This window comes from Streptomyces sp. NPDC058674 (assembly GCF_042716505.1).
GTDB lineage: Bacteria > Actinomycetota > Actinomycetes > Streptomycetales > Streptomycetaceae > Streptomyces.
This window is the reverse complement of record NZ_JBHXSC010000035.1, coordinates 1-56,419: the sequence shown is the minus strand read 5'-3', so window position 1 is coordinate 56,419 and position 56,419 is coordinate 1. Positions and strand designations below refer to the sequence as shown.

Genomic DNA, 56,419 nt, shown 5'->3' with positions numbered 1-56,419 from the left:
CGTGCAGATCGAGTCCGAGGGCATGGTGCCCGGACAGCCGTCGGCCCAGCACCTGCACGGCTCGACCAAGGGGCACGACTTCCACTGCCCGGACGCCAGTGACGACACCAACGGCGACGGGATTCTCAACAACACCGAGGCCACGGTCGACTACGGCGACATCAACATCTCGCTCACCACCTCCGGGGACACCAAGGCGACCAGCGGTCTCGCCGTGGAGCGCATGCCCGTCGCGAACAAGCAGGGCAAGGTCTCCTACAAGCGGACGATCGCCGTGGGGCAGGACGTGGTCGACCACATCAAGGACCTGCACGTCGTGCAGCACGGCATCGACCGCAACAACAACGACAAGTACGACTTCCAGGGGGCCGGCAAGAGCGAGCTCGACCCCAAGCTGCCCCAGGAGGCGACCGCTCCCACCAACTGCGGAGAGGTCAAGGGGGCGGCCGTGGGATCCATCCCGGTCGGCGGCATCGAGACCGGCGGCGGCGCCCCGCAGCCCGCGGCGGTGCCGGTGCCCGTGTCGGCGACGACGATGGCCGGGGCGGGGGTCGCCGTGTCCGCGCTGACGGCTGGCGCGGTGGCCATCAGGCGCTCGCGGTCCCTCGCGGTCCCGGTCCGAACGAAGAACACCGGGGGCGCCGCGTGAAGCCCGCCCGGCGCGCCGCACCCCCCGTGCCCGGCTCGCGGCCCCGCCGCCGGACCGCGGTCCCCGTGGCCGCCGCCGCCCTCGCCGCGCTGCTCCTGGCGGGCTGCGGCGGCCAGGACGCGGCGTCGCCCCCCGCCCCCGGGGGCCAGGCCCAGCAGGGCGGTGTACCGGCCGCCGGCGCCGCCGGAGGCGCTCCCGCCGGCGAGGCCCCCGCCGGCGGCCATCCCCCGGCGCCTGAGGGCGGCGCGCAGAGCGGCGCGGGCGCGGGCCGGGCCGCGCCCGCGCTCGCCCGGTCCGAGCCGCAGAAGATCAGCATCCCGTCCCTCGGCGTCTCCAGCTCGCTGGAGACCCTGCGGCAGAACGCCGACGGAACGATGGAGACCCCGAAGGATCCCGGTCTCGCGGGCTGGTACGAGCCGGGGCCGACCCCCGGTTCCCAGGGGCCCGCCGTGATCGCCGGCCATGTCACGTGGAACGGCGCGGCGGCCGTGTTCGAGAAGCTGAAGACGATGAAGGCGGGCGACACCATCAAGGTCACCCGGCGGGACGCCAAGACGGTCACCTTCACGGTGAACCGGGTCGCCGAATACCCGAAGGCAGAGTTCCCCACCCTCGAGGTCTACAAGAACCTCGACCACGCGGGCCTCCGGCTGGTCACGTGCGGCGGCGACTTCGACCCCAAGAAGCACTACTACGACAGCAACGTGGTCGTCTTCGCCAGCATGACGGGCACCGCGTAACCGGGACGAGGGGCCGGGCGCGCACGGGCCCGCGCCGGCCGCAGGACCGCACTGCGGCCGGGCGGGCCGCCCCGGGTGGGCTGGCACCCCTGAGCGCACGCCAACCCGCTTGCCGCAGACCGGCCTTGGGGCCCGACGCCGGCGCCACCTCGGAGCGCCCGCGCCGGGACCCGGTCGGTATCGTGAGGCCTCCGGGCTCCCGCACGGGGACGGCTGCGGCATCCGCCGCGGCGGTTCCCGCGCTGCCGCGCCCCCGCCGCGCCGGCGCGGACGGGGACCGGTCGGGAAGCCGACGCACGTGACAAGGACGGATGGTGTTCTGTGCAGGGATCCTCGGGCGGGCCGAGCGGCGGCGACGCTCCCGTCACCGCGACCGTGTGCGTGATCGGCGCGGGACTGTCGGGGCTGGCGACCGCACACGCCCTCGCGGCCAGGGGGATCGACTTCGTCGTCCTGGAGGCGGCGCCGGACGTCGGGGGGATCTGGCGTCGGCCGGGGGCCGGCGAGCGGGGCCCGGCCTATCTGTCGCTGCACCTGAACAGCGCGAAGCAGCTGACCGGTTACGCCGACTTCCCGATGCCCTCCGAGCTGCCCCTGTACCCCGGGCACCGCGATGTCGCCGCGTACCTGCGGTCGTTCGCCGAGTGGGCCGGACTGCTGCCCCGCATCGAGCTGCGTACCGAAGTGGTCTCCGTACGGCAGGACGCCGACGGCGCCTGGACGGTCACCAGCCGGGACGGGCGGGCAGACGTGACGGAGCGGCGCTTCGGGAAGGTGGTCGTCGCCTCGGGCCACAACACCGAAGCCGCGCTGCCCGATCCGCTGCCGCCGGGATCCGAGTCCTTCACCGGCAGGATCCTGCACTCGATGGACTACCTCGACGGCCGCGACTTCGCCGGGCAGCGGGTCGTCGTCGTCGGGATGGGGGCGTCGGGGGTGGACATCGCCGCCGACCTCTCCCGGCACGCCGACCGGACCCTGCTGTCCGTCCGCCGGGGGCTGCACATCGTGCCCAAGCAGTTCTTCGGCACGTCCGTGGACCTGATCGCCGAAGCGCCGTGGTGGAACGAGATGTCCTTCCCCGAGCAGCGCCGCTTCGTCGAGCAGGCGCTGCTCGTGGCGCGCGGGAGGCTGGCGGACTACGGCCTGCCCGAGCCCGACCACCCGGTCTTCGCCTCGGCGGTGACCATCTCGGACGAGATCCTCAGCCGCATCCGGCACGGCGCCGTGCTCCCGAGGCCCGCGATCGCCTCCCTGAACGGCAGCCGGGTGACCTTCACCGACGGGACGGCGGAGGACGCGGACGCGATCGTCTTCTGCACCGGCTTCCGCATGGACTTCCCCTTCCTGCCCGCCGGGTGCCCGGTGGGCAGGAAGCAGGGGGCGGTCGAGCTGTACCGGCGGGTCGTCGCGCCCGACCGGACCGGACTGTACTTCGTCGGCCTGATCCGCCCCGTGGGCTCCATCACGCGCCTCGTGGAGGCCCAGGCCCGGTGGGTGGCGCGGATCGTCGACGGCGACGCCGCCCTGCCGTCCGAGGAGGCCATGCGCGAGGAGATCGACGCCCACCTCGGCCGCATCGAGGAGCGCTACGGTCGGACCGAGGGTGCCTCTATCCAGGTGGACGTCGGGCCCTACCTGCGGGAACTGCGGGAGATGCAGGACGCGTAGGGCCGCACCGCCTCAGCGGACGGCCTCGGGCCGCGCGGCCGGTGCGGCGGCCGGCGGCCTGACCGCGTACGCCTCGGAGGAGATGTACGCGGTCACCCGCGGCGGCCGCCCCTGCTGGTGGGCGAGGCCCAGGTAGGCGATGAGGCCGACGCCGTCCTCGAGCGGCCGGGAGGTGACGGCGGCCAGCGACCGCAGGAGCGGGCCGGTGTCCATGCCGTGCCGGCCGAGCACGGCCACCGCCCGGTCGAGGGCCTCGCCGTCGTGCCGGGCGTAGTCGCGGACCGGGACGTAGAGGGTGAAGCCGCTCGGGCGTCCGCTCGCCGTCTCGGTGAAGGAGTGGCAGGACTGCACGGGGCGGCGGTCGAGCCGCAGGTCCGGCCCGTTCCCGTGCCCGTTCCCGTCCAGGCCGTCGGCGTCGAGGCCGCAGGGGTCGGCGCCGTGCCCGGTCCCGAGGCCGCAGGGGTCGGCGCCGTGCCCGGCCGCCGTGCGGAAGAAGCGCCGGACCTGCGGCCGTCCCGAGCCGCCGTCCACCCGGGACAGGCCCGCCGCCTCGGCGGCCGACAGGTCGTGGTGGGCGAGGTAGACCTTCACCCGGGGTTCCTCCCAGTCGCCCAGGTCCAGGGCGAAGAACAGGTGCCGGTCGCCCTCGGGCAGCGAGGCGAAGGCCTTCCGGTGGCCGAGGCGGCGCAGGGCCTCCCGCACCGTTTCGGCGGAACGTTCCTGCCCGGACGCCGCCGGGTTCAGGTACACCTTGACCCGGGGCACTCCGCCGGGCAGCAGCTCCAGTGCGCACCAGAGCGCCAGGGGCCCCTGCGGGTCCGGCGGGAAGAACAGGTCCTCCAGCCCGTCCAGCCGCGTGGTGTCGAATCCCCAGCGCCGCGCCATCTCCCGTACGACCCGCAGCCCGGTGCGCCCGTTCTGCGCCAGGCTGTCGGCGCCGTAGCCCGGTTCCAGCAGCACGCGCAGCGTCGGTTCTCCGTCCGGCACGAAGGAGAGCGAGAACTCCACGGGCGTGTGGTCGTCGGAGAGGAAGGACTCGTCGGGCGGCGGCAGGTGGAGCGGCCGCTCCGCGGCGGGGCCCAGCACCGTGAGCAGCGTGCGCGCGTACCCGGCGGAGTCGGGCCCGCTCAGCCCCGCGGCCTCGCACAGCCGCAGGACCTGTCTCGCCGCGTGGGCGCCGAGCGTGTCCCCGTCCGGCGCCCTGGGGTCGGCGGCCCCGGGGGCGCCGGCGGCCCCACCCGGCGAGGACCGGAGCGCCCAAGAAGATACCCGCCTGGAGAGGCGGGTATCGGGGGCGCCCGGAGCGCCGGAGTGGTGCATGACAGCGGCGTCGTCGGATATGTGGTCCACGACACCTCCTTCGCCTCGTAAGCAGGACGTCACAACGCGTTGCTCACTACCCCTGAGGCGAATCGTTCATGCGGTGGTGGGGGAGTCGACCGGAGTTGCGTGGGTCACCTGGTGATCCAGGTGAGGAACTGGCTCCACATTCCGCTGCGTTCGCGCTTGTGCCCCGTCCCGGCCGCCCCGCCCCCCTCCGGGCCCGGGGACGCGTCGGTGCGCTCCCGGGCGCCGCCCCCGCGGACGGACTCGACCGGGGTGAACCGGGCCGGGAGCGTGGCGAGCCCCCGGTTGAAGGGGCCGGGACGCCAGACGAGGCTGTCCTCCGGCACGGCGAGCTCGACGTCGGGGAGCCGGTTGAGCAGGTTCTCGATGGCGGTCACCGTGATCTGCCGGGCGGGCTCCTTCGACGGACAGGCGTGCGGGCCGGCGCTCCAGGCCAGGTGTGCCCGGTTGCTGCCGGCCTGGCGTGCGGCCGTCAGTGCGGGGCCGGTGTTGGCGGCGGCGAATCCGACCAGCACGAGGTCGCCCGCCCGCAGCTTCTGCCCCGCGAACTCCATGTCCGACGCCGGGTAGTGCGGCGCCAGGTTCTGCATGGGCGGGTTCTCCCACAGCGTGTCGTCGATGGCCTCGTCGATCAGGCCGCCCTTGTGGGCGTACGCGTCATGGGTGAGCAGCCGGTGCAGGGTGTTGCCGATGAGGTTCCGCAGCGGTTCGTTGCCCGCCACCAGCAGCAGGGCGAGCTGGTGCACCATCTCCTCGTCGGTCAGCTTCGCCTGGTGCTGCATCAGCCACGAGGTGACGTCGTCCCCGGGCTTGGCCCGCTTGAGCCGTACGAGCTCCCCGACCGCCCCGTAGAGCACCTCGACCGCCCGCTCGGCGTTGAGCCCGTCGAACATGCCGGCGATGCCGAAGAGCACGCGGTCGCCGATGTCGGGCGGGCAGCCGAAGAGCTCGTTGAAGACGAACAGCGGGAGCTGCTTGGCGTAGTCGCCGAGCAGGTCCGCCGAACCACGCGAACCGAACTGCGATATAAGGTAGTTGGAAACCTGTTCCGTGCTCCGGCTCAGCCTGCGCGAGTCCACGCGGGCCATGCTGTCGGTGACCGCCTGGCGCAGCCGCAGGTGCTCGGCGCCGTCGCTGAACATGCAGTTGGGCCGGTACGCCAGTACCGGGACGACGGGGTTGTCCGGGCTGACGACGCCCTCGTTGAGGTCCCGCCAGCGACGCGCGTCCTTGCGGAAGGAGCCGGAGTCCTGGAGCAGTTGCAGCGCCGTGGAGTAGTCGGTCACGAGGGTGGCCTCCACCCCCGGGGCCAGCTCCACGGGCGCGGTCGGACCGTAGTGGCGCAGGTAGGCGTAGTAGGCCTGCGGATCGGCCGCGAACCCGGGTCCGTGCAGCGGTACCCGGCCGCCGGCGTCGTGCGCGGGGCACCCGGGCGGGGGCACGGGGGTGGTGGGTCGAGCGTCCATTTGTGTGCTTCCTAGTGAGCGCGGTCCAGCAGATAGCGGACGAGGGTGATCAGCGCGTCGCCGGACGATTTCGCGTCGCGCGCGTCGCAGGTGACGACCGGGGTGTCGTCGAGCAGGTCCAGAGCCTCGCGCAGTGCCCGTTCCTCCCGGTCCGGCGTGCCGTCGAAGCGGTTGACGGCGATCGCGTAGTCGAGGCCGTACTGCTCGATCAGGTCGATCACGGCGAAGGAGTCCGCCAGGCGCTCGGGGTCCACGAGCACCAGCGCCCCGAGCGCGCCGCGCGCCATGTCCTCCCACATCTGGACGAAGCGCAGCTGGCCGGGGGTTCCGAAGAGGTAGAGCACCACGCGGTCGCTGATGGTCAGCCGGCCGAAGTCCATGGCCACCGTGGTCGTGGTCTTGCCCCGCACTCCCTTGAGGTCGTCGAACGACTCGCCCGCGCGCGTCATCGTCTCCTCGGTGGACAGCGGGGGGATCTCCGACATCGTGCCGATGAAGGTGGTCTTGCCGACGGCGAAGTGGCCGACGACCAGGATCTTCACCGCAGTCTGCGTCGCTCCGCCGCGGACGTACGCCTGCTCACGCAAACTTGGCGCGGAGACCATTGAGTACCTCCTCGAGGATGTGTCGGTCCGTGAGCGCGGCGCGCTGCACGGGAGGCCGGGTGATGAGGTAGCCGCCCTCGGTGAGGGAGGAGAGCAGGATCTTGACCACACCCATGGGGAGCCGCGTGTGCCCCGCGATCTCGGCGACCGAGAGGTAGCCGGCGGTGCACAGGTCCAGCAGGCCCTGCTCCTCGGGCGACAGCCGCGTCGGACGCTGCTGCCGGTCGTCCGCCGCCGTGACCAGGGTGATCAGAGACAGCTGCTCCTCGGCGGGCAGCCCGCGACCCTTGGTGATGACGTACGGACGCACTAAATCGGCGGCCTCGGGCCCGAGTTCTTCGAAGGAGGTCATGAGCGGATGCCGAGGTTCTCACGCGGCGGCGTGGTCAGGGCCTTCCCCAGCTGGCCGACGAGCTGCTGCATCCGGAAGGTGATGTCCTGCATGTCCACGTCCGGCGAGGCGGAGACACCGAGGTACGCGCCCTCCCCGGCCGAGATCAGGAACACCCAGCCGCCGTCGAACTCGACGAGCGTCTGGCGCCACTTGAGCTGGCCCGACTCGATGAAGAACCCGAGCGACCGGCTGAGCGACTGCACGCCGCTCATCGCGGCGGCGACCGTGTCCGCGTTGTCCTTGTCGAAGTCCTTCGTCCGGGCCATCAGCAGACCGTCGGCGGAGACCAGGACCGCGTGCAGTGCCCCGGGAATCTCCAAGGCGCTGTCAAGCATCCATGACAGATCGTTGTTCACGAGACCTCATGCCCTTCGCTGCTCGCATCACGTGTGCTGCTCGTATGACCCGCCGGGTCCGGGCGCAGGGCCCGCCCGTTCTCCGTACCCCGCTGGAAGGCCCCCATGATCGCTGCGGCTTCCGCGTCGGAGCGGCTCGCCGCGGCCGGAGCGGGTGTGCTACCCGGCACGATGGCCATCGGCCGCTTGCGGCTGCGCTTGGGCAGGCCGTCGACGGTCGAGGACGTGGTCACCGCGGCTTCGGGACCGCTCGGGTCGGCCGTGTAGACCGGCGCCGCCGGAGCCGGGGCCTTGCGCTCGGGCATGGCGGTGAGCAGCTCGTGCGGCAGGAGGAGGACGGCGCGTACGCCTCCGTACGGTGAGCTGGAGTCCACGGAGACCTCGAATCCGAAGCGCTCGCAGAGCACGCCGATCACAGCGAATCCGAACTGCGGGGGGCTGCCCAGTCCGTCGACGCCGGAGACCCGCTCGGTCGACAGGAGCTTCTCGGCCTTGGCGCGCTCCTCGTCGTTCATGCCGACACCGGCATCGTCGACGACGATGCAGATCCCCTTGGGCACGGTGCGGATGTTGATCTCGACGACGGTGTCCGGGCTGGAGTAGCTGGTGGCGTTGTCGAGCAGCTCGGCGAGAGCCAGTGCCACCGGTTCGACGGTCCGGTTGGTGATGCCGAAGTCGACCTGGGAGAGGATCTCCACGCGCCGGTAGTGGCGGATCCTGCCCTGGGCGCTGCGGACCACGTCGTAGACCGAGGCCACCTCGCGCTGGCGCCCCAGCCAGCCGTCGCACAGTACGGCGATGGACTGCGCGCGCCGCCCGAACTGCGAGTTCGTGTGGTCGATCTCCAGGAGGTCCTGGAGGATGACGGACTCGCCGTACTTGCTCTGCAGGCCGGAGATGACCGACTGCTGTTCGGCGGCGAGGCCCTGGAGGGTGCGCATCGCGGACTTGAGGACCGATTTGGTCGCGTCCTGGGCGTGCTCCTTCTCGGCCTCGACGGATTTGGAGAACCCGCTCTCCAGCTCCGCGTAATGTGCTTTGATCATCTCGATCTCGTGCCGCAGAACCCGTGCCGCCCGGCGCTGGCGGACAATGACGGCGACCGCGCCGATGACGGCGACGAGAAGGGCCCAGAGCACTGGGTTCTGTATGTGATGCGTCATAAGACTCTCTTCAGGCGACTGACGGCCAGTTGCTGAATCCGTCCGTGCGGGGGACCGGCGGACCGCCCGTGCCGGGGTACCGCCCGGATGGCCGCAGTGGTCGGAGATGTCGTCGTGCGCCCATCGGCCGTTCCGCAAGTGCGATGATCGTATCACCGGGTGTGAGCAGGTGATCGAACGTCAACAAGGCGTTCAGCGGTGCACATTGACTTGTTTTGGCTGGCTTCACCGCGAACCGGTGAGGTACGGGACAGCCTCGCGCGACAGGGCGTGCGCGCCGGGCGCGGGGAGGTGTCCGACGGGGGAACAGCCGGTGAAGATGCCCGGCCCGGCGGTGGACCCGGTGGTGGACCGGGGGGTGGACCCGGCCGGCCTCAGAGCGGGTGTCGACCTTCCTGCGCGAGGCGGTTCGCGAGCTGGGTGCGGGTGCGCTCGCCGGTCCTGCGGGACCGCCCGGTACGTGCGGCCGAGCATCGTCTGGTCGTGATCCCGGACCGTAGGACGCGGCGCGGGGGTGCACCGCCCCACCGGGCGGTGCACCCCCGCACGATCCGCGTACCGGGCGGTGCATCGGCACGTCGACGGTCAACCCCCGCCGTGCCGCTGCTCCGTGCGGGTCAGTGGCCGAGCGTGAAGTGACCGAACTGCCAGTGCTCCTGCTCGCCCTCGGCGGCGCACGAGGAGGTGTAGACGGGGCCGAAGTGCGCCGGGACGGCGGCGGCGGTCGAGCAGGTGGCCGCGAAGCCCGCGTGGCTACCGGAGAAGAACTCGCCCTCGCCCGCGTCGTCGGCCAGTGCGGCGCCGGCGCCGCCCAGCAGGATGCCCGCGGCAAGGACAGAGGCGGTCAGGGCAGAGCGCATACGCATGACTACTCCCAAAGGGTTTCCGGATGACGCGTCAGGAAGAGTGCACGTCGGCCGGTTCAACATCACGGATCGTCACGAGAAACGGCATGTCACTCCAATGGCCCGACAAAGGCGCCGGGGCGGCCCGGGAGGGCCCCGGGGCCCGGGACCCGGCTCGCGGCCGAGTGGGTGGCGGGCCCCTGCCGCGGCCGAGCCGCCTGCGGGGCGCGGCCCTTCGGGCACGTACGCCGGGGGAGCTGCGGGCCCGGTGGCCGGCGGGGCGCGGCCGGTGCGGCGCCCCGCCCGTCCGGGTGCGTTCCGCCCGCCTCGTCACGCGCGCGGCCGGCGCAGCCCGGAGCAGGAGACCGCTCGACGCACGCTTCCACGGCCGTCAGGACTCCCGGGAACGGCCGCCCGGCCCGGGTGCCGCCGACTCCTTCCGGGCGGGGGTCAGGACGTGTGGGTACGAGGTGGGCTCGCGCGCGGCGGTTCCGACCGCGGCGAACGGCCGCCCGGCCGCGGCGCCGCGGCGGCCGGGCGGCCGGGTCAGGTCTTGCGGTAGGAGTACGCCTCGGCCGCGGCCGTTTCCACCGCCGTCAGCGGGGCTCCGGCCGAGGCGGCCACCACCGCGGCCACCGCGCCCTCCACGAACGGCGCGTCCACCAACCGGGAACCGGTCGGCAGCTCGTCCTCGTCCAGCAGCGCCTTGACCGTCAGTACGGCGCTGCCCAGGTCCACCAGCAGGGCGACCCCGGCGCCGCGGTCCACCTCGCGCACCGCCGCGACGATCCGCTCCGCACTGGTGCCCAGACCGCCGTCGGCCGTACCGCCCGCGGCGGCCACGGGCGCCACCGGGCCGCCCGCCGCCAGGCCCCGCGCCAGATCCGCCACCGACTCGGCAACCGCCGCGCTGTGCGAGACCAGCACCACGCCGACCGGGCCGGGGCCGGAACCGGGCTCTGTGCCCCCCTCCGCGCCGGTCACCGCGGGCCGCCCGGCGCGTCCGCGGCGTCCGCCACGTCCGCCAGCGCCCCCAGCAGCAGCGCCGAAGAGGTCGCGCCCGGATCCTGGTGCCCCACGCTCCGCTCGCCGAGGTAGCTGGCCCGGCCCTTGCGCGCCTGCATCGGGACCGTAGCCAGCGCTCCGGCCTCCGCCGCGTCCCCGGCCGCCCGGTAGGACGTGCCGAGCGCGGCCACCCCCGGCACCAGCGCATCCAGCATCGTCTTGTCGCCCGGGGCGGCCCCGCCGAGCTTCGCCACCGCGCCGACCCCCGTGTGCAGGGCCTCGCGCACGGCCTCGTCGGAGACCTCGGCGGCGTCCCCGAGCTCCTTGCCCGTGCGCCGCAGCAGCGTCCCGTACAGCGGTCCCGAGGCGCCGCCGACGGTGGAGATCAAGGTGCGCCCGGCGAGCTGGAGCACCGCTCCCGGGGTGTCCGGGACCTCCGCGTCCGGGGCCCCCGCGCCCAGGGCCGCCCGTACCGCTGTGAAGCCGCGCAGCAGATTGCTCCCGTGGTCGGCGTCCCCGATGGGGGAGTCGAGCTCGGTCAGCCGGTCCGCCTCGCGCTCCACGGCGGCCGCGGCGGCCGCCATCCAGCGCCTGAAGAAGTCTGCGTCTCGCACCGGATCTCCTCGCTCAGCCTCTGGTTCGGCCCGTCCCACCGCCACCATACGATCAGCGGCCCCACCGGAGCCCGGCCGTCTGCACCGGCGCGTCCCACAGCCGCAGCACCTCCTCGTCGGCCCGGCACAGGGTCACCGAGCAGCCCGCCATGTCCAGCGAGGTGACGTAGTTCCCCACGAGCGTCCGGGCCACCGGAACGCCCCGGTCCGCCAGCACCCGCGCCACCTCGGCGTGGAAGCCGTACAGCTCCAGCAGCGGCGTCGCGCCCATCCCGTTGACCAGGGCCAGGACCGGCCCGTCGGCCGGGGCCACCGCCACCAGGTCCTCCAGTACGGCGCCCACCGCGAACTCCGCGATCTCGCGCGACGACATCATCGCGCGACGCTCACGGCCCGGCTCGCCGTGGATGCCGACGCCGAGCTCCAGCTCGCCGTCCGGCAGGTCGAAGGTCGGGCTGCCCTTCGCGGGGGTGGTGCAGGCGCTCAGCGCGACGCCGAAGCTGCGGGAGGCCTCGTTGACCCGCCGGGCCACCGCCGCGACCTGTTCCAGGTCCGCGCCCTCCTCGGCCGCGGCCCCGGCGATCTTCTCCACGAAGAGCGTGGCCCCGGTGCCGCGCCGGCCGGCCGTGTAGAGGCTGTCGGTCACGGCCACGTCGTCGTCGACCAGCACCCGCTCGACCCGGATGCCGTCCTCCTCGGCGAGCTCGGCGGCCATGTCGAAGTTCAGCACGTCGCCGGTGTAGTTCTTGACGACGAACAGCACGCCCCGCCCGGAGTCGACTGCCTTGGCGGCGCGCACCATCTGGTCGGGCACCGGAGAGGTGAAGACCTCGCCGGGACACGCGGCCGACAGCATCCCGTACCCCACGAAGCCCCCGTGCAGGGGCTCGTGTCCGGAACCGCCGCCGGACACCAGCCCCACCCGACCGCCCTCACGGGCGTCCCGGCGCACGACGACCCGCCGCTCCACGTCCACGTCCAGCTCCGGATGGGCGGCGGCCATCCCCCGGAGGGCGTCGGCGACCACGGTCTCCGCACTGTTGATCAGCATCTTCATCGGGTACCTCCCGGGTGGAACCGAAGGGTGGACCACTGACCGGTGCCCGCACCGAGCGCCCGCCACCCCCACAAGTGTGCCGCGCGGCGGCGGGCATCCGCGATGCGCGGGCGTCGGTGGCCAACCGAAATGGGCGGGATTAAACTGATCTGCGGCGGACTCGGGGCGGTCCACTGCCGGTCCACGGGCCGGCGGGAAGCAGGCACCGATGACTGAACACCTCAAACGATCGGGTCTGGTCGGCGAGCTCTCGGCTGAATTCGCCGGCACCATGATCCTCATCCTCTTCGGTTGCGGCGTGGTGGCCCAGGTGGTCGCCGGAGGGGCACTCACGGATCCGGCCGGCGGCCTCGGCAACCACGACAGCATCGCCTGGGCCTGGGGCCTCGCCGTCACCCTGGGCGTCTACGTCGCCGCGCGGCTGAGCGGCGCCCACCTCAATCCCGCGGTGACCGTCGCACTGGCGGCCTTCAAAGGGTTCCCCTGGAGCAAGGTGGCCCCGTACGCGCTGGCCCAGACGGCCGGCGCCTTCGTCGCGGCGCTGATCGTCCGGTGGAACTACACGGAGGCGCTGGCGAAGGCCGACCCAGGCCACACCATCAAGACGCAGGGCGTCTTCTCCACCCTGCCGGCGAACGGGAACACGAACCTGCCGGTCACCGAGTGGGGTGCGCTGCGCGACCAGATCATCGGAACCGCGATCCTGCTGCTGCTGATCATGGCCGTCACGGACCTGCTCAACACGCCTCCCGGCGCCAACCTGGCCCCCTTCATCGTCGGCCTGATCGTGGTGGCGATCGGCATGGCCTGGGGCACCAACGCCGGCTACGCCATCAATCCCGCACGCGACTTCGGTCCCCGGCTCGCCAGCTTCTTCACCGGGTACGGGGGAGCGTGGCGAGACCAGTACGGGCACTTCTACTTCTGGGTGCCGATCATCGGCCCGCTCATCGGCGGCCTGCTGGGCGCGGGCCTGTACAAGTTCTTCATCGGCCGGTTCCTGCCGACCGCCGAACCGGAACCCCCGGGACGGATTCCGGCCCCGGAAGAGAAGTGACCGACTCCCGCGGGACGGGCCGCGATCCGGCCCGTCCCGCGGGAGCGACCCGAGGAAAGGCGGCACCCCATGGCTGACTTCGTCGGCGCCGTGGACCAGGGGACCACCAGCACCCGTTTCATGATCTTCGACCATGCGGGCAACGAGGTGGCCAAGCACCAGCTGGAGCACTCACAGGTCCTCCCGCGCTCCGGGTGGGTCGAACACGACCCGGTCGAGATCTGGGAGCGCACCAACTCGGTGATGCAGAACGCCCTCCGGCACGGCAACCTCTCCGCCTCGGACCTGGAGGCCATCGGCATCACCAACCAGCGGGAGACGACCGTCGTCTGGGACCCCCGCACGGGCCGCCCGTACTACAACGCCATCGTCTGGCAGGACACCCGCACCGACTCCATCGCCGCGGCCCTGGAGCGCTCGGGGCAGGGCGACGTCATCCGCCGCAAGGCGGGGCTGCCCCCCGCCACGTACTTCTCCGGCGGCAAGATCCAATGGATTCTGGAGAACGTCGACGGAGTCCGCGAGGCGGCCGAACAGGGCCACGCCCTCTTCGGCAACACCGACTGCTGGGTGCTGTGGAACCTCACCGGGGGCCCCGACGGCGGAATCCACGCCACCGACGTGACCAACGCCAGCCGCACCATGCTGATGGACCTGGAGACCCTCGACTGGGACGACGAGCTGCTGGGCTTCTTCGGCGTCCCGCGGTCGATGCTGCCGGCCATCAACCCGTCCTCGGACCCCGCGGCCTATGGCCGCACGCGCACCTCCCGGCCGCTGCGCGAAGCCATCCCCATCACCGGCGTCCTCGGCGACCAGCAGGCGGCCACCGTCGGGCAGGTCTGCTACGCGCCCGGCGAGGCCAAGAACACCTACGGCACCGGCAACTTCCTGGTGCTCAACACCGGTACCGAACTGGTCCGCTCCCAGCACGGCCTGCTCACGACCGTCGCCTACCAGTTCGCCGGCAGCCCGGCGGTCTACGCCCTCGAAGGCTCCATCGCCGTCACGGGCTCCGCGATCCAGTGGCTGCGCGACCAACTGAAGATCATCGGTGACGCCGCCGAGAGCGAACGCCTCGCCCGCACCGTCGAGGACAGCGGCGGCATCTACTTCGTCCCCGCCTTCTCCGGCCTTTTCGCCCCGTACTGGCGCTCCGACGCCCGCGGCGCGATCGTCGGCCTCGCCCGCTACCACGACAACGGCCACCTCGCGCGGGCCGCGCTCGAAGCCATCTGCTACCAGAGCAGGGACGTCGTGGAGGCCATGGAGCAGGACTCCGGCGTCCACCTCGACGTCCTCAAGGTCGACGGCGGCGTGACGGCGAACGACCTGTGCATGCAGATCCAGGCCGACGTGCTCGGCGTACCCGTCAGCCGCCCGGTCGTGGCGGAGACGACCGCGCTCGGCGCCGCCTACGCCGCCGGCCTGGCCACCGGCTTCTGGCGGGACACGGACGAACTGCGCACCCACTGGCAGGAGTCCAAGCGCTGGGAGCCCGGATGGACCGAGGAACAGCGCGCGGAGGGCTACGCGGGCTGGAAGAAGGCAGTGGAACGCACCCTCAACTGGGCCGAGGTCGCATAGGACCGGGCGGATGCGCGCGGCCGGACCGCCCCGAGCGGTACGGCCGCACCCGCAGCCGCCCGCCGTACGAGGAGGAAACCCATGGCGAATCCGGTGGCCCTCTCGCCCGGGGCGCGCGCAGAGGCACTCGCCCGCCTGGGCGAGGGCGAGCTCGACGTCCTCGTCGTCGGCGGCGGGGTGGTCGGCGCCGGAGCGGCCCTGGACGCCGCCACGCGGGGCCTGAAGGTCGGGCTCGTCGAAGCCCGGGACTGGGCCTCGGGCACGTCCAGCCGCTCCAGCAAGCTCATCCACGGCGGTCTGCGCTACCTGGAGATGCTCGACTTCCGGCTCGTCGCCGAGGCACTCAAGGAGCGCGGGCTCCTGCTCCGGCACCTCGCCCCGCACCTGGTGCGGCCGGTACCCTTCCTCTACCCCCTCCAGCACCGGGTCTGGGAGCGCCCCTACGTCGGCGCCGGCGTGTTCCTGTACGACGCCATGGCGACCGCGTCCGGGACCTCCAGGGGCCTGCCCCACCACCGCCACCTGCTCAAGCGCCAGGCCCTGCACGAGGCACCCGCGCTGCGCTCCGACGCCCTGGTCGGCGCCGTCCAGTACTGGGACGCCCAGGTCGACGACGCCCGGCACACCATGTTCCTCACCCGCACGGCCGCCGCCTACGGCGCGCTGGCCGCCAACCGGACCCGCGTCAGCCGCTTCCTGCGCCAGGGGGAACGGGTGGTGGGAGCCGTCGTCACCGACCTGGAGACCGGCGAGGAGACGCAGGTGCGGGCCAAGCAGGTCATCAACGCGACCGGGGTGTGGACCGACGACACCCAGGCCATGGCGGGCACCCGCGGACAGTTCCACGTCCGCGCCTCCAAGGGCGTGCACCTGCTGGTCCCGCGCGACCGGATCAACTCCCGGACCGGACTGATCCTGCGCACCGAGAAGAGCGTGCTGTTCGTGATCCCGTGGGGACGCCACTGGATCATCGGGACCACCGACACCGACTGGACCCTCGACAAGTCCCATCCCGCGCTCAGCTCCAGGGACGTCACCTACCTGTTGGACCACGTCAACGAGGTCCTGGCCACCCCCCTGGTCCCCGAGGACGTGGAGGGCGTGTACGCGGGACTGCGGCCCCTGCTGTCCGGCGAGGCCGCGGAGACCAGCAAACTGTCCCGGGAGCACCTGGTCGCCCACCCGGTGCCCGGCCTCGTCGTGGTCGCCGGCGGCAAGTACACGACGTACCGGGTCATGGCCAAGGACGCGGTCGACGAAGCGGCCCGCGGCCTGGACGAGAAGGTGCCCGACTGCACCACGCACCGCGTCCCGCTGCTCGGGGCCGACGGCTATCCCGCCCTCTGGAACTCCCGGCACGGCCTCGCCGAACGCTCCGGGCTGCACGTCGCCCGCATCGAGCACCTCCTGAACCGCTACGGCTCCCTGGTGTACGAACTGCTCGCGCTGGTCGAGGCCGACCCCTCGCTCGGTGAACCGCTGCCGAGCTCCGACGACTACCTGAGGGTCGAGGCCGTCTACGCGGTGACCCACGAGGGGGCCCGCCACCTGGAGGACGTACTGGCCCGCCGCACCCGGATCTCCATCGAGTCGTGGGACCGCGGCGTGGACGCGGCGCGGACCGTCGCCGAACTGATGGCCCCCCACCTGGGATGGGACCGGGCGCAGCAGGACCGCGAGGTCGACCACTACCTGAAGCGGGTGGCCGCCGAACGCGAGGCCCAGGAGCAGCCGGACGACCGGACCGCCGACGCGGTGCGACTGGGCGCCCCCGACATCATCCCGGGCCGCTGAGCCGCTGAGCCGCCTCCCGGGGCTCCCCGCCGGCGGGGAGCCCCACCAAGTGGCTGGGACGGCTCACGGTGTCCTGCCCGCGGGGCGGTGGTAGCGGACCTCGGGGACCGGGACGCCGTCGACGTCGGAGGAGGAGACGGCGCCGTCGGGGGTGAATCCGGCGCGCTCGTAGAAGCGCCGGGCGCGGGCGTTGCCCTCGACGACCCACAGGCGCAGCGCCGGCCAGGAGCCGGTGCGCCGCAGCACCTCGGCCATCAGGGCGCGGCCGATGCCGGTGCCGATGAGGTCGGGCCGGGCATAGAGCGCGTACAACTCGCCCGCCCCGTCCGTGTGTTCAGTGGCGGGCCCGCAGCCGAAGCAGGCCCATCCCACGACGGCGCCGTCCGCGTCCTCGGCGACCAGGTCGGTGGAGGCCGAGGCGGCGTCGGCGAAGCGGGCGCGCTGCCGCGCGGCGTCCTCGCGGGCGTCCATGGCGTCGAGGTGCGCCTGCGGCATCAGCCCGGCGTACGCGTACCGCCAGCCGGCCAGGCGCAGCGCGGACACCGCGTCGATGTCTTGCTCCGCCATCGCGCGGATGCCGATTCGGGGCCCGTCCGAGTGGGCGTCGGGGTGAGCAGTCATGGTCGGGAGTCTGACACGGGCCGCTTCCGCCCGACCCGCCGGGAAGGGCCGCGGTCCTACGCGGGCCGCCGGGGGCGCGGGGCCGACCCGTCCGCGGGCCGTACGGCGGCTGCGCCGAGGGCGGCGAGTTTCGCGGCGACCTCGTCCGCGGTGGCGGTGTGGCCCAGCTCGGTCAGGATGTCGCGGGCGTTGCGCCAGGCCTCCCCGGCGGTGCCGGGCTCGCCCGCGGCGCGGGCGGTGTCGCCGAGGTGGGTGAGCAGGGACGCCTCGTTGAACCGGTCGCCGCACTCGCGGTACAGGTCCCGGGCCCGTTCGTAGCAGCCGATGGCCTGCCGGTGGCGGCCGACGTTGTGGTGCACGAAGCCGAGAGTGTCCAGGGTGGCGCTCTCACCGCTGCGGTCGCCGATCTCCCGCTGCCGGGCCAGAGCACGCTCACAGTGGGCGACCGCCTCGGCGTACCGGCCCAACCGCGTGTGGCACCAGCCCATGTTGTTGAGCGCCCTGGCCTCGCCGACCCGGTTGCCGGCGGCCCGGTACTTGGCCAGCGCCAGGGTGGCGTGCTCCAGCGCCCGGGGGAGGTCGAGCTGCCGCTCGAAGACCAGGGTCAGGTTGTTGTGGCCGTGCGCCTGGCCGAGCGGATCGCCCAGCTCCTCGAAGAGCGAGACCGCCCGGCCCAGCAGCCGGTCGGCCTCCGCGTACCGGCCCATCCTGGCGTGGGCGCGCCCCAGTTCGAGGTGCGCCGCCGCGATGCCCGGCCGGTCGCCGAGGCGCTGGGCGGCGGCCAGGGCCGCCAGCTGGGTGGTGACCCAGTCGGGCCAGTGGCCGCGCTGTTCGAGGTACGCCGACACGGTCCGGGCCAGGTAGCCGACGTGGGTGTCCGGCGCGGAGTCGACCGCGGCCAGCAGGGTCTGGTGTTCGGAGGCGAACCACCGCAGCGCGCTGTCGCGGTCGGCGAAGGCCGCCGCCGGCACCCCGGGCGCCGCCGGGGGGAGTTCGATCGGGTCGCGGTGGTCCAGCATCGCGCCCGCGGTGTGGGCGGTGTGCAGGTAGTAGTCGACCAGCCGCCGGCGGGCACCGGCCTGGTCCGCGGGGGTGACGTCGGCGTGGGCGAGCTCGGTGGCGTAGGCCCGCAGCAGGTCGTGCATGCCGTACCGGTCCGGGCCGGCCGGATGGACCAGGTGCGCGCGGGTGAGCAGGGTCAGTGCCGCGCGGGCGTCCTCGGGACTGCGGCCGGTGAGCGCAGCCGAGGCGGCTGGCGAGATGTGAGGGCCGAACTGCAGTCCCAGCAGCCGGAACGTGCGCGCCGCGGCCGCCGGCAGGTGTTGGTAGGACCAGGAGAAGACCGCGCTGACCGGGCTGCCCACCGAGTCCAGCATGTCCAGCCGGCGGCGCCGGTCGGCCAGTTCGGACACCAGGTACGGCAGCGGGGTGGTGCGCAGCGTGGCGGCGAGCTCCGCGGCGACCCGCAGGGCCAGCGGCAGGCCGACGCACTGGGCCGCCAGGGCCTCGGCGACCCCCGGTTCGGTGTCGATGCGCTCGCCGATCAGCCTGCGCAGCAGGTCCAACGAGTCGCCCAGGGGCAGCAGGTCGAGGTCCAGACGCCGGGCGCCGTGCCGGGCGACGAGCTCGCCCAGGGTGTCGCGGCTGGTCACCACGACCGCACAGGAACCGGTGCCCGGCAGCAGCGGCCGGACCTGGTCCACCGACGAGGCGTTGTCGAGGACGATGAGGATGCGGCGTCCGCTGACCTCGGTCCGGTAGCGGGTGACCCGGTCGGCCGTCTCCAGCGGTACCTCGTGGGCGGGCAGTCCCAGCGCGGACAGCAGCCGGGCCAGGGCGTCGCCGCCGGACAGCGGCTGCTGCGGGTCGTAGCCGCGCAGGTCGACGTGGAGCTGGCCGTCCGGGAAGCGCGTGCGGGCCAGGTGGGACCAGTGCAGTGCCAGCGCCGTCTTGCCCACCCCCGCCGTCCCGGACACCACCGCGATGGGCACCGCGGTGCCCGGGGCCCCGAGCAGCACCCGGCCGAGCCGGGCCAGTTCCTGCTCCCGGCCCACGAAGTCGGCCACGTCGCCGGGCAGGGTCGCGGGGACCCGCCACCGCCGGGCCCGCGGGGTGCGGGGTCCGGCGCCCTCCTCCGCGAGGAGCGCGTGGTAGGCGGAGACCAGGTCGGGGCCGGGTCCGATGCCGAGTTCGTCGGCCAGCCGGCGTCGGACCTCGTGGTAGGTGCTGACGGCCGCGGCCCGCCGGCCCGCGGCCTCGTAGCCGCGGATGAGCCGGGCCAGGGCCGACTCGTCCAGCGGCCGGGCGTGCGCGACCTGCTCGAAGAGCGCGACCGCTTCGTCGGCCGCTCCGGCTGCCAGCAGGGTCTCGCCCTTGGCCGCCAGCGCCGCGAACCGCTCCTCCACCAGCGCGAGGGCGGACGGATGGGCCGCGAGCGCCGGGACGTCCGACAGGGGGGCGGCCGCCCGCCACAGCCCCAGCGCGGTGTCGAACAGCGTGAGGGCCTGCGTGTGGTCCCCCGCCCGGCGCGCCGCCGCCGCCCGGTTCACCCCCGTACGGAACGAGACGACGTCGATGTCGCAGCCCGCGGTGCGCAGTCCGTAGCCGTCGCCGACCGAGGGAAGCAGCGAACTGGGCGCGCGCTTCGGGCGATCGGGTTCGAGCAGTTTCCGCAAGTGCTTGACGTGGGTCTGGATCACGTTGACCGCGGTGTGGGGCGGGTCCTCGTGCCACAGGGCGTCGATCAGCTCCGCTCTGGACACCGCTCTGCCCGACGCCAGTCCGAGCAGGCCGAGGACGGCCCGCCGGCCCGCCGTCGGTATGTCGATGTGGACGCCGCCCCGCAGCACCCGCACCGGGCCGAGTAACTGGATCTGCACGCGTGGCTCCCCCCGCCGTCTCGCGCACCCTTCGACTCTGGCCGATGGAGCGCCGTCCAGTCGCCGTCCAGTGGCGGTTCCTAGGCTAATCGACATCGAATCGAAGGGGGAACCAGCCTTGGGTGGCGTTGACGAAGGTACGGTGCCGACAGCGGGCGTCCCGCGGGCGGGTGCCGCGTGATGATGCGCCTGCACGCCAATGAACATCCGGAGGGGCCGCCGCCCGGCGTCGCCGACGCCCTGCGCGCACTGATCCCGCAGCTCCACCGCTACCCCGTCCCGGCGAGCGCGCTGGAAACGGCGATAGCGGAGCAGTACGACGTCCCGCTGAACCGGGTTCTGGTCGGCGCGGGCAGTGCCGAGGTCATCAGCCTGGCCTGGCGGGCGTTCACCGGCCCGGACCGTGCCGCCTTCTTCCACGAGCCCGAGTTCGAGCTCTACCCGATGCTGGGCGTCCAGTGCGGCACCCCGACGCACACCCGGCCGTGGCCGTGGGACGGGGACCTGGCCGGCCACCTCGCGGACGAGCCGGTCGGGCTCGTGGCCGTGTCCAACCCGCACAACCCCACCGGCGCCGCACGGCCCCGGCAGGCGATCGCCGACCTGGCGCGCGGCCTGCCCGACACGACCGTCGTGCTCAACGACGAGGCGTACCACGACTACGCGGACGTCGAGGACGGGGAACTCCCGCTCGGCGCCCTGTCCGAGCTGCCCAACGTCCTGACCACCAGGACCTTCTCCAAGATCCACGGACTGGCCGGCCTGCGCATCGGCTACGGCATCGGCAACGCCTGCCTGATCGGCGCGCTCCGGGCGCTGCAGACGCCGTTCAGCGTGAGCTCCGCCGCCTGCGCCGCCGCACTGGCCTCCCTGGCCGACCCGGCCGTGCTCGTGGAGCGCCGGGCGCGCAACCGCCGGCACCGGGAGGAGCTGGCGGGCGCGCTGGCCCGGCGCGGCTTCGAAGTGGCGCCGAGCCAGGCCAACTTCCTTTTCGTCCGGCCACCGCGCGGGCGGTCCACCTGGGCCGCCGACCTGCTCGACCGCGGTGTCCGGGTCCAGCCGTCCGGCGCCGGCCTGCGGGTGACCGTGGGTACCGCCGCCGAGGTCGCCGCGCTCGTCGCGGCGGTCGACGACGTCCTGTCCGCCGTTCAGACGACCACTCTGGGGGAATCATGACCAACCGTGTCATCGACGACGTCTACAACCACACGCTCACGGCGTACGCCATCTCGGCCGCGTGGGAGCTCGGCCTGCTGGAGCGGCTGGACACCTCCGACCGGCCGGTGGACCTGGCGCACTTCGCCCGCGAGCACGACCTCGACGGACCGTCGGTGGAGGCCATCGCCCGGGGGCTGGCGATAGCCGAGATCGTGGTGCTCACCCCGGACCTCGCATCCGCCACGCCGGGTCCGCTCTTCGCCGACACCTGGGCGAAGAAGGGCTTCTTCTACTGGCTCACCCGCGGGTGCGGCGACCTCTTCCGGAGCATGCCGGAGCTGGTCAGGAACGACCGCCGCACCGGTGACCAGGTGGTGCGCGACTACAAGGCGATCGGCCTGGCCGCCCGTGACGCGGGCTTCTCCTACGTGGACCCGATGTTCTACAAGATCATCGCGGACCGCGGCCTCACCCACGGCGCCGACCTCGGCTGCGGCAGCGGCGAGCGCCTGATCAAGCTCGCCGCGCAGAACCCGGCGTTCCGCGGGATCGGCGTGGACGTCGCCGCGGGCGCGCTGGCCCTGGCCGGCGACTCGGTCGAGAAGGCCGGGCTGAGCCACCGCGTGTCCGTGGTCCCCGGCGACGCGACCCGCATGGAGCCGCGCCCGGAGTTCGCCGGGGTCGACTTCGTGTGCTGCTTCATGATGGGACACGACCTGTGGCCGCGGGAGGAGTGCCTGGCGAGCCTGAAGCGGATCGGCGAGGCGTTCCCGGCGGCGACCGACCTGATCATCTGCGACACGTACCGCTCCGACCTCCCGCCCACCGAGCCGCACCCGGTCTTCACCCTCGGCTTCGAGACCGCGCACGCCGTCATGGGCCAGATGATCCCCTCGCTGGACGAGTGGACCGGGGTACTGGCCGAGGCGGGCTGGGACCGCGCCGACGTCATCGACTTCGACCTCCCGCCCTACACCGCCCTGATGCACCTCACCCGCGAGCTGCCGGCCACATGAGCGACGGGAGCGACGCGGGCCGGCACATCCTCATCCTCAACCGGTTCGACGGGGAAGTGGGCTGCCGCTACACCGAGTACGTGGACCACGCGACCGACCGGGTCGCCTACCTGACCGCCGCGGGGGGCCGCGACGCCGTCGACGCGGCCCTCGCCGAGACCGTGGCCGTCGTCGACGACCTCGCGGACTGGGCGGCGGTGTCGGAGCTCGCCCTCGGCATCGTCCGCCGCTACGGCCCGCTCGACCACGTCGTCGCGCTGTTCGAGCGGGACCTGGAGGTCGCGGCGGCCCTGCGGGAGCTGCTGGGGGTCGCGGGCCCCCGCCCGGCCGAGGTCGAGCGGGTCCGCGACAAGGTGACGATGAAGGAGCTCGTCGCCTCCGCGGGACTGCGGGTACCGCGCTTCACCGACGCCGGCTCGCCCGACCGGGTACGCCGGTTCGCCCGGGAGACCGGCTTCCCCGTGGTCCTCAAACCCCGCGACGGCTCGGGGAGCCAGGGCATCCACCTGGTCCACTCCGCCGCCTCGCTGGAGGAGACGCTCGCGTCGCCCCTGGAGAACTACGCGTGCGAGGAGTTCGTCGACGGGACGATGTACCAGGTCGACGGGGTCGTGCAGGGCGGCGCCGTGCGGGTGCTGCGGGCCTTCCGGCTGCTCAACACCTGTCTGGAGTACGCCCTGGGCGACCCCTTCGGCTCCGTGGCCTGCGACGACCCGGAACTGGAGAAGCGCCTGGCCGGGTACGCGGAGGTGGTGCTGGCCGCGCTCGGGGTGCGCGACAGCGTGTTCCACCTGGAGGTGTTCGCGGTCGGTCCGGAGGCGCCGGCCGCTCCCGCGGTCGCACCTGTCCCCGACGCCACCCCCGTCCCTGGCGACTACGACGACCTGGTGTTCCTCGAAGTGGCGGCGCGCGCCGGAGGGGCGGAGCTCCCGCACCTCTGGCGCGAGGTGTACGGACTCGACCTGCTGGAGGTCGCCGCCCGGATGTCGCTCGGCGAGTCCCTGGTCCTGCCCCCCCTCGCTCCCGGGGGCGAGGCCGCCGGCTACCTGCTGATGCCGGAACCGCCGGTACGGCCGTGCCGGGTCCTGTCGACGACCTCGCTCATCGACCGGGTCCCGGAGATGTACGCCGAGGTCCTGCCCGAGCCGGGCGCCGTCCTCAACGGCACCGGCGGGGCGAAGGAGACCGGCGGGCGCTACCGGTTCCGTGCCGGCAGCGGACGGGCGGTCGAGCTCGCCATCCGGCAGGTCATCGACGCGTACGACCTGGACTGGGAGCCCGTGTCCGGCCGGGACGCGCAGGTCTTCCGGGTGGCGGGACGCGCGCAGTCCACGGCGCGTCCGTGAGCGTGGCGACGGCGCCGCCGCGCTTCGGGCAGGTCTTCGCCATCGCCGAGTTCCGCATGCTGTGGCTGGCCCAGCTGACCTCGGTCGGCGGCGACCAGCTCGCACGGGTGGCACTCGCGCTGCTGGTGTACACCCGGAGCGCGTCGGCGGGGCTGGCGGCCCTCACCTACGCCCTGACCCTCCTCCCGGAGCTGCTGGGCGGTCCGCTCCTGTCATGGCTGGCGGACCGCTACCCGCGGCGCGGGCTGATGGTGGTGTGCGACCTGGGCCGGGCCGCCCTGGTCGCCGCCATGGCCGTCCCCGGCACCCCGCTGTGGCTGCTGTGCGGCCTGCTGATCGTCGTACAGCTGCTGCAGTCGCCGTACCTGGCGGCGCGCTCGGCCCTCCTGGCGACGATGGTGCGCGGCGAGCGCTACCTCGCCGCCGCGGCCGTCGTCAACGTGACCGCCCAGCTCGGCCAGCTCGCCGGGTTCGCCGTCGGCGGCGTCGTCGTCGCGGTCCTGGGCCCGTCGCAGGCGCTGCTGATCGACGCCGGCACCTTCCTCTTCTCGGCGGCCCTCACCCGCTTCGGCATCGCCCGACGTCCGAAGCCGTCCGGCGCCGCACCTGGCGCCGGACGGTGGAGCGCGATCACCGGCGGGGCGCGCCTGGTCCGCGCCGACCGCCGGCTCCGACTCCTGGTGGCGTTCGGCTGCCTGTCGGGCTTCTACGCGTGCAAGGAGGGACTGGCGGCGCCCTACGCGCAGGCCATGGGGCACGGCCCGGTGGGAGTCGGACTCCTGCTCGCGGCCGGCCCCGCCGGCGCGGTCGTCGGGGTCTTCCTGCTGACCCGGTGCGTGAGTCCGGAGCGCGGACTGCGGCTGCTCGGCCCGCTGGCGGTCGCGTCCTGCGCGGTGCTGGTGTTCACCGCGGTGTCCCCGGGCATCGCGGTCACCTGTGCGCTGTGGGCGGTGTCCGGGCTGTTCTCGGCGTACCAGGTCCCCGCGAACGCCGCGTACAGCACCTCGGTCCCCGACGCGATGCGCGGCCAGGCCTTCGGACTGGCCTCCACCGCGGTCCGCGTGGCCCAGGGGCTCGGGATCTCGGCGGCCGGCTTCGCCGCCGACGCGGTGCCGGCGCCGCTGGTCATCGCCGTGTTCGCGGTCCTCGGAGCGGCTGCATCCGTCGGGGTCGCGATCAGCTGGTCGAAGATCCCCCACCGTGCCGCCGAAGCACCGCGGGGGACGCTCCCCGCCCCCGACTCCCCGACCCTCATACCCAAGGACACCGAATGACCACGCCGGTTCTGACCACCGAGCCACCGGGACGACTGCACGGCACGCTGCGCCCGCGCCATCTCACCATGCTGGCGATGGGCGGCGTCATCGGGTCCGGGCTGTTCGTCGGCTCCGGTGCGGGCATCGCCCTCGCCGGGCCGGGGATCGTCCTGTCGTTCGCGGCCGCGGGCGTGCTCACCATGCTGGTGATGCGGATGATGGCCGAGATGACCGCCGCGTTCCCGTCCAGCGGCTCCTTCTCCGCGCACGCGGAACGGGCCTTCGGCCCGTGGGCCGGATTCACCATAGGCTGGCTGTACTGGGCGACCCTCGTCGTCGTCCTCGCCGTCGAGGCGACCGCGGCCGCGGTCATCGTCCACGGCTGGCTTCCCGCAGTTCCGCAGTGGCTGCTGATGCTGACCTTCATGGCGGTCTTCACCGCGGTCAACCTCACCGCGGTCGGCAACTTCGGGGAGTTCGAGTTCTGGTTCGCCCTGATCAAGGTCGTGGCGATCGTGGGGTTCCTCGTCCTGGGACTGCTCGCGATCCTCGGGGTGCTGCCCGGCGGCGGCTCCGGGGCCGCCGCCGGCTCCGGCGGACTGCTCCCGCACGGCTGGAACGGGGTCGTCGCGGGCTTCGTCGCCGCCATACCGGCCTTCGGCGGCCTGGAGGTCGTCACCATCGCCGCCGCCGAATCGGCGAACCCGGCCCGCGCCGCGGCCCAGGCGGTCCGCAGCGCGGTCTGGCGGATCTCCGTCTTCTACATCGGCTCGATGATCGTCGTGGTGAGCCTGCTGCCGTGGAGCGACTCGCGCCTCGGCGCCAGCCCCTTCGTCGCGGTCCTCGACGAGATCGGTGTCCCCGCCGCCGGGCAGATCATGAACGTCATCGTCGTGATCGCCCTGCTGTCGGCCCTCAACGCCAACACCTACGCGGCGGCCCGGATGGTCTTCTCCCTGGCCCAGCGCGGCCAGGCCCCGCCGTCCCTGAGCCGGCTCAGCCGGACGGGCGTCCCGTACCCGGCCGTCCTCGCGTCCACGTCCTTCGGCTTCGTCGGCGTCGTCCTGAACCTGCTGTGGCCGCGCACGATCTTCCTGCACCTCCTCAACGCGGTCGGCGCCGTGCTCCTGCTGGTCTGGGTCCTCGTGGCCTGCTCCCAACTGCGCCTGCGCCGGGACCTGCCCGCGGACACCGGGGTCAGGATGTGGGGACACCCCCACCTGAGCCGGATCACCCTGGGCGTCATCGGCCTGCTCCTCGTCAGCATGTTCGTCGACCCCGACACCCGGGTCCAGATGATCAGTTCGGCGGTCCTCGCGTCGCTGGTGCTGTCGGTCGCCCTGGTCCGCTCGCGCAGGGCCCCGGCATGAACGCGCCGGAGCCCGGCCCGCACCGCCCCCACGCACACACCGACCAGCAGGAAGGGACGCAGATGGACCGCGTGTCACTGACCCGGGAGTACCTGACCGACGTCGTCGAATGCGGCGCCAAGGCGGGAGAACTGGTGGGAGGCCAGAAGGACTCCGCACTGCTCGACACCTTCTACGCGGGCAGGCACCTCTCCCGCCCCCTCTTCCTCGGCCGCGCCGAACAGGCGCGGCTCCACGCGGACCTGGAGAACCTGCGCTCCGCGCTGACCACCCTCCCCGACCGGCTCTTCGGCGGTGACTTCGCGGCCTTCGCCCGCGCGGTCGGCCTCACCGAGGTCCAGGTGTCCGCCGTCATGCGGGGCCGGAGCACCTCGGTCTCCCGTCAGACCCGGGCCGACCTGTACGCCGACGCGACCGGTTTCAAGCTGCTGGAGCTCAACATCGGCAGCGCGGTCGGCGGAATGGACAACGCGGACATGTGCCGCGAGCTGCTCCGGCACCCGGTGCTCGCCGACTTCGCCGAGCGCCGCGGGCTGGGCTACGTGGACTCGATGCGCGAGCAGGTGAACAACATCCTCGTGGAGGGCGGATTCCGGCCCGGCGACTCCCCGGTGGTGGCGCTGACGGACACGCCGGACGGCTGCGCCAGGATGCTCCCCTACATGGAGGTCCTCTGTGAGCGCTGGGCGGAGTTCGGCCTGGACGCCCACCCCTGCCACCTGGGGCAGCTGGAGGCCCGCGACGGCCGCGTGTGGCTGGGGGAGAGGCCCGTGGACATCGTCTTCCGGGCCTTCCTGATCGGGGACCTGCTGAAGTCCCCGGAGGTGCCGGCGCTGATGGACCCGGTCCTGGACGCCGCGGAGCGCGGCGAGGTCAAGATCTTCACCCCGCTGGACTCCGCCGCGTACGCCAGCAAGGGCGCCCTCGCGCTCCTCTCGGACGAGCGCAACCGCGGGCTGTTCGGCCCGGAGGTGCTGGCCAGCCTGGACCGCATCCTGCCCTGGACCCGGATGGTCCGCCGGGGCCCGGTCACCCTGGACGGCGGTGAGCGCGTCGACCTGGTCGCGTACGCCCTGGAGCACCGGCAGGACCTGGTGCTCAAGCCGACCTCGCTCGCCGGCGGGGACGGCGTGCTGGCGGGCTGGGCGGACGGCGTCACCGCGGAGCGGTGGCGCGAGCAGGTCCTCACGGCGCTCGACGGGCCGTTCATCGTCCAGCGCAGGGTCCGCCCGGTCCCGGAGCTGTTCCCCGACGAGAACGGCCAACTACAGCCCTGGACCCCTTTGTGGGGGGTGTTCACCGTGGTCAACGGCTACGGCGGCGCCTACATCCGGGCCGTCCCCGCCGGCTGCGGCGACGCCGTGGTGAACGTGGCGACGGGGGCGTACGCGGGCGCCGTGCTACAGGAGGGGGGCGGGCGCTGAGCCGCGGCCCGGCCGGCTCCACGGCGCCGGCCGGGCCGCGTCCGTCTCCGCCCCCGCCGGCCCCCTGCCCACCCCCGTGCACCCGCCGTCGCTGAACGTGTTCAAATGGAGGGGTGCGGTCCCGCGAAGCGGCAGGAAGGATGCAGTCCATGGAGAGCAGCAGTCGTACGGCGCTGATCGAGGACCTGATGGGGCGGTTTCCCCAGGTGCCCCGGGAGGCCGTGATCAAAGAGGACCTGCTGCGCGGCGGCATGGCCTTCGACGAATCCGCGCTCAGCGGCGGCGGGGACGGCACCGGCGGTGACGTCAAGCCGAAGTCCTACTTCATCTTCTCCTTCGACCACCGCACCCTGCCCGAGCTCGGCGCCGCGGCCCTCAACCGGCCGCCCGAGGAGATCGTGCTCACCGGCGGGCCCTACGGGCTGCGGCGCACGGTCGTCTCGGTCCGGGTGAACCCGGACTCCCCCTACGTCGTCCGGGGCGGCGAGGACGGCACGCTGGGCCTGTACCTCGACGGCGCGCGCATCGCGGACGTCGGCCTGCCGCCGATGCCGGAGTACTACCGGCACCGGCTGTCGAACGGCAAGTCCGTCATGGAGGTGGCCCCGACCATCCAGTGGGGCTACCTCATCTACCTGACCGTCTTCCGGGTCTGCCAGTACTTCGGCGCCAAGGAGGAGTGCCAGTTCTGCGACATCAACCACAACTGGCGCCAGCACAAGGCGGCGGGCCGCCCGTACACCGGGGTGAAGCCGGTCGAGGAGGTGCTGGAGGCCCTGGAGATCATCGACCGCTACGACACCGCCGGCGCCTCGCGGGCCTACACCCTCACGGGCGGCTCGATCACCTCCCGGGTCGCGGGGCGCGACGAGGCGGACTTCTACGGCCACTACGCGAAGGCGATCGAGGAGCGCTTCCCGGGCCGCTGGACCGGCAAGGTCGTGGCGCAGGCGCTGCCCCGGGAGGACGTGCAGCGCTTCCACGACCACGGGATCCGGATCTACCACCCCAACTTCGAGGTGTGGGACCGCCGACTCTTCCAGCTCCACTGCCCGGGCAAGGAACGCTACGTCGGGCGCGACGAGTGGCACCGCCGAATCCTGGACTCCACCGAGGTGTTCGGGCCGCGGAACGTGATCCCGAACTTCGTCGCGGGCATCGAGATGGCCGAGCCCTTCGGATTCACCAAGGTGAGCGAGGCCATCGACTCGACGACGGAAGGCCTGCGGTACTTCATGTCCCACGGCGTCGTGCCGCGGTTCACCACCTGGTGCCCGGAGCCGACGACGCCGCTGGGCAAGGCGAACCCGCTCGGCGCCCCGCTCGAATACCACATCCGCCTGCTGGAGACCTACCGGGCCACGCTGGAGGAGTACGGACTAAGCTCCCCGCCCGGATACGGACCCGCCGGGCCCGGCCGGGCCGTGTTCTCCGTCAGCTCGTTCATGGACAGCCTCGAAGGCCTCGAAGGCCCCGCCGGACTCGAAGGCCCCGGCGACCCCGGCGGCGCGCAGGGGCCCGCCGCCTGACCGGCGCGGCGGCAGCCCCGCCCCGTGGATCCGGGTCATCATGGCTGGGGACGTCGTGCGCCCGCACGCCCGAGTCGGGAGGTGGCTCGTACATGGACGAATCGCGCAGGGCCTGGCTCATGATCAGCGCTGTCGTCACCGTCATCCTCCTGAACGTCGTGGCGATCGTCCTGATGAACGTCTGAACGTCGTCAGCTCGGCTCCTCCGGCGCGGGCTTCCGCCCGCCCGCGGTGACCGCCCCCCGCGGCGCAGTTCCTGACATCCAGTCAACTCCCCTCGCGCGCAGGGCTGACCGGCCCGGGCCCGCGAGGGATGAAGCCCGCACGCACTCTTGCCGTGCCGCTCCGGTTCGCGAATGATGCTCCGGACGGGCCGGCCGACGGTGGCCGCACCGCACCCCCAGCGGTCAGGAGTCATCGTGCGGACGAACCGTCACATCCGGAGATCGTGCGTGGTCGTCGGAGCCGCCCTCGCGCTGGTCGTCGGCGTCCCCCAGGTGGCCTTCGCGGCGCCGCCCCCGGCCCTGCCCTCCCAGGCCGAGGCGATCGAGCTGACTTTCCAGCCGGCCTACGACTACGACACCGACGGCTGCTACCCCACACCCGCCATAGGGCCGACCGGCGTTCTGAACAGCGGGCTCAAACCGAGCGGCGCCCTCAACGGCAGTTGCCGGGACGCCTCGGACCTCGACAACACCAACGGCTACTCCCGCTGGACCTGCAACAACGGCTGGTGCGCCGTCCTCTACGGGCTGTACTTCGAGAAGGACCAGGCCGTCCCCGGCATCGGTCTGGGCGGCCACCGCCACGACTGGGAGCACGTGGTGGTGTGGATCCAGGGCGACCAGGCCCAGTACGTCGCGACCTCGGCCCACGGCGACTTCGCCATCCACGCGCGTGACAACATACGCTGGGACGGCACCCACCCGAAGGTCGTCTACCACAAGGACGGGGTAGGCACCCATTGCTTCCGTGCGGCGAACACCAACGACGAACCACCCGAAAACCACCGCCGTGCCTGGCAGTTCCCCGCGCTCGTCGGGTGGTCCGGCTATCCGGCCACACTGCGCGACAAGCTCAGCCAGGCCGACTTCGGCAGTGCGCACTTCGGCTTGAAGGACGGCTCCTTCGCCTCCCACCTGGCCAAGGCCAAACCGCCGGGCATCCCCTTCGACCCGTACCGGTAGCCGCAGGCAGCACCGGGCCGTCGTGGGCACTCCAGGTGCGCCGGCTTCGGCGGGCAGCCGTGACCCGCGGGGCCGGGCGGTGCCCCCGGTGACCGGACGCCCCGCCCACCTGCGCGCGACGGCCGCCGCCTACGACGCCGTCGCCGTCCGCTACGCCGAACTCTTCCGCGACGCCCTCGACCCGCTGCCGCTGGACCGTGCGGTCCTCGCCGCCTTCGCCGAGCTCGCGCGCACCGCCGACGCCGGGCCCGTCGCCGAACTGGGCTGCGGTCCCGGACCGGTGACGGCGCACCTGCGCGGCCTGGGACTGGACGCCTTCGGCGTGGACGTGTCACCCGTGATGATCGGGCTGGCCCGTGCGGCGTTCCCCGGCCTGCGGTTCGAGGTCGGCTCCATGGACGACCTCCACATCGAGGACGGGGGGCTCGGCGGGATCGTGTCCTGGTACTCGGTCATCCACGTCCCGCCGCGGGAACTGCCTTCCTATCTGGCCGAGTTCCGCAGGGTCCTGGCTCCGGGCGGCCACCTGTTGCTCGCCTTCTTCGAGTCCGAGGGCGGACCGGTGGCGCCGTTCGACCACAAGGTGGCGACGGCCTACCGGTGGCCGATCGACGCCCTCGCGGAGCTGGCGTCCGCGGCCGGTTTCGCCGAAGTCGGCCGGATGCTGCGCGAACCCCGCGAGGACGAGCGGTTCCGCCGCGGCCACCTGCTGATGCGGGCCGCGGCCCGGGAGGCGGGGGAGGGCGGGACGAGCGCCTGAGGGCGCCGTGCGTCCGGTCAGCCGCGCAGGGCCGATTCGAGCTGGTGGCGGTAGGCGTCCAGTCGGCTGCGGCCGGGGGTGAAGACCGGCATCTGGCGCAGCAGGCCGCGGACCGCCGGCGGGGCGTGCTCGACCGCCCACCGGATCTCCGCGTCCCCCGCAGCGGTGTCGTCGCCCGCCGCGAGTTCGCGTGCCCGCGCCACGTACATCGCCGGGGCGAGGGCGTGCTTCGCCTGGTGCGGGGTGGCCAGGGGGTGGATGTACGGGCTTGCCGCGGCGTAACCCGCGGAGCGGGCGGCGGCCGTGGCGACGGGATCGCCGACCTCGCGCGCGGCGGCGAGCGCCGCGAAGGCGAGGTCCCGCAGCCTGGCCGTCCGCTTCCCCGCGCGCGCGAAGGCCCGGATGCCCTCGATCGCCTCGCGGGGGCGGCTGTCGGACGGGGCCCGGGCCTCGAACAGCGGCAGCGCCCGCTCCGCGCAGTCGGCGGCCCAGAGCCCGAGGAGCCGGCGGTCTTCTTCGCTTATCGTCACGTGGGTCACCCGTGCATTGTGCCGTTCACGGCTCTTCCCGTCGCCGGGATCGCGCCCGCCGCCGAAATCGCGCCCGCCGCGTGACGCCCCGCCGCGCGACGCCGCGTACGGCACGACGGCGAGCCGGAAGGTCCGGGCCGGCCGCAGCTCGAGGCCGCCGCTCGGACGGGTGGCCGAGCTCACCCGTTCGAGGGAAGCGGCGCCGCCGGACCAAGCCGCCTCCTCCAGGACGGCGAATGCGGGGTGCGGCCCCCTTCGGGGCCGCGGCGGCGCGTCGCAGGGCGCGCTGCCGACACCCGCAGAAGGAGAACCCCTCATGTCCCGTGTGCTGAAGAGCGCAGCCCTTGCCCTGGCCGCCGGCGCAGTCGTCCTCGGCGGTGCCTCCGTGGCCTCGGCCGACGCCGGCGCCCAGGGCATCGCCGCCGGATCCCCCGGCGTGCTGTCCGGCAACCTGATCCAGATCCCGATCCACATCCCCGTCAACGCCTGCGGCAACACGGTCAGCGTCATCGGCCTGCTCAACCCCTCGTTCGGCAACGTCTGCGTCAACGGCTGACCGGAGCCGGCGCGGCCGCGTGGAACGCAGCGGCGGGCCCCGTCCGGCACCGGACGGGGCCCGCCCCCCGTGCCGTCCCGAGGCCGGGGGATGCCGCTGCGGCCGTGTCGACTAGGGTCGGCGGGACGGCGCCATGAGGAGGGGCCGACCCCGAACGAGCCACACGAACGAGCATGAGGAGCAGCCGTGAGCCAGCCTGCGTCCATCGCCCTGCAGCAGCAGATCGCCCGGGAACTCCAGGTGTCGCAGATCTTCGACGCCGAGCAGGAGATCGAGCGCCGGGTGGCCTTCCTCACCGAGCGGCTCGTCTCCACCGGGATGCGCTCCCTGGTGCTCGGCATCAGCGGCGGAGTCGACTCCACCACCGCGGGCCGGCTCTGCCAGCTCGCCGTCGAGCGGGCCCGTGCGGGCGGCCACGACGCGACCTTCTTCGCCATGCGGCTGCCCTACGGCGTCCAGGCCGACGAGCAGGACGCCCAACTCGCCCTCGGCTTCATTGCTGCGGACCGGGTGCTGACCGTGGACGTCAGGCCCGCGAGCGACGCCGCCCTGGAAGCGTCGCTGGCCGGCGGCACCGTCTTCCGGGACGCCCGCCACCAGGACTTCGTCCAGGGCAACATCAAGGCCCGCCAGCGGATGATCGCCCAGTACGCGGTGGCCGGCGCGCACGAGGGCCTGGTCGTCGGCACCGACCACGCCGCAGAGGCGGTCTCGGGCTTCTTCACGAAGTTCGGCGACGGCGCGGCCGACCTGGTCCCGCTGACCGGTCTGACCAAGCGCCGGGTGCGCGCCGTCGCGGACGCGCTGGGCGCCCCCGCCGAGCTGGTCTGGAAGACCCCCACGGCGGACCTGGAGACCCTCGACCCGGGCAAGGCGGACGAGGACGCGCTCGGCGTCACGTACGACGACATCGACGACTTCCTGGAGGGCAAGCCGATCGGCGAGGAGGCCTTCGCCACGATCACCCGCCGCTACCGGCTCACCGAGCACAAGCGCCAACTGCCGCTCGGCCCGTAGGCGACGCGCCCCGGCCGGCGGCTCCGCGCGTTCGCCCTCCGGACACCCGTGCGGAACGCGCGCGTCGGGCCCGTACCGCCGGCGCGGCTAGGCTGACCGTATGACTGTGCTCGTGTACGAAGACTTCGGCACCGGACGCCACCGAGAGGCCTCCCTGATCCGGCACGCCCTGGGCAGCGCCCACGACGAGGAGCTCGTCGCCGGCCTGGCCGGCGGCATCGGCTTCATGTACTTCGTCTTCGAGTACGAGGGCCTGGCACCCATCGCCACGATCGTGGCCCAGGCCCACCCCGAGCCCTGGGTGCAGGTCGCGCTCGGCCGGCTGGGAATCCCGTATGACGCCACGCGCGCGATGAAGCCCCGCTGGGGCCGGGTCCGTGCGGCCCTCGACGAAGGGCAGCCCGCCTTCTGCGTCGTCGACCGCTCCTCCCTGCCCTGGCACGAGGCCGACCCGGCCGCCGAGATGACCGGTGCCGACCCGTACACCGTCGTGATCGCCGGGTACGACGGCGACGACCTGCTGATCGAGGACGGCGCCGACACCCCGCACCGCATCGACCGGGAGGAGTTCGGGGCCGCGTGGACGGCGCACCGCAAGGGCCGCCACCAGCTGATCGTGCCCACCGGGCCGCCCGAGGGGGAGCCGGACGTGGAAGGGGCGATCGCCTCCACCGTCGCCCACCTCACCGGGCCGGTGCTGGGCAACGCGTTCGACGTGAACTTCGGTTTCACCGGGATGGAGAAGTTCGCCGCGCAGTTGCGCGACAGGACCACGAAGACGGGCTGGGAGCGCCGGTTCGGCAGCTCCCCCGAGGCCTTCCGCGCCGGTACGGGGCGGCTGTACGCCTGCCTGGAGGAGGAGTGGACCGCCCCGGGCGCGACCCGGCCCCTGTACGCGGACTTCCTCGACCTCGTCGGGCGTCCGGAGGCGGCCGGACTCTTCCGGGAGTCCGCCCGGTACTGGTCGGAGCTGGCCGCGCTCGCCCGGGACGCCGACCGGGACGCCGACGCCGAGGGTCGGCGCGCGCTGTTCGAGGCATGTGCGGAGCGCGTGGACCGCTGCGTGGACCTGGAGGGACAGGCCGTCCGGGCGCTGCAGAAGTAGCCCGCGGGGGAGCCGGCGTCCCGTGCCGGGCGGCCGTCCGGCCGCCCGGCGGGGCGTCAGACGGCCTCGCCGACGAGCTCTTCGAGCACGTCCTCCATGGTGACGAAGCCGATCACGGCATCGGTGTCGTCGGTGACGGCCGCCAGGTGGGTGCCGGCGTCGCGCATGGCGTCCATGGTGTCGTCCAGCGGGGTGTCCCGGGCGACCTGCGTGACGGTGTGCAGGTCGCCGACCGGGAAGGGAGCGGTGCGCTCGGTGGCCGCGAGGGCGTCCTTGATGTGCAGGAAGCCCATGATCTCGCCGTCGGAGCCGGTGACGACCAGCCGGGAGAACCCGTGGTCGGCCGCCGTGCGCTCCAGCCCGCGCGGGGTGGTGCCCAGCGGGACGGTGACGAACTCCGCGCGGGGGATCATGATGTCGCCGACCGGCCGCTTGCCGAGCGCGAGCGCGTCCCGCAGGCGTTGCCCGTCCTCGGGGGCCAGGAGTCCGGCCGCGCTGGAGTCCTTCACCAGGCGGGCGAGTTCGTCGTCCGTGAAGACCGCACCGACCTCGTCCTTGGGCTCGACCTTCAGCAGCCGCAGCAGCGCGTTGGCAAGGGCGTTGATGCCGAACACGAAGGGCCGCAGCATGCGGGTGAGGGCGACCAGCGGCGGCCCCAGGAGCAGCGCGGTCGGTACGGGCGAGGCGAGCGCGATGTTCTTCGGGACCATCTCGCCGACCAGCATGTGCAGGTACGTCGCCGCGGCGAGGGCGATGACGAACGCGATGGGGTGGACGAGGGCCTCGGGGACGCCCACCGCCTCGAAGGGGAGCTCCAGCAGGTGGGCGATGGCCGGCTCCGCGACCGCGCCCAGGACCAGCGAGGAGACGGTGATGCCGAGCTGGGCGGTGGCCATCATCGCGGAGATGTGCTCCAGCGCCCACAGGGTGGTCCGGGCCCGCCGGTCGCCCCTCAGGGCGGCCGGTTCGATCTGGCTGCGGCGGACCGAGATCAGGGCGAACTCGGCGCCGACGAAGAAGGCGTTGGTGATCAGGGTGAAGGCACCGATCAGCAGTTGGATCGCGGTCATCGGTGCTCGTCCCCGGAATCGGTGTCGTCGGCGGAAGCGGCGGGCGCGGTGATCGCCACCCGGTCGGCGCGGTGGTGGTCCGTGTCGAGCACCGTGACGTCCCAGCCGTCCACGGCGACGGTGTCGCCCTCGACCGGAATGCGTGCCAGACGGGTGGCGACCAGCCCGGCCAGCGTCTCGTACGGGCCGTCGGGGACGGCGAAGCCGATCTCCCGGAGCTCGTCGACGCGGACGCTGCCGCCCGCCTCCCACGCGGCGCGGCCGTCCTGCTCCGGCACTTCGACGAGGTCGGGGACCTCGATCGGATCGTGCTCGTCGCGGACCGCACCGACGACCTCTTCGACGATGTCCTCGACGGTCACCACGCCCGCGGTACCGCCGTACTCGTCGATGACCACGGCCATGGTGCGGGTCCTGCGGAGCCGGCTGAGGAGGCTGTCCACGGGCAGGGAGTGCGGAACCAGCAGCGGCGGGGTCATCAGCTCGGCCACCGTGGTCGCCGGGCGCTCGTCCTCGTCCAGGGCCAGGACGTCGCGGATGTGGACGGTGCCGACGACCTCGTCCAGGGTGTCGCGGTAGACGGGGAACCGGGACAGGCCCGTGGCCAGCGTCAGGTTCGCCGCGTCGGCCGCGGTGGCGCGGAGCTCCAGCGCCTGCACGTCGATCCGCGGGCTCATGACGTTCTCCGCGGTCAGCTCCGCGAGGTGCAGCGTGCGGACGAACAGCTCGGCCGAGTCCGCCTCGATCGCGCCCTCCCGGGCCGAGTGGCGGGCCAGCGCGACCAGCTCCTCCGGGGTGCGGGCGGACGCCAGCTCCTCGGCGGGCTCCAGGCCGAAGCGCCGGACGAGGCGGTTCGCGGTGTTGTTCAGGTGCCGGATCAGCGGGCCGAAGGCGGCGGTGAAGGCGCCCTGCGGTCCGGCGACGACCTTGGCGACGGCCAGGGGTCGGGAGATCGCCCAGTTCTTCGGAACCAGCTCGCCCACGACCATGAGGACGACGGTGGAGAGGGCGACGCCGAGCAGGGTCGCGACGGTGGACACCGCGCCGGCGGGCAGCCCGGTCGCTTCCAGGGGGCCGCGCAGCAGGGCGGAGACGGACGGCTCGGCCAGCATGCCGATCACCAGCGAGGTGACCGTGATGCCGAGCTGGGCACCGGACAGCTGGAAGGTGAGCCGCTTGGCTGCCTTCAGGGCGCTTTCGGCGCCGCGCTCACCGGCCGCCGCGGCGCGTTCGAGCTCGCTCCGCTCGACGGTGGTGAGGGAGAACTCGGCGGCGACGAACACCGCGCACGCCAGGGTGAGGGCCAGGGCGAGCAGGAGCAGCAGGACTTCGGTCACCGTGCCACCCCCGCTCCCCGGGCCGGACTCTGCGGGCAGGGCGTGGCACGGCGTGGACTGGGAGGTTCACCCATTGCGGGACTTGCGCTCCGTTCGTTTCTCGGTGGACCTCGCGCGGTCCGGACGGCTGATGGTTACGGACAGTATCCGCAACCAGATGGTCAAGGGCAAGTAAAGTGCGGTCCGCTCCAAGGCGGCCGGGACGGCTCGGACGGCGCGGGCCGCCGCTACGGCCTCGACACGTCACCCCGCCGGCCGCGGATCATCGACATCAGCAGGGCATGGGTCCCGGCGTCGGCCGCGGCCACCAGCCCGCGGCCCGCCGGTCCGAGCGGGGCGCCGTCGATCCCGCTGACCACGCAGCCGGCCGCGCGGCACAGGGCGATCCCGGCGGCGAAGTGCACGCTCCCGGACAGGTCGCCGCCGTCGGTGACGTAAGCGGCCCGCCTGCCGGCCGCCACCCAGGCCAGCGCCAGCGTCGTGGACACCACCCGCGGCCGGAACCGCTCGACGAACCCGGGGTGGGCCAGCAGGTCCACGCCCCGGAATCCGGGCGCACCGGGGAACGGCGGGTCCAGGTTGACGTCCACCAGGCCGGTGGCCGCCGTGGGCGCCAACGGCGCGTCGACCCCGTCGCGCCGCACCCGGGCGCTCATGCCGTCGGTGCGGAAGACCTCCCCGGTGAACGGGTCGGCGACCGCCGCCGCACGGTCGCGCAGCGCCACGTTCACCGCCACCAGCATGCTGCCGGCGGCGTAGTTCAGCGTGCCGCACAGGGGATCGACCAGCCACCGGCGCGCGGCGTCGGCCGCGCCGTGCTGCCCACCCTCCTCGCCCAGCACCGCGTCGTCGGGCCGCGCGGTGCGGATGACGTCGAGGATCGCCTTCTCGGCGGCCACGTCGGCGGCGGTGGCGAAGTCCCCGGCGCCCTTGTCGGTGCGGGCGAGCGGTCGGCCGTACAGCCCGCGCACGACGTCGGCGCCGGCCGCCGCCGCGGCCGCCGCGACCTCGGCGTCGTCGGCACGCGTGTACGAATCGATCATGTTGGCGTCGTCCACCAGGTCAGTCCGCCGACAACCGCGTGTGCAGACGGACGGTGGTGCCCGTCCCGGGGGCGGAGCGGATCTCGACGAGGTCGCACAGCTGGTGCACCAGCCACAGGCCGCGGCCCCCGGGCTGCCGGTGGGTGGGGCGGATACGGCCGGCCAGCGGGTCCTCGATGTGCCCGGCGTCGCGGAACTCGCAGACGAGGGCCGAGTCCTGAGTCCAGGTGCGCAGGGTTCCGTGCCCGCCGCCGTGGCGGATGCTGTTGCTCGCGACCTCGGTGGCCGCGAGGAGGAGCTCGCCCAGCCGCGGTTCCGCGACGTTCGCCTCGGCGGCGCAGGCGGCGATCTTGGCCCGGACGGCCGGCAGGCCGCCCCGGGCGTAGTCCAGCTCGTCCAGCGGCCCGCACGGATCGGCGAGCTCCTCGAAGGCGTAGGGGGATTCCCGGTCGTAGCCGTCGCTGGCCACGGCGGTCCCGTCGCGGCGGATGAGGGGATGGCAGCGGGTGAGGGCCCGGAGCGAGTCGCGGTCGTCGTCCGCGGTGTCGTACGGGCACAGCAGCCACCAGGCGGTGCCCTGCGCGAAGGCCAGGTTCAGGAGCCACTCGTGGTACCGCAGCTCGGCGGCCTCCGAAGGCGTGCGCGCCTGGCGCCAGGCGGACTCGCCGATGCCGCGCAGCGGCCGTCCGTCGGCGGAGTGCCGGGCGATCTCGTCCTGCCAGACGGCGAGCAGCCGGCCGGGATTGCGGCCGGGGGCGGCCGCGTCCACGAACGTGACCGACTTGGAGTCCGGGAGCTCGGCGCGCAGCAGGGCCTCGCGGTCACCGGGTACGGAGACGATCACCGCCTCCCGGGCGTCCTGGGCCTCCTCGATGAAGCCGAGGGCGCCCCCCAGGAACTCGTCGTCGCCGAGGTACGGGTAGAGCTCGTGGCGGAAGCCGTCCTGCGGCTGCTCCGACTGAACGGTGACGGTCATCCGAGCACCTCCACCGGCACCTCGGGCACGGCGAATCCGGACAGCTCCCAGGAGAGCCGCACCATCCGGTTGGCGCCCTCGACGACCACCGACCGGTCCGGCAGGTGCTGCGCGGCGTCGACCAGGGCGCGCATCCCGGCGGCGTCGATCAGCTCCACGCCGGCGAAGCACAGCCGGATGGCGGACGTGTGCTGCGCGGCGGCCCGAAGGACGGAGCCGAACGCCTGCGCCCCGTCCGAGTCGATCACCCCTGTCACCTTCCAGCCCTCGCTTCCCGATCTGAACATGTGGAACCCGGGCAGTCCCGGTCGGCTGCCCAGTGTCTGCGGGTGTACACACATGACCTGCTCCAGGTCGAGCGCGTCCCAGGAGCCGGGGAGGTAGGCGCACACCACCGTGGCCCCGTAGAGGGCGGCGACCTCGTCCAGTCCCAGCTCGCTGTCGAGGAGGGCCGGCATGTCCGGTGAGCGGCCCTCACGCGCTTCGCGGCACGCCAGGACACGGACCGACCGGAACCCGTCACGGCTGGCCCTCTTCACCTCCTGTCCCACCGCGGCGACCACGGAGCCCGCGGTGACGAAGGGGTCGATCACCACCGCGGACGCGGGGAACGAACGCAGCCTGCGGACCTCGGCGAGCGGCCCGGGGGACCCGACCACCACGACCCGGTCCCCGAACAGCGCCCCGTCCGCGACGAACGGATCCGAGGCGGCGGGGAAACCCGCGGCACGGTCGACGATCCAGCAGACGTGGTCTCCCACTCCGACTTCGTCAAGCGTCGCCAGCGCTCGCGCCGACCTCACCCGTGCCTCCTCACCGCCGCGTCCAAGCGTACGCCCACCCGAGATCGTCCCGGGGAGCCCCGGCAGCCTGCGACACCCCGCGGGCCGTGTCAATCACGGGGCCGCCGCGGGGCGCGCGCCCGGATCCGGTGGCCGTGAGGGGGCCGCCGGACCGGGGCGTGCGGGCCGGCCCGCCGCGCGGGCCGTCCCGCACGACGTGGTCAGACCAGGTCGAACCGGTCCAGGTTCATGACCTTGTCCCAGGCGGAGACGAAGTCCTTCACGAACTTCTCCTTCGCGTCGTCGCTCGCGTAGACCTCCGCGAGCGCACGCAGCTCCGAGTTCGACCCGAAGACGAGGTCGGCCCGGGTGCCGGTCCACTTGACCTCGCCCGTGGCGGCGTCGCGCGCCTCGAACGTGTTCGCGTCCCCGGACGTCGCCGTCCATGTGGTGCCCAGGTCCAGCAGGTTGACGAAGAAGTCGTTCGTCAGGGACCCCGGCGTCGCCGTCAGGACGCCGTGCGCCGACTGCCCGTGGTTGGCGCCCAGGACGCGCAGACCGCCGACGAGGACCGTCAGCTCGGGGGCGCTCAGGTTCAGCAGGTTCGCCCGGTCGACCAGCAGGTACTCGGCCGGCAGGCGGCTGCCCTTGCCGAGGTAGTTGCGGAACCCGTCGGCGGCCGGCTCCAGCGCCGCGAACGACTCCACGTCGGTCTGCTCCTGCGAGGCGTCCACCCGGCCCGGGGTGAACGGGACGGTGACGGCGTGGCCGCCGGCCTCGGCGGCCCGCTCGACGGCGGCGCCGCCCGCCAGCACGATCAGGTCGGCCAGCGAGATGCCCTTGCCGCCGCTCTGGGCGGAGTTGAAGGACTCCTGGACGCCCTGGAGCGTGCGCAGCACCGTCGCCAGCTGGTCCGGCTCGTTGACCTCCCACCCGCTCTGCGGCTGGAGGCGGACGCGCGCGCCGTTGGCGCCGCCGCGCTTGTCGCTGCCGCGGAAGGACGATGCGGACGCCCACGCCGCAGACACCAGCTGCGCGACCGACAGGTCCGTGGCGAGGACCCGGCGCTTCAGGTCGGCTATGTCGGCGGCGTCGACGGGCTCGTACGCGGCCGCGGGGAGCGGGTCCTGCCACAGCAGCGTCTCGGACGGGACCTCGGGGCCGAGGTAGCGCACGACCGGGCCCATGTCGCGGTGGGTCAGCTTGTACCAGGCCCGGGCGAAGGCGTCCGCGAACGCGGCCGGGCTCTCGTGGAAGCGGCGGGAGACCTGCTCGTAGGCCGGGTCGACCCGGAGCGCGAGGTCGGTGGTCAGCATCGTCGGGGCGTGGCTCTTCGACGCGTCGTGGGCGTCAGGCACCGTACCGGCCCCCGCGCCGCCCTTCGGCCGCCACTGGTGCGCCCCGGCGGGGCTCTTGAACAGCTCCCACTCGTAGCCGAACAGGATGTCGAAGAAGCTGTTGTCCCAGGTGACCGGGGTGGTCGTCCAGGTGCCCTCGAGGCCGCTGGTGATCGTGTCGCCACCCTTGCCGGTGCCGTACGAGTTCTTCCAGCCCAGGCCCTGCTGCTCGAGCGAGGCGGCCTCGGGGTCGTCGCCCACGCTGTCCGCGGGGCCCGCGCCGTGGGTCTTGCCGAAGGTGTGGCCGCCCGCGATCAGGGCGACCGTCTCCTCGTCGTTCATCGCCATCCGGCGGAACGTCTCACGGATGTCGCGGGCCGCGGCCAGCGGGTCCGGGGTGCCGTTGGGGCCCTCCGGGTTCACGTAGATGAGGCCCATCTGGACCGCGCCCAGCGGGTTCTCCAGCTCGCGGTCGCCGGTGTAGCGCTCGTCGTCGAGCCAGGTGGTCTCGGGACCCCAGTAGACGTCCTCGTCGGGCTCCCAGACATCGGCGCGGCCGCCGCCGAAGCCGAAGGTCTCGAAGCCCATCTGCTCCAGGGCGACGTTGCCGGTGAGGATCATGAGGTCGGCCCAGGAGAGGTTCTGGCCGTACTTCTTCTTGACCGGCCACAGCAGACGGCGGGCCTTGTCGAGGTTGGCGTTGTCCGGCCAGCTGTTGAGGGGGGCGAAGCGCTGCTGCCCGGCTCCGGCACCGCCGCGGCCGTCGCTGATCCGGTAGGTGCCGGCGCTGTGCCACGCCATCCGGACCATGAAGGGGCCGTAGTGGCCGAAGTCGGCCGGCCACCAGTCCTGCGAAGTGGTGAGCACCTCCGCGATGTCCCGCTTGACGGCCGGGAGGTCGAGGCTCTTGAACGCCTCGGCGTAGTCGAAGTCCTCACCGAGGGGATTGGCCACGGCCGGGTTCTTGGCGAGGATCTTCAGGTTGAGCCGCTCCGGCCACCACTGGCGGTTTCCGCCGCCCTGGGTCGGGTGCGGGGCGCGGTCGTGCGCGACCGGGCAGCCACCTCCGCCCTCCGTCTTGGCGTCTACGACGATTGCATCATGGTTCTCAGACATGGGAATCCTTCCGGACCAGGCGGATCACGGTGCTCATGAACTGCGTGCGGTGCAACAGCCGAGGCGGTCACCGTTCCGGAGGGTCGCGAGCAGCGGGACGCGGGCGGCCGGTGCCGGCGCCGGCGCCTGCGCTGCGGCACCGCGTAACTCCCGGCGGTGGTCCGTCACTTCGTGCTCCCCTGCCGCTCCGGAGTCGTCCTGTCCCTTGGCTGTGGACGAAACCGATCCTACGATGGACAGAATCCAAGTCAAGAAGAACACCAAGCCCATATTCGATCGGATCCCGGACGGCACCCGTAAACTGCCGCGATCCGGTCACGAGCCCGAAGAGGTGAGCCGAAATGAGTGACCTGCTGGGACGGCTGCGAGAGCGTGGTTGGCGGATGACGTCCCAGCGGCGTGTCGTGGCGGAGGTCCTGGACGGCGACCACGTGCACCTCACCGCCGACGAGGTGCACGCCCGTGCGGTGCAGCGGCTGCCCGAGATCTCCCGGGCGACGGTCTACAACGCCCTGGGCGAGCTTGTCTCCCTCGGCGAGGTCGCGGAGGTCTCCACCGACGGCCGCGCGAAGCGCTACGACCCCAACGCGCACCTCCCGCACCAGCACCTGGTCTGCTCCTCCTGCGGGCTGATCCGGGACGTCCACCCGGCCGGCGACCCGCTGGCCGGGCTCACGGCGCAAGAGCGGTTCGGCTTCACGGTCGCCGAGGTCGAGATCACCTACCGCGGGCTGTGCCCCGCCTGCGCCTGACCCTCGGGCCCGGCGTCCCGCCCGGGGCGCAGCCGTGCCGCGAGGACCGCGACGTCGTCCTCGGCGTGCCGCGCGTCCAGGCCCGCGCACACCAGGTCCACCACCTCCGCCGGCGTCGCCCCGGGCGCCGCGCGCAGGGCGGCGAGCCGCGCCAGGGAGGTGTCGATGTCCTCGCCCCGGCGCTCGACCAGGCCGTCGGTGTACAGCAGCAGCGTCTGGTCCGCGGTGATCGGCCGGCTGTACGCCTCGTACCCGCCGACGCCCGTGCCCAGGGGCGGGCCCACGGGCACCTCCAGCAGCTCGCCCCGGCCGTCCCCCGCGAAGACGGCCGGCGGCAGGTGGCCCGCGCTGGCGAAGTCGGCCTTGCCGCGGGCCGGATCGATCCGTACGAGCAGACAGGTCGCGGGGCGCCGGGCCTCGTCGGCCGCGGACAGGGCGTCCAGCCGGCGCAGCACCCGGTGCGGCGCGAGATCCGTGGCGGCGATCTCGCGCAGGATCGCCCGGTAGGCGTTCATGTCCACGGCCGCGTCCAGACCGTGCCCCATGACGTCGCCCATCACCAGCAGGGTGCGGCCGAAGTGCAGCCGCACCGTCTCGAACCAGTCCCCGCCGACCAGGGCCCGCAGGCCGGCGGGCAGGTAGCGGCTGGCGATCTCCACGTTCGGGTGGGGCCGGCCCGGTTCGGCCAGCAGGGCCCCCTGGAGTGCGAGAGCGGTCCGCTCCGTCGCCGCCAGCCGCCTCGCATGACCGATGTGGATGCCGGCCAGGCCCGCCGCCAGGCGCAGCGTCGCCGTCCCGCGGCCGCCGAACTCCCCGCCGGCCCGCACGACCAGCAGCCGTCCGTGGACCTCGCCCCGACCGGTCAGGGGCAGCGCGACGGCGTGCGCGGACCGCCCCGCCACGCGCCCGGCCCACGTCCCCAGGGGACGCCTCCCCTCCGCGGCCCGGTCCGCGGGCGGGAACGCGGGCTCCGGCGACTCCAGCAGCTCCGCGGCCCCGGCCGCGGCCACCCGCTCGACGTCCCCGCCCGGTCCGACGAGGTCCACGGCCGCCGCGTCACAGAACGCGGGGACCAGGAAGGCGGCCAGCTCCCGGCACGTCTCCCGCTCGTCGTCGGACGTCCCGATCCGTTCGAGCGCCTCCTCCAGGGCGTGCGGGCGCGCGTCCGATCCGTCCCGCTCCGACACGATGCCCGTCACCCCCGTCTCCCTGCCTGCCCGTCGAGGAGGGCATTCCACCAGCCGCCGCCCGTTTCGCGCAGGGACGCACGGCGTGTCCCCGTGCGGGTAGGCCGTCCGGGGTGCGGGTCGCGGCACCCGGCGGCCCCCCTGCCGTTGCTTCCCGGCCACGCGCAAGCCTTCGACATGAGGAAACCTGACGACGCACTAGAGTTGCGGGTTGTTCGACGCTGGACGGAACAACCCGGGCGAACCCGGGCTCCGCCGGCGGCCGGGACGCATCCGGGAACGAAACGCGAGGGCCGATGGCAGCCACACCTGAGCACGGGGAACTCACTCTGCTCGACGACGGCGACGCGCGCGAGGAGCCCGCGAAGTCCGCCCGGTTCTCCGCCGGGCCCGCCGCCCCCGCCCGCACCCTCGTCGACGTCTTCGAGTCCTCCGTACGGGCCCACCCCGACGAGCCGGCCCTGGACGACGGCACCTCCCGGCTGACCTACCGGGCCCTGGCCGCCGAGGTCGAGCGCCGCGGGCGCGCCCTGGCGGCCGCCGGGGTGGGGCTCGGCGACCGGGTCGGCGTACGGGTGCCGTCCGGCACCAACGAGCTGTACGCGGCCATCCTGGCCGTGCTGTCCGTGGGCGCCGCCTACGTGCCGGTCGACGCCGAGGACCCGGACGAGCGCGCCGAGCTGGTCTTCGGCGAGGCGGGCGTGCGGGCCGTCCTGGGCGCCGGGGGACGCATCGACACCACCGGCTCCGGGGACGCGGGCGCCCGCGCCGCGCGGCCGGGCACCGGCCACGATGCCTGGGTCATCTTCACCTCCGGCTCCACCGGCAAGCCCAAGGGCGTCGCCGTCAGCCACCGCAGCGCCGCCGCGTTCGTGGACGCCGAGGCCGCGCTGTTCCTCGCCGAGGAGCCCATCGGCCCCGGCGACCGGGTCATGGCCGGACTGTCCGTCGCCTTCGACGCCTCGTGCGAGGAGATGTGGCTGGCCTGGCGCCACGGCGCCTGCCTCGTGCCCGTGCCCCGGTCCCAGGTGCGCAGCGGCGCCGACCTCGGCCCCTGGCTCGCGGAGCAGGAGATCACCGTGGTCTCCACGGTGCCGACCCTGGCCGCGCTCTGGGAGCCCGAGACCCTCAACGAGGTCCGGCTGCTGATCTTCGGCGGGGAGGCCTGCCCGCCCGAACTGACCCAGCGCCTGGTCACCGAGGGCCGCGAGGTCTGGAACACGTACGGCCCCACCGAGGCCACCGTCGTCGCCTGCGCCTCGCTGCTGACCGGCGAGGAACCGATCCGCATCGGCCTCCCGCTGAACGGCTGGGAACTGGCCGTGGTCGACGAGTCCGGCGAGCCCGTGCCCATGGGCGGCAGCGGCCAGCTCGTGATCGGCGGCGTGGGCCTCGCCCGCTACCTCGACCCCGCGAAGGACGCCGAGAAGTACGCCCCTCTGGAGTCCCTCGGCTGGGAGCGCGCCTACCGCAGCGGCGACCTCGTCCGCGCGGAACCGGAGGGCCTGGTCTTCCTCGGCCGCGGCGACGAGCAGATCAAGCTCGGGGGGCGCCGGATCGAGCTCGGCGAGGTGGACGCCGCGCTCCAGGCCCTGCCCGGCATCGCCGGGGCGGCCGCCGCCGTCCGCACGGCGCGCAGCGGCAACCAGCTGCTCGTCGGCTACCTCGTCACCCAGGAGGGCTGGGACCGCGCCGCGGCCGTCGAGCGGCTGCGCGCCGAGCTTCCCGCGGCGCTCGTGCCGCTGCTCGCACCCGTCGACGACCTGCCGACCCGCACGTCCGGCAAGGTCGACCGCGCCGCACTGCCCTGGCCGCTGCCCGGCCTGGAGACCACCGGCCCCGCCGAGCAGCTGTACGGCACCGAGGCCTGGCTCGCAGAGCAGTGGAGCGAGACCCTAGGCGTGGCCGTCACCGCCGCCGACGACTTCTTCGCGATCGGCGGCAACAGCCTCGCCGCCGCCCAGCTCACCACCCGGCTGCGCACCCGCTACCCGCGCGCGGCCGTGGTCGACATCTATCAGCAGCCCACCCTGCGCAAACTGGCCCGACGGCTGGAGAAGTCCGTACAGGACGACGGCGCGCCCCGGACCGTCGCACCCGTGCCGCTCCGGGCCAAGGCGGCGCAGTCCCTCCTGCTGCTCCCGCTGTTCACCCTGGTCGGCCTGCGCTGGATGGTGGTGCTGCTGGCCCTGGGCAACGTACTGCACCGCTTCGGCCCGTATCCGTGGGCCCCGACCGCCTCGTGGTGGCTCGTCGCCGCCGGCGCGGCGCTGTTCCACAGTCCGCCGGGCCGGCTCGCCCTCGCGGCCGGCGGCGCCCGCCTGCTGCTGCGCGGGGTGACGGCCGGGCGCCACCCGCGCGGCGGGAGCGTGCACCTGCGGCTGTGGACGGCCGAGCGGCTCGCCGAGTGCGTCCGCGCGACCTCTCTCACCGGCTCCTGGCTGGAGCGCTACGCCCGCGCCCTGGGCGCCAAGATCGGCCCCGAGGCGGACCTGCACTCGCTGCCGCCGGTGACGGGCATGCTCAAGCTCGGCCGCGGCTGCGCCGTGGAGTCCGAAGTGGACCTCTCCGGGCACTGGCTGGACGGGGACCGCCTCGAAATCGGCCCGGTCAAGGTCGGCGCGGGCGCCGTCGTCGGCACCCGCAGCATCCTCTTCCCCGGCGCGCGCGTCGGCAAGCGGGCCGAGGTGGCCCCCGGCTCCGCCGTGGTCGGACAGATCCCCACCGGTCAGCGCTGGGCCGGAGCGCCCGCCGGCAAGCTCGGCAAGGCCAAGCACAACTGGCCCGACGGGCGCCCGCCCCGTCCGCTGCACTGGCGCGCCGTCTACGGGGCCACCGGCTTCTGCCTCACGGCCCTGCCGGTGCTCTGCGCCCTGCCCGCCCTGTTCGTGGTGAGCCTGTTCGTACCCGCCGGCGCCGCCCTCGCCGAGGCACTGCGGGGGGCACTGCTGGCCGTGGTGCCCGCGGCGCTCGTCTTCGGCTTCGCGTACGCACTGCTGCTGCTGGTCACGGTGCGCCTGCTCAGCCTCGGGCTGCGGACCGGGAGCCATCCGACGCACAGCAGGATCGGCTGGCAGGCCTGGACGGTGACCCAGCTGATGGACCTGTCCCGGGAGACGCTCTTCCCGCTGTACGCCGGGCTGATCACGCCGGTGTGGCTGCGGCTGCTCGGCATGCGGATCGGCCGGGGCGCGGAGGTGTCGACCGTGCTCGCGCTGCCCAGCCTGACCACCGTCGGCGAGGGCGCGTTCCTCGCCGACGACACCCTCACCGCCCCCTACGAGCTGGGCGGGGGCTGGATGCGGATCGGACACTCCGAGATCGGCCGCCGGGCCTTCCTCGGCAATTCGGGCATGACCGCGCCGGGCCGCACGGTGCCGGACGACGGACTGGTCGGCGTGCTGTCCGCCACCCCGAAGAAGGCCAAGAAGGGCAGCTCCTACCTGGGCCTGCCGCCGGTCCGGCTGCCGCGCTCCGCCGCGGACTCCGACCAGAGCCGGACGTACGACCCGCCCGCGCGGCTGCTGTGGGCCCGCGGGCTGGTGGAGCTGTGCCGGCTCGTCCCGGTCTTCTGCTCGGCCGCGCTGGCCGTGCTCACCGCGGCGGCGCTCTGCGCGCTGGCCGGGACGCGCGGTCCGGGGATCTGGGTGGCGGCCCTGCTGTCGGGAGCGGTCCTGCTCGCCGCCGGCGCCGCCGCCTGCCTGGTCGCCGTGGCGGCGAAGTGGCTGCTCGTGGGCCGGCACCGGGCGGCGGAGCACCCGCTGTGGAGCGGCTTCGTGTGGCGCAACGAGCTGGCCGACACCTTCGTCGAGGTCCTGGCCGTACCGTGGCTGGCCGGATCGGTGCCCGGGACGCCGGTGCTGGCCCTGTGGCTGCGCGCGCTCGGCGCCCGGATCGGCCGAGGCGTGTGGTGCGAGAGTTACTGGCTGCCCGAGACGGACCTGGTCGAGCTCGGCGACGCGGTCAGCGTGAACCGGGGCTGCGTACTGCAGACGCACCTCTTCCACGACCGGATCTTGAGGACGGATACTGTGGTCCTCCGCGAGGGCGCCACCCTGGGCCCGGGCGGAATCGTCCTGCCCGGGAGTACGATCGGGGCCCGCAGCACACTGGGTCCCGCGTCTCTCGTGATGGCCGGGGAATCCGTCCCCGCCAACACCCGCTGGCTGGGCAATCCGATCGAGTCGTGGCGGTCCTGAGCGGGCCGTCCCGGCACGCTTCCCGCCCGGCTCCCGGCCGTCCCGGGCCGTCCGTGCGCCGGTCGGGTGCCGCGGCAGCGGCGGTGGCACACCAGCACGTCGTACGAGCACAGCGCAGGGAGCGGAAGCGGCAGTGAGCGGCCAGAAGACAGCGGCATCGGACCCGTACTTTCCGGCCAACGGCGACCCCCGTTACCGCGTGCACCGGTACGAACTCGCTCTGGAGTACCGCCCGGGCCCCAACCGGCTGGCGGGCACGGCCCGGCTCAGCGCCATCGCGGGGCGGGCGCCCCTCACCGAGTTCCACCTGAACCTGGCCGAGTTCAGGGTCGGCCGGGTGCTGGTGAACGGGCGGGCGCCGCACTACGCCCACCGCGGCGGCAAGCTCCGCGTCCGGCCCGCCAAGCCGCTGCCCGCCGGCGCCGCCTTCACCGTGGAGGTCCAGTGGGCGGGCAACCCCAGACCGGTGCGCAGCCCGTGGGGGGGCATCGGGTGGGAGGAGCTGACCGACGGCGCGCTGGTGGCCAGCCAGCCGGTCGGGGCGCCCTCCTGGTACCCGTGCAACGACCGGCCCGCGGACAAGGCCTCCTACCAGATCTCCGTCAACACACCCTCCCCCTACACGGTGGTGGCGGGCGGGCGGCTGCTCACCCGGACGACGCGGGCCAGCACGACCACCTGGGTGTACGAGCAGTCCGCGCCGACCTCCAGCTACCTCGTGGGCCTGTCGATCGGGATGTACCAGACGGTGCTGCTCGGCGAGCCCGGGCTCGGCGGGGTTCCGCAGAGCGCCCACGTGCCGGCGCACCTCCTGCCCCGCTTCTCCCGGGACTTCGCCCGACAGCCCGCCATGATGCGGCTGTTCGAGGAGATCTTCGGCCCCTACCCCTTCGGGGAGTACGCGGTCGTCGTGGCTGACGAGGAACTGGACGTCCCGGTCGAGGCCCAGGGGCTGTCGCTGTTCGGCGCCAACCACGTGGACGGCGTCCGCGGTTCGGAGCGGCTCGTCGCCCACGAGCTCGCGCACCAGTGGTTCGGCAACAGCGTGACCATCGCCGACTGGCGGCACATCTGGCTGAACGAGGGATTCGCGAAGTACGCGGAATGGCTCTGGTCCGAGCGCTCGGGCAGCCGCACGGCACACGCGCTGGCGGCCACCGCCCACCGGCTGCTGTCCCTCCGGCCGCAGGACCTGCGGCTGGCCGACCCGGGCCGCAAGCTGATGTTCGACGACCGGCTGTACCAGCGCGGCGGCCTCACGGTGCACGCGATCCGCTGCGCCTTGGGCGACGACGCGTTCTTCCGCATGCTGCGCGAGTGGGCCTCCGTGCACCGCCACGGGGTGGTGACCACCGCGGGCTTCACCGCCCACGTCTCCCGCTACGCCGCCGAGCCGCTGGACGAGCTGTTCTCGGCCTGGCTGTACGAGCCCGCACTCCCGCCGCTGCCCCCCGCGCCCGTACCGCCGTCCGTACCCGCGAGGCCCGCGTACCCGCCCACGAACGGCGGTGCGGCGGGCCGGGGCAGGGCCACCGCGTGACGGGAGGGGAGGTTTCGCGCGGCTCGGGCGGGTAGGCGCAGTCCATGGTGAGCATCGGGTACACGATGATGACCGAGCAGGCCGGGCCCCGTGAGCTGGTGTCCCACGTGGTGGGGGCGGAACGGGCGGGCTTCGACTTCTCCGTCGTCTCAGACCACTTCTTCCCCTGGCTGGACTCGCAGGGACACGCCCCGTACGCGTGGAGCGTCCTGGGGGCGGCCGCGCAGGCCACCTCCCGGATCCCGCTGATGACGTACGTGACGTGTCCGACCTTCCGGTACCACCCCGCCGTGATCGCGCAGAAGGCCGCCACCGTGCAGCTGCTGTCCGAGGGGCGCTTCCGGCTCGGCCTCGGGTCGGGTGAGAACCTCAACGAGCACGTCGTCGGAGGCGGCTGGCCCGCCGCCCACGTCCGGCTGGAGATGCTCGAAGAGGCCGTCGGGATCATCCGCTCCCTCTTCGACGGGGAGTACGTCAGCCACCACGGAGCCCATTTCGACGTCGAGAACGCGAAACTGTGGGACCTTCCCGACCAGGCGCCCCCCATCGGCGTCGCCGTCTCGGGCAGCCGCTCCTGCGAGCTCGCCGGCCGGCACGCGGACCTCGTGATCGCCACCGAGCCGAAGCGCGAGCTGCTGGACCTCTTCGACGCGAACGGGGGCGCGGGCAAACCCCGCGTCGGACAGTTGCCCGTCTGCTACGACACCGACCGCGAAGCGGCGGTGGCCCGCGCGCATGACCAGTTCCGGTGGGCCCTCGGCGGCTGGAAGGTCAACGCCGAACTGCCCGGCCCGGCGGGCTTCGCCCAGGCCTCCGCGCACACGCGGCCCGAGGACGTGGCGGCCGCCATTCCCTGCGGTGACGACGTGGACGCGTTCGTCGAGGCGGTGCGCCCCTACGCCGACGCCGGGTTCACCGAGGTGGCCCTGGTCCAGATCGGCGGGGACCACCAGGAACCCTTCCTCGCCTGGGCGGAGCACAAGCTCCTCCCGGCCCTGCGGGAACTGTGAGGACCCGGCCGTGGACCGGGCCGCGCTCTTCGACGTCGACGGCACCCTCGCGGACACCAACCACCTGCACGTGACGGCGTGGTGGGAGGCTCTGCGCCAGAGCGGCCACACGGTCCCCATGCACGCCATCCACCGGGCCGTCGGCCTGCCCGGCGAGGACCTCCTCGACCACCTCCTGGGGGACGACCGCGACCGCGGGGAGGACGACCGGATGAGCGCGGCGCACGACACCCTGTACGCCACGTACTTCGACCGGCTGCCCGCCCTGGACTCGGCCGCCGAGCTGCTGCGGGAACTGGCGTCGGCGGGCTGGAAGGTCCTGCTGGTCACCTCGGCCAAGGACCGGGAGCTCACCGCCCTGCGCCGGGCCATCGACGCCGACGACGCACTCACCGACACCGCCACCTCCGACGACGTCGAGCAGGGCAAGCCGGCCCCCGATCCCGTCCTGCACGCCTTGGGGCTGGCCGGGGTCCCCGCGGAACGGGCCGTGTTCGTCGGCGACACGGTGTGGGACATGGAGGCCGGCACCCGGGCCGGCGTGCGGTGCGTGGGCCTGCTCTGCGGCGGAATCCCGCGGGCCGACCTGGAGGAGGCGGGCGCCGCCGCCGTGTACCGGGACCCGGCGGACCTGCTGGACGGCCTCGGCCGCAGCCCGTTCGCGGCGGTACCGGCCGGATGACGGGACCGCGACCGCCGGCCGCCCGGCCCGCGGTCGCCGCGCCGCCGCCGGGTGTCAGGACTGCGACTGCGGGGGAGTCGCCGTGTGGTCGGGGTGGTGGCGGGTGCGCCGCTCCTCTTTCAACCGGGCCTCGTACAAGTGGTCCCGGCCGTCGGCGAGCGCGTCGCGGACGGCCCGCTCGACCTCGCCGAAGGGCCGGTAGTAGGACGAGTCGTAGGCCTCCACGATCTGGAAGGTCCAGTGCCCCGGAATGACGTTGCGGCCGATGATCTCCTTCTCGACGAGGGCCGCCTGCTCCTCGTGCCCGGCTTCCCGCAGCAGCCGCACGGCGTCGTCGAGTTCGAAGTCCGCCGTGCCGGTCAGCTGGTGGAAGCCGTAGAGGTGGCCGCGGGCCCGCTCCGTCGTCTCCAGGGCCTTCGACAGGGCGCCCAGGGCCCGTACCGTCTTGTCGTCGACACCGTCGGGCACTTGGTGTGCCGCGTCCTTCTCGTTGTTCGCGCTGTCCATGTCCCTGTGCTCCCCCTCGGCGGGCGTCCCGGTCGCGGGATTGCGCCGTGCGGCCGCCGACCCGCCCGCCGATGAGCTAATCCGCGCCGCCGTGCGGCTGTGCGGCCGCACGCTCAGGACGCCGCGGCCGTCAGCAGGGAGTCGTCGAGGGTGTCCGCCCCGGGGAGGCGGTGCCGGGCGGCCACCAGGGCGGCATCGATGCTGGAGGTGCCCGTAGCCACGCACAGGGCCCGGGCCACGTCCCGGATCTCCTCGCGCACGGGGGAGGGGCCGTCGGAGGCGTCGAGCACCGAGAGGGCCCAGTAGCGTTCGACGAGGCCGGGCAGGACGGCGGGGTGGGCCATCAGCATGTCAGGTTCCTTCCGACAGGAGCGGATCACTGAAGCCCCCTTGCCCCCATCCGGCCCGCCCAATCACACCCCGGCGCGGGCCGTCCCGAGCCCCCGCGGCCGCGCCGGTTTGCCGAACCGGCAACAGGGCTCCCACCGCTGACTCCGTGCGGCCGATGATGAACGTGCCGATCCCGGCGCACGACAGGTACGAACCCCGGAGGCTCCATGTCGCAGGCCGCGCACGCCGTCCACCGGACGGTCCCCTCGCCCGCGGGCCGCATCCACCTGGTGGAACAGGGCGTCGGCCCGCTGGTGCTGCTGGTGCACGGCTTCCCGGAGTCCTGGTACTCCTGGCGCCACCAGCTGCCGGCCCTGGCCGCCGCCGGGTACCGCGCGGCCGCCGTCGACGTGCGCGGCTACGGTCGCTCCTCCCGGCCCGCGGCCACGGACGCGTACCGGATGCTCCACCTGGTCGAGGACGCTGCCGCCGTGGTCCACGCCCTCGGCGAGCGGACCGCGGCGATCGTCGGCCACGACTGGGGCGCGAACATCGCGGCCACCTCCGCTCTGCTGCGGCCGGACGTCTTTCGCGCCGTCGGACTGCTCGGCGTCCCCTACACCCCCCGCGGCGGCCCCCGGCCCAGCGAGGTGTTCACCGGGATGGGCGGGGACGAGGAGTTCTACGTCTCCCGCTTCCAGGAGCCCGGCCGCGTGGAGGCCGAGATCGAGCCCGACGTCCGAGGCTGGCTCGGGGGCTTCTACGCCGCCTTCGCCGGCGACACCATGCCGGCCGCCGACGCACCCGACCCGCACTTCGCCGACCGGGGCGGGACCCTCCGCGACCGCTTCCCCGACGGTCCGCGCCCGGCCTGGCTCGGCGCGGAGGACCTCGACTTCTACGCCGGGGAGTTCGAGCGCACCGGTACCGGCGGAGCACTCGCCCGCTACCGGAACATGGACCGGGACTGGGAGGACCTCGCAGCCTTCGACGGAGCCCCCCTCACCCAGCCGTCCCTGTTCATCGGCGGCGCCCTGGACGCCTCCACCGTCTGGCTCGCCGGTGCGATCGAGGCGTACCCCACCACCCTGCCCGGCCTGGTCTCCTCGCACATCCTCGAAGGCTGCGGCCACTGGATCCAGCAGGAGCGCCCCGCCGAGGTCAACGACATCCTGACCGGCTGGCTGGCCTCCGTCCCCTCCTGAACGCGAAGCCCACCCGGACACCGGGGCCGCGCCCGGGGCGTTCAGCGCTTCAGGGCCCGGGCGAAGACCTCGTGGGCCGCCGCGTCGAAGAGCACGAAGCGGACCTCCTCCACCGGGGCCGCCGCGGCCGCGCGGACGGTCTCCACCGCGATGCGGGCGCCGTCGTCCATGGGCCAGCCGAAGACGCCGGTGGAGACGGCGGGGAAGGCGACCGTACGGGCGCCCAGCTCGGCCGCGACGCGCAGGGACTCCCGGTAGCACGAGGCCAGCAGCGCGGAGCGGTCCTCGTCGGGGGACCAGACCGGACCCACCGTGTGGATCACCCACCGGGCCGGGAGCAGGCCCGCCGTGGTGGCGACCGCCCGGCCCGTCGGCAGGCCCTTCCCGTACCGGGAGGCGCGCAGTGCCCGGCAGGCGGCGAGGATCTCCGGGCCGCCGCGGCGGTGGACGGCTCCGTCCACGCCCCCGCCGCCGAGGAGGGAGGAATTCGCGGCATTGACCACCGCGTCCACCCGCTCGGCGGTGATGTCGCCCTGGACGAGGGTGATACGGACCATGGTGTTCCCTTCGTGTCGGCCGGTGCGGCGACGGGCCGTGGCGCAGTCTCGCATGAGCCTCGGCGCGAGGGGCACAGGCGGTAGTGCAAGAGATCGAAGACCGATAGGGGCATTGTGCGAAGCGTTGGCGTGGAAGAAGAACTGCTGCTGGTGGACGCGGGCAGCGGTGAACCGTTGGCGCTGTCGGGTGCCGTGCTGGCGGCCGCGAACCGGTCCGCCCGGCAGCAGCCGGACAGTGGCGACGGCGGCACGCCGGGCCACACCTTCGAGAAGGAGCTGCACCGGGAGCAGCTGGAGTTCGCCACGAAGCCGGTGACGGAGATGGGCGAGCTGCTGGAGGAGATCGTCCGGTGGCGGGCCGAGGCCGCCCGCCACGCGGCCTCCGAAGGGGCCGTGGTGGCGGCCCTGGCGACCTCGCCGCTGCCCGTCCGGCCCTCACTGAGCACGGGCAAGCGGTACGAGTGGGTGGCCGATCAGTTCGGGCTGACGGCGCAGGAGCAGCTGACGGGCGGCTGCCACGTCCATGTGTCGGTCGAGTCGGACGAGGAGGGTGTGGCGGTACTGGACCGGATCCGGCCGTGGCTCGCCGTCCTGACGGCGATGAGCGCCAACTCGCCGTTCTGGCAGGGACAGGACAGCGGGTACGCGAGCTACCGCAGCCGGGTGTGGAACCGGCTGCCGTCGGCCGGCCCGATGGACGTCTTCGGGTCCGCCGACCAGTACCACGAGCAGGTGCACGCCCTGGTCGACACCGGTGTGCTCCGCGACAAGGGCATGATCTGGTTCGACGCCCGCCTGTCGGCCACCTACCCCACGGTCGAGGTGCGGGTCGCGGACGTCTGCCTGGAGGCGTGGACCCCCGTCCTGCTGGCCGCCCTGGTACGCGGCCTCGTCGAGACCGCCGCGCGGCAGTGGCGGGCCGGCGAGCCCCCGGCCCGGATCGGCACCGGCCTGCTGCGCCTCGCCTCCTGGCGCGCCGGCCGCTCCGGCCTGGACGGCCCGCTGCTGCACCCCGCGACGATGCGGGAGACCTCCGCCGCGAGCGCCGTGGAGGCGCTCTACCAGCACGTCAGGCAGGCCCTGGTGGACCACGGCGACGACGCACTCGTCCGCGAGGGCATCGCCCGACTGACGGAGCGGGGCAACGGAGCCCGCATCCAGCGCGAACTGCTGCGCACCGGCGGCGACCTGGCCGAGGTGGTCACCCACTGCGCACGGATCACCGCGGAGCCGACCTCCTGACGGAGCCGGCTCCGGCCGGGGGTCCACCCGGGGACCGTCACGCTCCGTGTACGTCGACGCGCAGACCGGGACGCCTTGTGTCACGCTGAACTCGGCCGTAGGAACAGCCGACCGGCGTCGCCCGCTCGCGTCCTCGTCGGCGCGTCGTGGTGCGGGCGGCCCCCCGATCCTGCTTGAGGAGCTCTCCCGTGCTGGAACGTAAATTGCGCAAGGACCGGACCGAGGTCACCTTCGTGCTGCCCGCGGACCGGCCGCCGGGCCAGGTGAGCGTCGTGGGCGACTTCAACGACTGGCAGCCCGGCACGCACCCGCTGAAACTCCGCAAGGACGGCAAGCGTGCGGTGACCGTGGAGCTGCCCGCGGCGAGCACCCACGCCTTCCGGTACCTCGCGGCGGGCGACTACTGGTTCAACGACGACAGCGCCGGCGATCAGGACGGCCCCAACAGCCGTCTGCACACCTGATCGTCCGGCGCCCCGACCCGGCCCCGTGTCAGCCCTGGGGCCGGGTCCCCTGCTGACCGGAGTCGTCCGGCGTCTCCCAGGAGTCCTGCCGCGCCTGCGCCGCAGGACTCTGGTCCGCGGGACGCGCGCCGGGGTCCTTGCGGGCCGCGGTGCGCCGGCTGCCGTACCAGAAGGCGGCGATCAGCAGCGCGGCCACGACCACGCCGGCCACGATCAGGAGGAGGGACGAGGTGCTGGAGGCCGCGAGGGGAACAGTTGTGATCATGCGCTGCGTCTACCCGCAATCGCGCGCCTTGCACAGCGAAGCGCCGCCCCGCTCGCAGCGCGACCGCGGCGCCGCGCAGCGCTGGGCCGTACGGACCGGCGGGAGGGGGAGGCCCGGGCCGCCGCGTCACCGTCCCCGTCCCCGACGGGAGCTCCGCGCGGGATAGTCTGTGCCGGTGGAGGCGGCCGACCGGCGAGGAGACGACGAATCCCGTGCCGAGCGGCCCAGCGCCGCCGACGCGCGGCTGCTGGCCATGGCCCGCCACCTGCGCCGCGTCAACGGCGAGATGAACGCCCTGATCCACCGCTTCGCGGGCGAGCAGAACCTCCACGCCACCGACATCCAGGCCCTCGGCGCCATCCTCGACGCGCAGACCCCGCTGACGCCGGGGCGGCTCGGCCAGCACCTCGGCCTCACCTCGGGCTCCGTCACCGCCTGCCTGGACCGGCTGGAGAGGGCGGGACACGTACGCCGTGTCCGCGACTCCGCGGACCGGCGGGTCGTCCACCTCTACTACGAACCCGCCGCCCGCAAGGTGGCCTCCGAGCACTTCCGCGTCCTGGCCCGGGCCACGGAGCGGGCCCTGCGGCGCGCGGGAGAGGACGACGCGTCCGCCGCACTGAGGTTCCTGGACCTGCTCGGCGAGGAGTTCTCCGCCGGCGAGCGGCTCGCGCCCCGTCAGCCGGTGTTCTTCGACGGCCGGCTCAGACGCCC

The 56,419-nt window shown here is 73.6% G+C and carries 51 protein-coding genes (1 of these 51 cut by a window edge); 27 read left to right on the top strand and 24 right to left on the bottom strand.

Annotated elements, in window-relative coordinates; genetic code table 11:
* The 3 genes from ACFWU6_RS19430 to ACFWU6_RS19420 all read left to right on the top strand — a co-directional run.
* Positions 1 to 649: the 3' portion of a hypothetical protein gene (locus ACFWU6_RS19430; protein ID WP_383812439.1), read on the top strand. Its footprint begins 188 nt before the window's first position; the window shows 649 of its 837 coding nt (coding positions 189–837); its start codon lies beyond the left edge, outside the window; the stop codon is at positions 647 to 649.
* Complete coding sequence (locus ACFWU6_RS19425) at positions 646 to 1,389, top strand: class F sortase (RefSeq protein WP_383812437.1); 744 nt, start codon at positions 646 to 648, stop codon at positions 1,387 to 1,389. Before ACFWU6_RS19430 ends, ACFWU6_RS19425 begins: the two co-directional genes overlap by 4 nt.
* 321 nt (positions 1,390 to 1,710) lie before the next feature.
* Positions 1,711 to 3,060: a flavin-containing monooxygenase gene (locus ACFWU6_RS19420; RefSeq protein ID WP_383812436.1), complete on the top strand. Its 1,350-nt coding sequence runs from the start codon at positions 1,711 to 1,713 to the stop codon at positions 3,058 to 3,060.
* A 12-nt stretch (positions 3,061 to 3,072) separates the two neighbouring features.
* On the opposite strand, the gene ACFWU6_RS19415 is transcribed toward ACFWU6_RS19420, so the two are convergent.
* From ACFWU6_RS19415 to dhaK, 10 genes are all read right to left on the bottom strand, one after another.
* Positions 3,073 to 4,410, bottom strand: coding sequence for a tryptophan dimethylallyltransferase family protein (locus ACFWU6_RS19415; protein WP_383982110.1), 1,338 nt, complete (start codon positions 4,408 to 4,410; stop codon positions 3,073 to 3,075).
* 104 nt (positions 4,411 to 4,514) lie between these two features.
* Positions 4,515 to 5,873, bottom strand: coding sequence for a cytochrome P450 (locus ACFWU6_RS19410; RefSeq protein WP_383812432.1), 1,359 nt, complete (start codon positions 5,871 to 5,873; stop codon positions 4,515 to 4,517).
* An 11-nt stretch (positions 5,874 to 5,884) separates the two neighbouring features.
* Positions 5,885 to 6,478, bottom strand: coding sequence for an ATP/GTP-binding protein (locus tag ACFWU6_RS19405; RefSeq protein WP_383982108.1), 594 nt, complete (start codon positions 6,476 to 6,478; stop codon positions 5,885 to 5,887).
* Positions 6,453 to 6,830, bottom strand: coding sequence for a DUF742 domain-containing protein (locus tag ACFWU6_RS19400; protein WP_383812429.1), 378 nt, complete (start codon positions 6,828 to 6,830; stop codon positions 6,453 to 6,455). Before ACFWU6_RS19400 ends, ACFWU6_RS19405 begins: the two co-directional genes overlap by 26 nt.
* A complete protein-coding gene (locus tag ACFWU6_RS19395) occupies positions 6,827 to 7,228 on the bottom strand; it encodes a roadblock/LC7 domain-containing protein (protein WP_383982106.1) in 402 nt (133 codons plus the stop codon). Before ACFWU6_RS19395 ends, ACFWU6_RS19400 begins: the two co-directional genes overlap by 4 nt.
* Positions 7,225 to 8,391, bottom strand: a complete 1,167-nt coding sequence (locus ACFWU6_RS19390) for an ATP-binding protein (protein ID WP_383812426.1) — start codon at positions 8,389 to 8,391, stop codon at positions 7,225 to 7,227. Before ACFWU6_RS19390 ends, ACFWU6_RS19395 begins: the two co-directional genes overlap by 4 nt.
* Before the next feature lie 617 nt (positions 8,392 to 9,008).
* Positions 9,009 to 9,257 carry a hypothetical protein gene (locus ACFWU6_RS19385; protein ID WP_383812424.1) on the bottom strand — a complete coding sequence of 83 codons (249 nt, stop codon included), beginning with the start codon at positions 9,255 to 9,257 and terminating at the stop codon, positions 9,009 to 9,011.
* 525 nt (positions 9,258 to 9,782) lie between these two features.
* Positions 9,783 to 10,220 (bottom strand): PTS-dependent dihydroxyacetone kinase phosphotransferase subunit DhaM, encoded by a 438-nt coding sequence (locus ACFWU6_RS19380; protein ID WP_383982104.1) that lies wholly within the window; start codon positions 10,218 to 10,220, stop codon positions 9,783 to 9,785.
* Positions 10,217 to 10,855, bottom strand: a complete 639-nt coding sequence (gene dhaL / locus ACFWU6_RS19375) for a dihydroxyacetone kinase subunit DhaL (RefSeq protein WP_383982102.1) — start codon at positions 10,853 to 10,855, stop codon at positions 10,217 to 10,219. The genes ACFWU6_RS19380 and dhaL overlap by 4 nt, the downstream gene beginning before the upstream one ends.
* 52 nt (positions 10,856 to 10,907) lie before the next feature.
* Positions 10,908 to 11,912, bottom strand: a complete 1,005-nt coding sequence (gene dhaK / locus ACFWU6_RS19370) for a dihydroxyacetone kinase subunit DhaK (protein WP_383982100.1) — start codon at positions 11,910 to 11,912, stop codon at positions 10,908 to 10,910.
* Positions 11,913 to 12,120: 208 nt separating this feature from the next.
* Here dhaK and ACFWU6_RS19365 point away from each other — a divergent pair, with 208 nt between their 5' ends.
* From ACFWU6_RS19365 to ACFWU6_RS19355, 3 genes are all read left to right on the top strand, one after another.
* A complete protein-coding gene (locus ACFWU6_RS19365) occupies positions 12,121 to 12,969 on the top strand; it encodes an MIP/aquaporin family protein (protein WP_383812071.1) in 849 nt (282 codons plus the stop codon).
* A gap of 69 nt (positions 12,970 to 13,038) precedes the next feature.
* On the top strand, positions 13,039 to 14,556 hold the full coding sequence (glpK, locus tag ACFWU6_RS19360; RefSeq protein WP_383812069.1) for a glycerol kinase GlpK: 1,518 nt from the start codon (positions 13,039 to 13,041) through the stop codon (positions 14,554 to 14,556).
* A gap of 81 nt (positions 14,557 to 14,637) precedes the next feature.
* A complete protein-coding gene (locus ACFWU6_RS19355) occupies positions 14,638 to 16,350 on the top strand; it encodes a glycerol-3-phosphate dehydrogenase/oxidase (RefSeq protein ID WP_383812067.1) in 1,713 nt (570 codons plus the stop codon).
* 63 nt (positions 16,351 to 16,413) lie between these two features.
* Here ACFWU6_RS19355 and ACFWU6_RS19350 read toward each other — a convergent pair whose 3' ends face one another.
* Complete coding sequence (locus tag ACFWU6_RS19350) at positions 16,414 to 16,971, bottom strand: GNAT family N-acetyltransferase (RefSeq protein ID WP_383982098.1); 558 nt, start codon at positions 16,969 to 16,971, stop codon at positions 16,414 to 16,416.
* A gap of 56 nt (positions 16,972 to 17,027) precedes the next feature.
* Positions 17,028 to 19,850: a BTAD domain-containing putative transcriptional regulator gene (locus tag ACFWU6_RS19345; RefSeq protein ID WP_383982096.1), complete on the bottom strand. Its 2,823-nt coding sequence runs from the start codon at positions 19,848 to 19,850 to the stop codon at positions 17,028 to 17,030.
* Between the two features lie 180 nt (positions 19,851 to 20,030).
* Between ACFWU6_RS19345 and ACFWU6_RS19340 the strand changes: the two genes are divergently transcribed.
* From ACFWU6_RS19340 to ACFWU6_RS19300, 9 genes are all read left to right on the top strand, one after another.
* Positions 20,031 to 21,026 carry a pyridoxal phosphate-dependent aminotransferase gene (locus tag ACFWU6_RS19340; RefSeq protein WP_383982094.1) on the top strand — a complete coding sequence of 332 codons (996 nt, stop codon included), beginning with the start codon at positions 20,031 to 20,033 and terminating at the stop codon, positions 21,024 to 21,026.
* Entirely contained in the window at positions 21,023 to 22,024 is a 1,002-nt protein-coding gene (locus tag ACFWU6_RS19335) for a methyltransferase domain-containing protein (RefSeq protein ID WP_383982092.1), read from the top strand. The genes ACFWU6_RS19340 and ACFWU6_RS19335 overlap by 4 nt, the downstream gene beginning before the upstream one ends.
* A complete protein-coding gene (locus ACFWU6_RS19330) occupies positions 22,021 to 23,370 on the top strand; it encodes an acetyl-CoA carboxylase biotin carboxylase subunit family protein (protein WP_383982090.1) in 1,350 nt (449 codons plus the stop codon). Before ACFWU6_RS19335 ends, ACFWU6_RS19330 begins: the two co-directional genes overlap by 4 nt.
* Positions 23,367 to 24,644, top strand: coding sequence for an MFS transporter (locus tag ACFWU6_RS19325; RefSeq protein ID WP_383812055.1), 1,278 nt, complete (start codon positions 23,367 to 23,369; stop codon positions 24,642 to 24,644). Before ACFWU6_RS19330 ends, ACFWU6_RS19325 begins: the two co-directional genes overlap by 4 nt.
* Positions 24,641 to 25,996 (top strand): amino acid permease, encoded by a 1,356-nt coding sequence (locus ACFWU6_RS19320; RefSeq protein WP_383982088.1) that lies wholly within the window; start codon positions 24,641 to 24,643, stop codon positions 25,994 to 25,996. Before ACFWU6_RS19325 ends, ACFWU6_RS19320 begins: the two co-directional genes overlap by 4 nt.
* Positions 25,997 to 26,058: 62 nt before the next feature.
* Positions 26,059 to 27,420: a hypothetical protein gene (locus tag ACFWU6_RS19315; RefSeq protein WP_383813262.1), complete on the top strand. Its 1,362-nt coding sequence runs from the start codon at positions 26,059 to 26,061 to the stop codon at positions 27,418 to 27,420.
* Positions 27,421 to 27,569: 149 nt separating this feature from the next.
* Entirely contained in the window at positions 27,570 to 28,949 is a 1,380-nt protein-coding gene (locus ACFWU6_RS19310) for a radical SAM protein (RefSeq protein WP_383982086.1), read from the top strand.
* A gap of 419 nt (positions 28,950 to 29,368) precedes the next feature.
* On the top strand, positions 29,369 to 30,136 hold the full coding sequence (locus tag ACFWU6_RS19305) for an NPP1 family protein (protein WP_383809521.1): 768 nt from the start codon (positions 29,369 to 29,371) through the stop codon (positions 30,134 to 30,136).
* An 88-nt stretch (positions 30,137 to 30,224) separates the two neighbouring features.
* Entirely contained in the window at positions 30,225 to 30,896 is a 672-nt protein-coding gene (locus ACFWU6_RS19300; RefSeq protein WP_383982084.1) for a class I SAM-dependent methyltransferase, read from the top strand.
* Positions 30,897 to 30,913: 17 nt separating this feature from the next.
* Here ACFWU6_RS19300 and ACFWU6_RS19295 read toward each other — a convergent pair whose 3' ends face one another.
* Positions 30,914 to 31,435, bottom strand: a complete 522-nt coding sequence (locus tag ACFWU6_RS19295) for a putative immunity protein (protein ID WP_383809527.1) — start codon at positions 31,433 to 31,435, stop codon at positions 30,914 to 30,916.
* Between the two features lie 307 nt (positions 31,436 to 31,742).
* Here ACFWU6_RS19295 and ACFWU6_RS19290 point away from each other — a divergent pair, with 307 nt between their 5' ends.
* The 3 genes from ACFWU6_RS19290 to ACFWU6_RS19280 all read left to right on the top strand — a co-directional run bounded on the left by ACFWU6_RS19290 (position 31,743) and on the right by ACFWU6_RS19280 (position 34,104).
* Positions 31,743 to 31,982, top strand: coding sequence for a chaplin (locus tag ACFWU6_RS19290; protein ID WP_383809529.1), 240 nt, complete (start codon positions 31,743 to 31,745; stop codon positions 31,980 to 31,982).
* A 186-nt stretch (positions 31,983 to 32,168) separates the two neighbouring features.
* Complete coding sequence (gene nadE / locus ACFWU6_RS19285) at positions 32,169 to 32,999, top strand: ammonia-dependent NAD(+) synthetase (protein WP_383809532.1); 831 nt, start codon at positions 32,169 to 32,171, stop codon at positions 32,997 to 32,999.
* Between the two features lie 100 nt (positions 33,000 to 33,099).
* Positions 33,100 to 34,104, top strand: coding sequence for a BtrH N-terminal domain-containing protein (locus ACFWU6_RS19280; protein ID WP_383809534.1), 1,005 nt, complete (start codon positions 33,100 to 33,102; stop codon positions 34,102 to 34,104).
* Positions 34,105 to 34,160: 56 nt separating this feature from the next.
* Here the strand turns inward: ACFWU6_RS19280 and ACFWU6_RS19275 are convergent, their stop codons facing one another.
* From ACFWU6_RS19275 to katG, 6 genes are all read right to left on the bottom strand, one after another.
* Positions 34,161 to 35,174, bottom strand: a complete 1,014-nt coding sequence (locus tag ACFWU6_RS19275) for a hemolysin family protein (protein WP_383809537.1) — start codon at positions 35,172 to 35,174, stop codon at positions 34,161 to 34,163.
* The gene (locus tag ACFWU6_RS19270) at positions 35,171 to 36,511 is read right to left on the bottom strand and encodes a hemolysin family protein (RefSeq protein ID WP_383982082.1); all 1,341 of its coding nucleotides are present in this window, start codon (positions 36,509 to 36,511) and stop codon (positions 35,171 to 35,173) included. The genes ACFWU6_RS19275 and ACFWU6_RS19270 overlap by 4 nt, the downstream gene beginning before the upstream one ends.
* Positions 36,512 to 36,738: 227 nt before the next feature.
* Entirely contained in the window at positions 36,739 to 37,554 is an 816-nt protein-coding gene (locus tag ACFWU6_RS19265) for an inositol monophosphatase family protein (RefSeq protein ID WP_383982124.1), read from the bottom strand.
* 19 nt (positions 37,555 to 37,573) lie between these two features.
* Complete coding sequence (locus ACFWU6_RS19260; RefSeq protein WP_383809542.1) at positions 37,574 to 38,530, bottom strand: anti-sigma factor RsbA family regulatory protein; 957 nt, start codon at positions 38,528 to 38,530, stop codon at positions 37,574 to 37,576.
* Positions 38,527 to 39,333 carry an MEDS domain-containing protein gene (locus ACFWU6_RS19255; protein ID WP_383809545.1) on the bottom strand — a complete coding sequence of 269 codons (807 nt, stop codon included), beginning with the start codon at positions 39,331 to 39,333 and terminating at the stop codon, positions 38,527 to 38,529. Before ACFWU6_RS19255 ends, ACFWU6_RS19260 begins: the two co-directional genes overlap by 4 nt.
* 200 nt (positions 39,334 to 39,533) lie before the next feature.
* Positions 39,534 to 41,765 (bottom strand): catalase/peroxidase HPI, encoded by a 2,232-nt coding sequence (gene katG / locus ACFWU6_RS19250; protein ID WP_383982080.1) that lies wholly within the window; start codon positions 41,763 to 41,765, stop codon positions 39,534 to 39,536.
* Positions 41,766 to 42,106: 341 nt separating this feature from the next.
* Here katG and ACFWU6_RS19245 point away from each other — a divergent pair, with 341 nt between their 5' ends.
* Positions 42,107 to 42,517 (top strand): Fur family transcriptional regulator, encoded by a 411-nt coding sequence (locus tag ACFWU6_RS19245; RefSeq protein WP_383809548.1) that lies wholly within the window; start codon positions 42,107 to 42,109, stop codon positions 42,515 to 42,517.
* On the opposite strand, the gene ACFWU6_RS19240 is transcribed toward ACFWU6_RS19245, so the two are convergent.
* Positions 42,487 to 43,716: a PP2C family protein-serine/threonine phosphatase gene (locus ACFWU6_RS19240; RefSeq protein ID WP_383982078.1), complete on the bottom strand. Its 1,230-nt coding sequence runs from the start codon at positions 43,714 to 43,716 to the stop codon at positions 42,487 to 42,489. The genes ACFWU6_RS19245 and ACFWU6_RS19240 overlap by 31 nt on opposite strands.
* A 284-nt stretch (positions 43,717 to 44,000) precedes the next feature.
* Between ACFWU6_RS19240 and ACFWU6_RS19235 the strand changes: the two genes are divergently transcribed.
* The 4 genes from ACFWU6_RS19235 to ACFWU6_RS19220 all read left to right on the top strand — a co-directional run bounded on the left by ACFWU6_RS19235 (position 44,001) and on the right by ACFWU6_RS19220 (position 51,135).
* Positions 44,001 to 47,903 carry a Pls/PosA family non-ribosomal peptide synthetase gene (locus ACFWU6_RS19235; RefSeq protein WP_383982077.1) on the top strand — a complete coding sequence of 1,301 codons (3,903 nt, stop codon included), beginning with the start codon at positions 44,001 to 44,003 and terminating at the stop codon, positions 47,901 to 47,903.
* Positions 47,904 to 48,036: 133 nt separating this feature from the next.
* The gene (locus ACFWU6_RS19230) at positions 48,037 to 49,443 is read left to right on the top strand and encodes a M1 family metallopeptidase (protein ID WP_383809556.1); all 1,407 of its coding nucleotides are present in this window, start codon (positions 48,037 to 48,039) and stop codon (positions 49,441 to 49,443) included.
* A gap of 44 nt (positions 49,444 to 49,487) precedes the next feature.
* Positions 49,488 to 50,453: an LLM class F420-dependent oxidoreductase gene (locus tag ACFWU6_RS19225; RefSeq protein ID WP_383809559.1), complete on the top strand. Its 966-nt coding sequence runs from the start codon at positions 49,488 to 49,490 to the stop codon at positions 50,451 to 50,453.
* Positions 50,454 to 50,463: 10 nt separating this feature from the next.
* Positions 50,464 to 51,135 carry an HAD family hydrolase gene (locus ACFWU6_RS19220; protein ID WP_383809587.1) on the top strand — a complete coding sequence of 224 codons (672 nt, stop codon included), beginning with the start codon at positions 50,464 to 50,466 and terminating at the stop codon, positions 51,133 to 51,135.
* A gap of 54 nt (positions 51,136 to 51,189) precedes the next feature.
* On the opposite strand, the gene ACFWU6_RS19215 is transcribed toward ACFWU6_RS19220, so the two are convergent.
* Positions 51,190 to 51,642 carry a hypothetical protein gene (locus tag ACFWU6_RS19215; protein WP_383809562.1) on the bottom strand — a complete coding sequence of 151 codons (453 nt, stop codon included), beginning with the start codon at positions 51,640 to 51,642 and terminating at the stop codon, positions 51,190 to 51,192.
* 113 nt (positions 51,643 to 51,755) lie between these two features.
* Positions 51,756 to 51,992 carry a DUF5133 domain-containing protein gene (locus ACFWU6_RS19210; RefSeq protein ID WP_383809565.1) on the bottom strand — a complete coding sequence of 79 codons (237 nt, stop codon included), beginning with the start codon at positions 51,990 to 51,992 and terminating at the stop codon, positions 51,756 to 51,758.
* Positions 51,993 to 52,199: 207 nt separating this feature from the next.
* On the opposite strand from ACFWU6_RS19210, the gene ACFWU6_RS19205 reads away from it, so the two are divergent.
* Positions 52,200 to 53,177: an alpha/beta fold hydrolase gene (locus ACFWU6_RS19205; protein WP_383982075.1), complete on the top strand. Its 978-nt coding sequence runs from the start codon at positions 52,200 to 52,202 to the stop codon at positions 53,175 to 53,177.
* 41 nt (positions 53,178 to 53,218) lie between these two features.
* On the opposite strand, the gene ACFWU6_RS19200 is transcribed toward ACFWU6_RS19205, so the two are convergent.
* The gene (locus ACFWU6_RS19200) at positions 53,219 to 53,734 is read right to left on the bottom strand and encodes an O-acetyl-ADP-ribose deacetylase (protein WP_383809570.1); all 516 of its coding nucleotides are present in this window, start codon (positions 53,732 to 53,734) and stop codon (positions 53,219 to 53,221) included.
* 114 nt (positions 53,735 to 53,848) lie between these two features.
* Between ACFWU6_RS19200 and ACFWU6_RS19195 the strand changes: the two genes are divergently transcribed.
* On the top strand, positions 53,849 to 54,976 hold the full coding sequence (locus ACFWU6_RS19195) for a glutamate--cysteine ligase (RefSeq protein WP_383982073.1): 1,128 nt from the start codon (positions 53,849 to 53,851) through the stop codon (positions 54,974 to 54,976).
* Positions 54,977 to 55,164: 188 nt separating this feature from the next.
* Positions 55,165 to 55,440 (top strand): isoamylase early set domain-containing protein, encoded by a 276-nt coding sequence (locus ACFWU6_RS19190; protein ID WP_383809576.1) that lies wholly within the window; start codon positions 55,165 to 55,167, stop codon positions 55,438 to 55,440.
* 28 nt (positions 55,441 to 55,468) lie between these two features.
* Here ACFWU6_RS19190 and ACFWU6_RS19185 read toward each other — a convergent pair whose 3' ends face one another.
* Positions 55,469 to 55,705, bottom strand: a complete 237-nt coding sequence (locus ACFWU6_RS19185) for a DUF6479 family protein (RefSeq protein ID WP_383809579.1) — start codon at positions 55,703 to 55,705, stop codon at positions 55,469 to 55,471.
* Between the two features lie 175 nt (positions 55,706 to 55,880).
* On the opposite strand from ACFWU6_RS19185, the gene ACFWU6_RS19180 reads away from it, so the two are divergent.
* Positions 55,881 to 56,419: MarR family winged helix-turn-helix transcriptional regulator (locus tag ACFWU6_RS19180; RefSeq protein ID WP_383982071.1), on the top strand; the 539-nt coding region annotated here is incomplete at its 3' end.

Bases quoted from the DNA above. Each gene is read 5' to 3' on its own strand.
- ACFWU6_RS19235 (WP_383982077.1), top strand. From the start codon at position 44,001: ATGGCAGCCACACCTGAGCACGGGGAACTCACTCTGCTCGACGACGGC.
- ACFWU6_RS19245 (WP_383809548.1), top strand. From the start codon at position 42,107: ATGAGTGACCTGCTGGGACGGCTGCGAGAGCGTGGTTGGCGGATGACG.
- ACFWU6_RS19390 (WP_383812426.1), bottom strand. From the start codon at position 8,391: ATGACGCATCACATACAGAACCCAGTGCTCTGGGCCCTTCTCGTCGCC.
- ACFWU6_RS19410 (WP_383812432.1), bottom strand. From the start codon at position 5,873: ATGGACGCTCGACCCACCACCCCCGTGCCCCCGCCCGGGTGCCCCGCG.
- ACFWU6_RS19335 (WP_383982092.1), top strand. From the start codon at position 21,023: ATGACCAACCGTGTCATCGACGACGTCTACAACCACACGCTCACGGCG.
- ACFWU6_RS19225 (WP_383809559.1), top strand. From the start codon at position 49,488: ATGGTGAGCATCGGGTACACGATGATGACCGAGCAGGCCGGGCCCCGT.
- ACFWU6_RS19260 (WP_383809542.1), bottom strand. From the start codon at position 38,530: ATGACCGTCACCGTTCAGTCGGAGCAGCCGCAGGACGGCTTCCGCCAC.
- ACFWU6_RS19290 (WP_383809529.1), top strand. From the start codon at position 31,743: ATGTCCCGTGTGCTGAAGAGCGCAGCCCTTGCCCTGGCCGCCGGCGCA.
- ACFWU6_RS19330 (WP_383982090.1), top strand. From the start codon at position 22,021: ATGAGCGACGGGAGCGACGCGGGCCGGCACATCCTCATCCTCAACCGG.
- ACFWU6_RS19385 (WP_383812424.1), bottom strand. From the start codon at position 9,257: ATGCGTATGCGCTCTGCCCTGACCGCCTCTGTCCTTGCCGCGGGCATC.
- ACFWU6_RS19320 (WP_383982088.1), top strand. From the start codon at position 24,641: ATGACCACGCCGGTTCTGACCACCGAGCCACCGGGACGACTGCACGGC.
- ACFWU6_RS19185 (WP_383809579.1), bottom strand. From the start codon at position 55,705: ATGATCACAACTGTTCCCCTCGCGGCCTCCAGCACCTCGTCCCTCCTC.
- ACFWU6_RS19265 (WP_383982124.1), bottom strand. From the start codon at position 37,554: ATGATCGATTCGTACACGCGTGCCGACGACGCCGAGGTCGCGGCGGCC.
- ACFWU6_RS19275 (WP_383809537.1), bottom strand. From the start codon at position 35,174: ATGACCGCGATCCAACTGCTGATCGGTGCCTTCACCCTGATCACCAAC.
- ACFWU6_RS19400 (WP_383812429.1), bottom strand. From the start codon at position 6,830: ATGACCTCCTTCGAAGAACTCGGGCCCGAGGCCGCCGATTTAGTGCGT.
- ACFWU6_RS19350 (WP_383982098.1), bottom strand. From the start codon at position 16,971: ATGACTGCTCACCCCGACGCCCACTCGGACGGGCCCCGAATCGGCATC.
- ACFWU6_RS19355 (WP_383812067.1), top strand. From the start codon at position 14,638: ATGGCGAATCCGGTGGCCCTCTCGCCCGGGGCGCGCGCAGAGGCACTC.
- glpK (WP_383812069.1), top strand. From the start codon at position 13,039: ATGGCTGACTTCGTCGGCGCCGTGGACCAGGGGACCACCAGCACCCGT.
- ACFWU6_RS19215 (WP_383809562.1), bottom strand. From the start codon at position 51,642: ATGGACAGCGCGAACAACGAGAAGGACGCGGCACACCAAGTGCCCGAC.
- ACFWU6_RS19405 (WP_383982108.1), bottom strand. From the start codon at position 6,478: ATGGTCTCCGCGCCAAGTTTGCGTGAGCAGGCGTACGTCCGCGGCGGA.
- katG (WP_383982080.1), bottom strand. From the start codon at position 41,765: ATGTCTGAGAACCATGATGCAATCGTCGTAGACGCCAAGACGGAGGGC.
- ACFWU6_RS19340 (WP_383982094.1), top strand. From the start codon at position 20,031: ATGATGCGCCTGCACGCCAATGAACATCCGGAGGGGCCGCCGCCCGGC.
- ACFWU6_RS19365 (WP_383812071.1), top strand. From the start codon at position 12,121: ATGACTGAACACCTCAAACGATCGGGTCTGGTCGGCGAGCTCTCGGCT.
- ACFWU6_RS19310 (WP_383982086.1), top strand. From the start codon at position 27,570: ATGGAGAGCAGCAGTCGTACGGCGCTGATCGAGGACCTGATGGGGCGG.
- ACFWU6_RS19315 (WP_383813262.1), top strand. From the start codon at position 26,059: ATGGACCGCGTGTCACTGACCCGGGAGTACCTGACCGACGTCGTCGAA.
- ACFWU6_RS19280 (WP_383809534.1), top strand. From the start codon at position 33,100: ATGACTGTGCTCGTGTACGAAGACTTCGGCACCGGACGCCACCGAGAG.
- ACFWU6_RS19200 (WP_383809570.1), bottom strand. From the start codon at position 53,734: ATGGTCCGTATCACCCTCGTCCAGGGCGACATCACCGCCGAGCGGGTG.
- ACFWU6_RS19210 (WP_383809565.1), bottom strand. From the start codon at position 51,992: ATGCTGATGGCCCACCCCGCCGTCCTGCCCGGCCTCGTCGAACGCTAC.
- ACFWU6_RS19205 (WP_383982075.1), top strand. From the start codon at position 52,200: ATGTCGCAGGCCGCGCACGCCGTCCACCGGACGGTCCCCTCGCCCGCG.
- dhaK (WP_383982100.1), bottom strand. From the start codon at position 11,912: ATGAAGATGCTGATCAACAGTGCGGAGACCGTGGTCGCCGACGCCCTC.